The organism is Streptomyces sp. NPDC050625 (assembly GCF_040654755.1).
Lineage (GTDB): Bacteria > Actinomycetota > Actinomycetes > Streptomycetales > Streptomycetaceae > Streptomyces.
In genome coordinates, this window is record NZ_JBFAIQ010000016.1 from 147602 (window position 1) to 203197 (window position 55596).

Genomic DNA, 55596 nt, shown 5'->3' on the forward strand with positions numbered 1-55596 from the left:
CGGACCTTGATCAGTGGTTCCGGGCGGCGGGGGCGAGGCGCGCGGCGCGGCAGGAGCCGTACCTTCGGGAGCCTGGGCGGGTCGATGCGGACCTTGACCAGCGGCTCCGGGCGGCGCTTGCGCAGGTGCTTCGTCATGCGCCGCACCTCGCCCTCGCCACATGCAGCTCGGGAGTGAGCACCTGCTTCGTCTTCGGCAGCACGATCCGGCCGTCGAAGTCGCACAGGTAGAAGTTGAACCACGAGCCGTAGGACGCCGTGCCCGTCAGCGCGTTGAGCTTGTTCGGCAGCCGCTTCAGCACGCCCTCCACGGTCTTGTCGTTCCTGTTCAGGGTTCCGGTGAGATCGGTCAGCTCGGCGATGTCGTCCTTCAGCGGCGGACGTGCGTCCTTGAGCAGCCCCGAGGTGGCGTCCGTCAGGTCGCCGATGCTCACCAGCGACTGACCGATCGGCTTGCGGTCGGCGGACAGCCCCGAGATCAGCCGGCGCAGCTGCTTGAGCAGCCCGGAGAAGCGGGCGCCCCGCTTGTCCAGCGTCTCCAGTACGGTGTTGAGGTTGTCGATCACCGAGCCGATCAGCTTGTCGCGGCCGGCCAGCGTCGTGGTGAGCGAGGCCGTGTGCACCAGCAGGCTGTTGACGGTGCCGCCCTCGCCCTGCAGCGTCCGGATGATCTCGGTGGCGAGCTGGTTGACGTCCTGCGGGCTGAGCGCCGCGAACAGTGGCTTGAAGCCGTTCAGCAGCGCGTTGAGGTCCAGCGCCGGCCGGGTGCGCGAGAGCGGGATGGTGGCTCCGGACTTCAGTCGGGTGCCGTCTCCCGCCCCCTCCGTCAGGGCGACGTAACGCTGCCCGACCAGGTTCCGGTAGCGGATGACCGCGCCGGTGCTGTTCAGCAGCGGACGGTCCGCGGTGACGGTGAAGGTGACCTCGGCCAGTGTCCGGTCCTTGATCCGGATCCCCTCGACCTCGCCGACCCGCACCCCGGCCACCCGGATGTCGTCACCCTTCTCCAGGCCGGTCACGTCGGCGAACACCGCGCGATAGGTGTGCTCGGGCGTAAGGGAGATGTTGACGATGGTGGCGGCGAGCAGTGCCGTCGCCAGGATCGTCACCAGCGCGAAGAGGCTGAACTTGATCAGTGGGGCGGCGGTCTGCCGGGCACTCGATGTCCTCATGCGACGCTCACCGCCGTCCCGCGCGCCATCGGCCCGAACAGCAGCGTCGCGACCGGCGGCACCTCGTCGGCGGGCACGCCCATGACGGGCGCCACGAGCGAGCCGACGGCACGCTGCTCGGCCCGGGTGGCGGACACCCCGAGCGGACCGGTTGAACTCCCGTTCCTTGACCCGTCGTTGAGGTGCACCCCGGGTGCGGGCACCGGGGGGTGGGGCAGGTCGCGGCAGTTCGGTCCCGAGCGGTCGTCGTAGCGCGGCTCCTCGCCGGGCTCGTACGGCCCCTGCTGTCGTACGACTTCGAGCGTGATGTGCATCTTGCCGCCCCGGAACGCCTGCTCGGAGGCCTGTTCCTCGCGGACCAGTCCGGCCAGGAGGCAGGGGTACTCGGGCGAGTAGCGGGCGAAGAGTTCGAGCGTGGGGCGGGAGACCCGGCCCAGGGTGATCAGCCGGTCGCCGTTCGCGTCCAGGAAGTCCTCCGTGGTGCCGGCGGCGGTCGCCGTCGTGGTGAGCGCGGAGGCGAGCCGGCCGCGCTGCTCGACCAGGGTGCGGCTGGTCGTGACGGTGTTGCGCAGGATCTCCATCAGGTCGGGAGCCGCGTCGCCGTACACCTGGGCGACGTCGGCCAGGCGCGCGAAGTCCTCGGTGAGGGAGGGCAGATGAGGATTGAGCCGGTGCAGATAGTCCTCCACGCGCATGAGGTTGTCGCCGATCCGGTCGCCGCGTCCTTCCAGGGCGGTGGCGAACGCGGAGAGGGTGGCGTTGAGCTTGCCGGGCTGCACGGTCCGCAGCAGCGGCAGCAGGTCGTTCATCAGCTGCTGGAGCTCGATGCCGACGCGGGTGCGGTCCTGGGTGATGACGTCTCCGGCGTGAATGGGGCGGGCCGAGGAGCGTACGGGTGCCACCAGGTCCACGTACTTCTCGCCGAACAGCGTCTTGGGCAGCAGGCGTGCGTGCACGTCGGACGGGATGTGCGCGACGTACTCCGGCTTGAGCGCGATGTCGAGCGTCGCCTTCGTCCCGTCGGCGTGCACCGCGCGGACCTCGCCGACCAGCAGCCCGCGCAGCTTGACGTCGGCGCGCGGATCGAGCTGGTTGCCGAGGCTGTCGGCCTCCAGCCTGATCCGTACGGCCGGGGTGAACGCCTGCTGGTAGACGGCGACCGACAGGGACAGCAGCAGGGCGAGTACGGCGATGAACACGACGCCGTACAGCCGTAGTCTCAGCACCCTCATCCGGCTCACCCCGCAATCCGTACGGTCGTGTTGGCGCCCCAGATCGCCAACGAGAGGAAGAAGTCCAGGACGTTGATCGCGACGATCGACGTCCGCACGGCGCGGCCCACGGCGACACCGACGCCCGCCGGGCCGCCGCTCGCGTAGTAGCCGTAGAAGCAGTGCACCAGGATGATCAGGACGGCGAAGACGAGCACCTTCCCGAAGGACCACAGCACGTCGACCGGCGGCAGATACTGCTGGAAGTAGTGGTCGTAGGTGCCCGCCGACTGCCCGTAGTAGCCGGTGGTGATGGTGCGGGCGGCGAGATACGAGGACAGCAGGCCGATGACGTACAGCGGGATGACCGCGACGAAGCCGGCGATCATCCTGGTGGTCACCAGGAACGGCAGCGAGGGGACGCCCATGACTTCGAGGGCGTCGGTCTCCTCGCTGATCCGCATCGCGCCGAGCTGAGCGGTGAATCCGGCGCCGACGGTGGCGGAGAGCGCGAGCCCGGCCACCAGCGGGGCGATCTCACGGGTGTTGAAGTACGCCGAGAGGAACGCCACGAAGTTGGAGGTGCCGAGCTGATTGAGCGCGGCATACCCCTGCAGGCCCACCTCCGTGCCGGTGAAGAACGACAGGAAGGCGATGACGCCGACCGTGCCGCCCACGACGGCGAGGGCGCCGCGGCCGAAGCTCACCTCGGCGAGCAGCCGCAGGATCTCCTTCTTGTAGCGGCGCAGGGTGCGGCCGGTCCACGCCAGCGAGCGGCCGTAGAAGGAGAGTTGGGTGCCGAGCTCTTCGAGAGAGCGCAGTGGTCGTTCGAGAAGTCGCATCGGCTAACCCCTCTGCGGGACGACTTGGAAGTACACCGCGGTCATCACGAAGTTCGTCACGAACAGCAACATGAAGGTGATCACCACCGACTGGTTCACCGCGTCGCCCACGCCCTTCGGGCCGCCCTTCGCGGTGAGTCCCTTGTACGAGGCGACGATCGCGGCGATCGCACCGAACACCAGCGCCTTGATCTCGGCCGCCCACAGGTCGGAGAGCTGGGCGAGCGTGGTGAAGGAGGCGAGATAGGCGCCCGGAGTGCCGTTCTGCAGAACGACGTTGAAGAAGTAGCCGCCCGCGACACCGACCACCGACACCAGGCCGTTGAGCAGAACCGCCACTACCATCGACGCCAGCACGCGCGGAACGACCAGCCGGTGGATGGGATCGATGCCGAGCACCTGCATCGCGTCTATCTCCTCGCGGATCTTCCGCGCCCCGAGATCCGCGCAGATCGCCGTACCGCCCGCGCCCGCGATCAGCAGCGCGGTCACGATCGGCGAGGCCTCCCGCAGCACCGCCAGCACCGAGGCGGCCCCGGAGAAGGACTGGGCGCCCAGCTGCCGGGTCAGACTGCCGATCTGCAGCGCGATGACCGCTCCGAACGGGATGGACACGAGGGCCGTCGGCAGAATGGTCACGCTCGCGACGAACCAGGCCTGCTGGATGAACTCCCTTGCCTGGAACGGCCGTCGGGGCAGGGTCCGGACCACGTCCAGGGCCATCGCGAAGAGGTTCCCGGACTGCCTCAGCGCCCCGGTCGGTGACAGTCTCATCGGTCCGCCACCTCCTTCCGGCGCAGCTCGGCCTCCCGTCGCGCGATCGCCTCCCAGCGGGGCGGGCGGACGATGCCGGGCCCCGGCAGCAGCCGGGGTGTCGGTTCACGGACGGGCGCCCGGTCGACGAGCTGGGCCAGCTCCTGCTGCACCTGCGCCGCGTCCTTCTCCTCCGCCATGCCGATCGGACCCTGCATCCGGCCGTTCAGGAACTGCCGTACGACGGGTTCGTCGCTGGTCAGCAACCTCTCGCGCGGGCCGAACACGACCAGCTCGCGCCGGAACAGCAGCCCGATGTTGTCCGGCACCTGGCGGGCCGAGGCGATGTCGTGGGTGACGATCAGGAAAGTCGCGTCGATCTGCGCGTTGAGGTCGACGATCAGCTGGTTGAGATAGGCGACGCGCACCGGGTCGAGGCCGGAGTCGGGTTCGTCGAAGAGGATGATCTCGGGGTCCAGCACGAGCGCCCGTGCCAGGCCCGCGCGCTTGCGCATGCCGCCCGAGATCTCACCGGGCAGCTTCCCCTCCGAGCCGATCAGCCCGACCATGTCCATCTTCTCCAGCACGATGCGCCGGATCTGGCTCTCGGACTTACGGGTGTGCTCGCGCAGCGGGAAGGCGATGTTGTCGTACAGGCTCATCGAGCCGAACAGCGCGCCGTCCTGGAACAGCACGCCGAACAGCTTCCGCACTTCGTAGAGCTCGTGTTCACGCAGCCTGGTGATGTCACGACCGGCGACCTTCACACAGCCGCGGTCCGGCTTCAGCAGTCCGACGAGCGTCTTGAGGAACACCGACTTGCCCGTGCCCGACGGCCCGAGCATGACCGAGACCTCCCCGGCGGGCAGCGTCAGCGAGACGTCCTGCCAGATGACCTGGTGACCGAAGGACTTGGTCAGCCCTTCCACACAGATCTCGACACCCATCCGTTCCACCCTTCCGCCGTGGAGCAGCTCCGACATCTGCTCTACGGGGGGAGGCGGGGCGTCCGTCGCGGGGAAGGGAGACTTTTTTCGGCAGGGCTCGCGGCGGGGCTACGGCAGTGCGGTCGGCACCGGTACCTCGGTGGGAGCCGCCGGGACGGACGGAAGAGCCGTCGGGATCGTGGACGCGTCCGGCAGGTCGGGAAGGTCGGGCACGCTCGGGAGGCCCGACACGCTCGGGAGGCCCGACACGCTCGGGAGGCCCGAGACGCTCGGGACCTCCGGAACGGACGGCAAGGGTGACAGGGAGGCCTTCGGCAAGGGCGGCACCGTCAGCGGCAGCAGCGCATCGTGGTGATCACCGGGTGAGGCCGTCGCTCCGGAAGCCGTCGCGGGGGCCGACAGCTCGTGGGCGTTCGGTGCGGGTGTTCCGGCGGTGCCGTCGGGCCGGACGGTCTCGGCAGGCGTCCTGGACACGGAGGATGCCGAGGGCAGGGGCGCCGCGTCCGGCCCGCCCCCTCCGAGCGTGTGCGGCAGTACGAACCCCGCGACCGTCAGGGTCGCCGCCGTCGACGCGGCCGCCACGGCCTGTGCCTTGCCGCTCGCTCGCAGTCGCCCCCGCCCGACCAGGAACAGCGCGAACCCGAGCGTGGCGGCCAGTGAGTTGCGCAGCGTGCGCCGGGCCCGGGCGAGCAGCGACTCGACGGTCCGGTAGCTCAGCCCCATGCGCACGGCGACCTGGCCGACGTCGAGGTCCTCCGACTTCAGCCGGAGTGCCTCGGCCTGGCGCGCGGGCAGCTCGCCGCTGCGTACGGCCAGCCATCTGGCCTCGGCCCGGTCGCACACCGCCTCGTCGACGGGCACCGGGCCCGGCGCGACGAGCGTCGGGCTGCCGGACACCTTGGCCTCACGGTAGACCTGGCGGTACCGGTCGACACACAGCCGCATGGTCACGGTCGTCAGCCAGGCGCCGAGACGCTCGTCGTCCAGGTCGGGCCGCTCCGCGGCGCGCAGCATCGCCTCGTGCACCGCGTCCTCGGCGTCCTCCAGGCTCATCGACCTGCGCCGGGCCACCTTGAGCAACTGCTCGCGGTGGCTCCACATGCGCTGCCAGCGGTCATGAGCCGCCTGTATCTCCGCAGGCATGTCCGACATGTCCGTCGCCATGAGGGCCCCTTTGCGCTCACTCGCCGGTCTCGTACCGTCCGGCGGGTGGCGACATTACCGCCCGGTATCGGCGGTTGGGGAGGGGGTGGCGGTCAACGAGACCACTCCGTTGCTGGTCAGCGGACCGTCGCTGGGCAACAGGCCGCCGCCGGGCGGTTCGATGTCCCGGCCGGGCAAGGGGAGTTGGGGCTCGTCCGTTTCACCGGCCCGGGGCGCCGGGCGTGAGCCGGCGGGAGTCGGTGACGCGGGCGCGGACGGGGTTCGGGGCGGGGCGGGGCTCCGAGGGGCGGACGGCGTCGGCTTCGGGGCGGGCTCCTGGTGCGACCGCCGCGACCGCTCGGGGTGCGCCGACGACCCTGCCGAGCTGTCCGGTACCAGCCGGTGCCCTGCCAGGAAGTACGCGTACCAGGCCCTGACGGTGCGCAGATAGGCCTGCGAGTGGTTGTAGCCGAGGATCGCCCGGTCCAGTCCGGCCGGGTCGGAGAGGTCCCGCCCGCCCGCGCACAGATAGCGCCCGGCGGCGAGCGCCGCGTCGAAGATGTTGTCCGGGTCGGCCCGGCCGTCGCCGTTGCCGTCCGTGCCCCAGCGGGCCCACGTCGAGGGGATGAACTGCATCGGTCCGACCGCACGGTCGTACGCCGGGTCCCCGTCGTAGGCGCCGCCGTCGGTGTCCCGCACCAGGGCGAACGCGCCGCCGTCCAGCCGCGGCCCGAGGATCGGCGCCACGGTCGTAGCGTCCTCCGCCACCCGACCGCCTCGCGCCTGCCCGGACTCCACCTGGCCGATCGCGGCCAGCAACTGCCACCGCAGCCGGCAACCGGGCGCCGTGCGCGCGAGCTCCGCCTCGGCGTGGCGGTAGGCGGCGAACACGCTCACCGGCAGCGCGGCGCTCGCCACCGATGCCCCGGTCCTGTGCGCCGCAGTCCGCAGTGGCGGGAGATCGGTGCGGTACGGGGCGTCGCCCGTCACGCTCGGCCCCTGCTCGGCGGGTGCCGCCGACCGTGCGGGTGCGGAGGCCCGTGCCGGAACCGCCCACGGCGGCTGTGACGCGGTCAGCGCCGCCATGGCTGCTGCCGTGATCGCCGCACTTCTGGCGCCTTTGACCCTGTGCCCTGCCAAGTCGTGCTCCCCTCCCGGTGTGCCGATGTCGTCTGCTCTACGGGGCAGGGCGGCGGGTCCGTCGCGGGAAGGGGGGCGAATTCGGAAACCGGCGTGCGCAGGCGCGTCCGCTATTCCGTTGCCGGTCCCCCTGCCGTGCACCAGGATGCGGGGATGCGCTTCTCGGTCAACATTCCGAACTTCGGTGACTTCGCCGATCCCAGGACCGTCGCGAAGGTGGCCGTGGCGGCCGAACAGGCAGGGTGGGACGGGCTGTTCGTCTGGGACCACGTGCTGCATCGCAAGCACGAGGGCAGGCCGTTCGGCGACCCGTGGATGCTGCTGACCGCCGCCGCGTCGGCGACCTCCCGGATCAGGCTGGGCACGCTGGTCACCCCGGTCGCCCGGCGACGCCCGCAGCAGCTCGCCCGCCAGGTGGCGACCCTGGATGCCATGAGCGGAGGTCGGGTCGTCTTCGCCGCGGGGCTGGGCGGGCCCCTTGAGGACGAGTACGCGAGTTTCGGTGACACCACGGACCCCAAGGTGCTGGCCGAGCGGCTGGACGAGGGCCTGGACCTGCTGCGCCGATTCTGGTCGGGCGAACCGGTGAACCACGACGGACGGCACTACCAGGTACGGGACGTGACCCTGCTGCCCGCCACGGTGCAACGCCCTCGGCCGCCGGTCTGGGTCGCCGGCTTCTGGCCGAACCGTCCGCCGATGCGCCGGGCCGCCCGCTGGGACGGTGCGGTCCCGCTGTTCACCGACGCCAGGCACGGCCATGTGCCGCCTGTCGGTCAGGTGCGCGACCTGGTCGCATTCCTGCACAAGGAGCGCGAGGGCCGGTCCGGCGCTCCCTTCGAGATCGTCCTCGGCGGTGCCACGCCCGGCGACGACGCCGCCAAGACCCGTGATCTGATCGGTCCGCTGGCCGAGGCGGGAGCCACCTGGTGGGACGAGCGGCAGATCCAGACCGGCGAGGCGCTCGACCGGCTCACACCGGTGCTGCGGCGCATCGAGCAGGGGCCGCCGGTGTTGTGGTGACCCGGCCGAAGGTGCCCCGCCCCGGACCTCAACGCGCCTGGGCGGCTGCCGCCTGCCAGACCGAGGTGAGGTACCGCAGCCGGGCCTTGTCATCCTCGGGCAGCGACTTGGCGTAGCTGCGGCGCAGAGCGAGCGCGAGACTCGGGATGTGGAGTTTCGCGGCGCACTTGCCGTCCGCCACGGCGACGGAGACCTCGCGGTTGCGCAGGACCGGGGTGGCACCCTGCTTGCGATAGGCGGCCCCGAGTCGTTCGTAGGCGTCGTCGGGAGAGCCGTACGGGTATCCCTCGGCCCGCATGCAGGTCTTCCAGTCGGTCATGGCCCTGCGGTACTTCGGGGATTCCTCCACCAGAGGCGTGAGGCGGCCGTTGAGATTCTGCGGATAGTAGGCGACGGAAACCCAGTCGTCGAGACTTCCGTAGAGGTGATTCCGGCTCTCGGCCTCGCAGCCGCGTGCCGAGAACGTGACCTTCTGGTCGTCCCCGAATCGCATCTCGCGGAAATCCGAACCACTCCCGCGCAGGGCTTTCATATAGGCGGCCGACCCTTTCTCCGACAGCGACGCCACATAGGCGTCGTTCGGTGATGAACCGCGACCGTCCGAGTCGGATGCGTACTGATCTCCCAGGCCGTATCCCCGGCTTCGGCGGTCTCGCATGTTCAGCGTCCGCTGCTCGTCGGATCCGGCCGGCCGAGGCGTCTTGTCGGCCCGGTAGCGGAATCCCTTCTTTGCCATGCAGGCCGCGATGAGTTCGGATTCCTCGTTCGCCAGCCCGGTGCTGGTCCTGACGAAGGTCCCGGACCGGGTGAGCAGGTCGAGTTCGGCAGCGGCGAGGGGTCTCTCGCGTTTCTCGTGCGAGTCGTCGGTCGTTCCGCACGCGGCGGCGAGCGCGAGGACTGCCGCCACCGTGCAGGCGAGCGCTGCGCGTCGCATGGTGTCCTGGGCCTCTCGTTCGGCGGGGTGGGACGGACGGTGCCCGCGGACTGCTGCCCACGGGCACCTGGAGCCTGGGGAGTTGAGCTGTCCCGTCAGCTGACCCGTCCCTTACGGCACGGGGCCGGTGCAGGTCGAGTTGGTGCCCCCGGTCGCGTAGACGCCCCAGCTGTTCGACGAGACGGCGTCGTTGAACGTCGAGTTGAAGTTCCCGCCGGTGCCTTTCGGGACCCAGCCGCCGGTTCCGCCGTAGGACTTGCCTGTCCACACGACGGCGTCACAGCTGACTCCGTTGTTGTAGTCCGACGAGGCGCAGTCGTTCCAGGTGCCGCTCGGACAGCTGGAGTGACCGAAGGCGGACCAGTCGGAGTTCTTTCCGGAGAGCTTTCCCGGCCCGTCGGAGTATCCCGCGTTCACCCAGAAGCAGAAATAGCTGGAGGGGCAGCCGGCAGGTGCCGCGGCAGCCTTTACCGAGGTGAAGGATGTCACCGCGGTTGCCTTGCCTCGGTTTGCGGAATCATTTGCCGAACTGGCCGCCGATGTTCCGGCCATCGCACCGAGCAGAATCACAACTCCCGCGATCATGGCTAATATTCGTCTCACCATTCCCCCTTGAGGTGTGCGGTTGGTCGCGTCCACTGTTGCCAATTCCGCCTCAGTGGTCCATGGTGTGTCGCCAGGAGGAAAATGCCGAGGCCGGACAGGGGACCGGGATGCTCCGCATTCATTTCTCGGAGATCGACCTGGCGAGAACCAGAGTGGCCCGGGTGCCCGATCCCCTGTGGGAGGTGGCCGCGAGTCTGCACCGCTTCCAGACCCGCGCCGGCCGCTGGGCCTACGCCGAGTGGTACAGGACGGCCGGCGCCCGCATCCGGGAGCACCACCTCGAACGCACCCTGCGTGATCTCCTCCTGCCGCTCTACCCACGAGCCGTCTACTTTCCGGACTTCCTGACGCCTTCCCCCGCCCTGGACGATGGGCTCAACGCCGCCCTCGACGCCAGTCTCGACACCATCATGTCCACCCCGCCCCGCCGCGTGCGTGACGAGCTGACGGTGCTCGACCACCGTGTGGGCGCTCCGGCCTGGGCACGACGCCTGACGGACCGACAGGAGCGCGCCGAGCTCGTCACGGCGATCCGCGCCTACTACGAGGCGGCCGTCGCCCCGTTCACCGAGGCGATGCACTCGCGCATCGAAGCGGCGCGGTCGCAGTGCTGCCGCGATCTGCTCGACGGCGGCGTGGACCGGATGCTGGCCGGGCTCGGACCCGGGCTGATCTGGCGGCCTCCGATCCTGGAAGTCCGCTATCCCGTCGACGACCGGGATCTGTACCTGGACGGCCGGGGGCTGCGCCTCGTGCCGTCCTACTTCTGCTGGAGCAGCCCGATCAGCCTCGCCGATCCCCACCTGCCGCCCGTGCTCGTCTACCCCCTGCTGCACGAACCGACCGGCCTCAGTATCCGGCCCGCCACGCCACTGGCCGCGCTGCTGGGCCGCACCCGGGCGACCGTGCTCTGCGTCGTCGCGGCGGGCGCGGGCGCCACGACCGGGGAGATCGCCCGTGCCGTCGGGATCTCCGCGCCCTCCGCGAGCAAGCACGCCGGAGTCCTGCGTGACGCGGGCCTGCTCGCCAGCAGCCGGCATGCCGCGCACGTCCTGCACACACTGACTCCGACCGGCGCCTCCCTGCTGGTCGGGTCTCAACCGATGGGCGCGCGCACAGGTCATTGAGCTGAGCGTCCCCGCGACTATCACCCGGGTGGATGCGACTCGAAGGCGTTCACCACGGGGAGGCACTGCACATGCCAGTGATTTTCTTCGACATCGGGGCGACCTTGGCGGACGCCCATGTGGATCCCGACGGCTCCCTGACACTTCAGCCCCGACCGCGTGTCATGGCTGTGCTCGACGCCCTCCAGGAGGTCCGGAAGGGCATCATCTCCGACCCCGGCCCGGGCAATGGTGCTGCCGCACGTGCGGCAGCCGCGCTGTGGGAGGCGTTCCCCGGCCACTTCGCCGACGAGGCACTCGTGCACTGGGGCACGAAGGACAGCCGTAGGATCTTCGACCAGGCGGTCGCGAGCACCGGGGGAGCGGCAGCCGACGACTGTGTCTTCGTGGGCGAGGACGCGGAGGAGCGCGCCTGCGCACGCGAGGCCGGAATGCGTACGGCGGCTCACCCGGTGTTCGCCATTGCCGCGATGGAGGACCGACCGGTGCTCCGGACGAGGATCGAGCTTCCGGACGGCCTGGGCCCACCCGAGTTGACCACGGCCGTGGACGAGACCGAGGCCGTTGTCGTGGAGTTGGTCTCCGAGCAGCTCGCACTCGCCATGGCGACCAGGCGGGGTGCCCAAGCGCTCCAGCACGCGGGTTTCACGGTGGATCTGCGGGGACCGGTGGACGAGGTGGTGGCCTTCCCGATCCGGGACGATCAGTAGGTCACGGCGGCCGAACAGCCGGCGGAGGCCTCGCGCATCTCCGTGGACGGCTGGGTCAAAATCGGTCGCGCCCCGATGGACCAGCCGTTAACTTCCGCCTGAGCGCAGTGTCGTACGAGACGCGACCGTGAAGGGAGCCACGCATGGAGACCGAGGGCGCGCGGACCGACCGTCTGGGCCTGCTGCTCGACCAGTTCGACCAGGCCAGGGAGATGGCCCAGGTGCGGCTGACGGGGCTCGGTGACGAGGAGTATCTGTGGGAGCCGGCGCCGGGTTCCTGGTCGATACGGCGCCGGGGCGAGGCGGCGACGCCCAGGGCGTTCGGGCCGGGGGAGTGGGTGCTCGACCTGGGCGCCCCGGACATCCCGGCGAGCGAGTACGCCGAGGTCGCCCGACAGGCCGCAGACGGAATGACCCTCGCCAAGATCGCCGATGACTGGAGCGTGAGCATCGAGCGTGTCGAGCAGGTCCTCGCCCACACCGGTGCACCGGAGCCTGACGAGACGCCGATCACGACCATCGCGTGGCGGTTGGGACACCTGCACTTCCACTTCGCGGGCGGATGGGAGTGGACCTTCGGTGAACGGCGGCAGGAACCGAAGCAGCTGGTCGACTTCACCCCCTCCGCCGCCTTGGCGCTGGAGCGGTTCTGGGCGCTGATCGACCGCTGGCGCGACAGTGTCGCCGCCGTCACAGACGAGCAACTCGACATGGTCGGCTTCTCGCAGTACCCGTACAGCAACGACGCCGACAATCCCTTCGTCGCCGTGCTGTCGGGGGCCAACATCGAATTCATCCACCACATGGCCGAGATCGCGCTGCTGCGCGACCTGTGGCGGACGCGCTCCGCCACTCCTCGGTAGTCCCGATAGTCCCGGTAGCCCTGGTAGCCCTGGTAGCCCGGTCGCGCGCGTCGCGCCGGTCAGAGTCAAGAACAACTCCCGCAGCAACACAACCCTTTGGCGCTACGCCTCATCTTGCTTGCCGGCAGCAGCAGAACTGACCTGAAAGCAGGAGCACTTGTCCAGTGCGCTCTCTCCTCTGACACGACGCAGTGCGGCGGTCGTCACAGCCTTGGGGCTCGTCACCCTTGCCGGGCCGCAGGCGGCCGACGCGACACCGGCTGCCACGGCCACCGGACCCGCCGCCCTCCACTGGTCCACCTGTCCCGCGGGCTCGGACGCTCCCCGCGGCACGTACTGCGCCACCCTCAAGGTCCCCCTCGACTACGCCGATCCGGGCGGACGGCAGATCAAGCTCACCCTGTCGATGGTGGGTGATGTGAACGCCCCGCGCACTCTCGTGGTCAACCCGGGCGGGCCGGGCGAATCGGGGATCGGTACGGCCAAGCTGGTGTGGAGCTCGCTGCCCCAGGACGTCAGTGCGAAGTACAACGTCGTCAGCTTCGACCCGCGCGGCGTCGGTGCCAGCACCCCGGTCTCCTGCGGGAACACGAACAGACTGATCAAGCACCCGGCGGTGCCGTACACGCCGGCGAACGACGGGCAGGAGCAGGCGCGGCGCACCGTGGCCCGCAAGATCGCCGAGCAGTGCGACGCGAAGTCCAAGGCCCTGCTTCCCCACATCACCACCGAGAACGCGGCCCGCGACATGGACCGGATCCGTACCGCGGTCCACCGCGACAAGATGGACTACCTCGGCTATTCGTACGGGACGAAGCTCGGCGCCACGTACGCGACACTGTTCCCCTCGCACACCGGTCGCATGATTCTGGACAGCGTCGTCGACCCGACCGTCACCACCTACGCCTCGCAGTACGAGCAGAACCCGGCGCTCCAGCACCGGGCCGGCCAGTTCTTCGCCTGGGCGGCGAAGAAGGACGCGACCTACCACCTGGGTGCCACGCAGGCCAAGGTGGCCGCCGCGTGGGAGGCCACCCGTAAGAAGCTGGACACCAAACCGGCCGGGCACCGGGCGGGCAGCGCCGAGCTCGACGATCTGCTGGCGTCCGCCATGTACACGGACCTGACCTGGGGCGATGTGGCCCAGGCCGTCTCCGACTACCGGCGCGGGGATGCGAGCGGCCTGCTCGGCGCCACCGACCAGCTCGCCCTCGGTGGCGTGGATCCGGCCCAGCTCGCCTACAACTGCGTGGACGACGCCTGGCCCCGCGACTGGGCGACCTGGCACCGGGACACGGCCGCGTCGGCCCGTAAGGCGCCGCTGTTCGCCTGGCTGAACACCTGGTACAGCGCGCCCTGCGCATTCTGGAAGGCCCCGACGGCCCGGCCCGTGAAGATCGGCTCGGCTCATGTGCCGCCGGTCCTGCTGCTCCAGGCGAAGGACGATCCGGCGACCCCGGTCGTGGGCGCGCGGCGCATGCACCAGGCACTGACCGGCTCCCGCCTGGTCGTCGCGGGCGGCGGCAACCACGGGCAGTACCTGTTCGGCGGCAACACCTGCATGGACCGCCACGGCAGCCGCTATCTGCTCACCGGGAAACTCCCGGCCGACAACGCCACCTGCCCGGCGCCCCCGGCGCCGTGAGCGACTCCGCGATCCGCGACTCCGCGATGACGTGACGGACGACAGCGTGGCACCTCCCCTTCGGTGCCACGCTGCTCCGTAGCCGAATCAGGAAAGGCGGATGATCGCCCGGTCCCCATCGATGCCGATGAGGTCGACGACGAGGTTGTCGACGGTCGACCGGCCCGGGGCGCTCTGGCTGCTGCTGGACTGCTGCGCGCCGTTGCCGGACGAACCCGTGAAGTTCAGCGTGTTGTCGGCGACGCTGTCGATGCTGAGTTCGTCGACGCCCACCTTGCCGTCGAGCCGAATCGTGTCTCCGCCCGTCACCTCGACCTCGCAGGCGTCGTCGAAGCACGCGCCGAGATCCGTGCCGTCCGCCGCCCGTCCGTCACCGGCCGACGGCGAGGGCGAAGCGGGAGCCGAGGAAGGCTCGGAAGGCTCGGAAGGCTCGGAAGGCTCGGAAGGCTCGGGAGGCTCGGGAGGCGATGCGGGCGAGGCTGCGTCCTTCGAGACGCTCTCGACGGTCTTGGCGGCATCGGCGAGCCCGCCACCGCAACCGCCCTCGCACGCGCCCGGCAGGGGCCGGGCGTTGGCCTGGATGGCCGTCTCGATCTCCGCGGGCGTCAGTGCGGGGTTGGCGGCCTTCATCAGGGCGGCCAGGCCGGCGATGTGCGGGGCGGCCTGACTGGTGCCCACCTCGAACCTGAAGTTCTCGCCGCCGGGCTTGTCGGTGCCCGAGTTGAAGGTGGAGAGGACGCCGTCGGCGGCCTTCTGCCTCATGTCGCCGCCCGGTGCCGCGATGTCCACGACACTGCCGAAGTTGGAGTACTCGGCCCGGTTTCCGTCGCGGTCGGTGGCGGCGACGGTGATGACGTTGCGGCAGCCGGCCCAGTCGAAGTTGCCCGCGTCCTGAGGCGCGGGCCGCGTGCCCCGGTTCCCGGCCGCCACGACGATCGTCGTGCCACGGGCGACGGCCGCGTCGACGGCACTCTGCATCGCCGCGTCACACGGTCCCTGGAGACCCAGGCTCATGTTGACGACCTGGGCAGGGGTCTTGTTGTCGGGTGCGCCCGCGACATTTCCGCCGGACGCCCAGGTGAGGGCGTCGATGATGTCCGAGTTCGGGGTGTTGCAGCGGCCCAGCACACGCACCGGCTGCACCTGCGCGCCGGGCGCGACGCCCACGGTGCCCTTGCCGTTGTCGGCCGCGGCCACGATGCCCGCCACATGGGTGCCGTGCCAGCTGGACGGGTTCGCCGACTGGCTTCCGCAGTCGCCCGGCTCGGTGGCGTCACCCGGGTCGGCGGCGTCACCGTCACGGCCGTCGCCGTCGTTCGCCGAGAAGGAGTCGCTGATGAAGTCGTACCCGGGGACCGTGTTGGCCGCCAGGCCGGAGTGCTGGGTGATGCCGGTGTCCAGGACGGCGACGGTCACTCCTTTGCCGGTGGACGTCTTCCACGCGCCGGGAACGTCCATTCCCGCCGTGGCCTCGGACAGGTTCCACTGCTCGGCGGTGAGGTCCGTGTCGCCCGTACGGGTGTCGTCGCCCGCGGCGTCGGCGACGGGAGCGTCGGTGACCTCCTGGGACGCGATGGCCGGCACCCGGCGGTCCGGAACGACGTAGGCCACGTCCGGGTCGGCCCGCAGCCGGTTCATGAGCGCGGCGACGTCCTTGGCGGGCCGTACCCCGCCGAGGTCCATCAGCACCGCTCCGGTGCCCAGACGGCGCTTGTACGACAGCTTCTGACCGGACTCGGCGGCCATGGCCCTGGCCGCGTCGCGTACCGCCTCGGTCGAACGCGCCTCCATCGACTTCGTCTTGTAGCCGACGATGAGGCCGGCGGCCCGCTCGGCCGATGCGGCGGACTTCAGTAAGGCGGGGGAAGCGGGAGCCGCTGAACTCGGGGCGTCCTGCCCTGCCATGGCCGTGGCCACGGCGCCGCCGACGAGCGCGGTGACCAGCGCCGTGGCGGCAAGTACCCGGCCGCGCCGGGTCTTTCGGTGTGTGCGGTTCATGTGCGCCTTTCGGATCGACCGGATCCGGGCATGCCGGAGCCGGGCGGTGTGACGGTGGGTTTCGGCCCGGGCCCTGGGCCGGACCGCCCGGTGCGTCAGGGCCGCCGCACGGGCGGCCAGGGGAAGGCCGTGACGGCACCGGGCGGTGTGTGTCCCGCACCCGGTCCTGGATCGACCGGGGCGGTGACCACCACGAACCTAGGGTCGACGCAGGGCGGTTACCTATCCGAGGCGGCGCATCACGGGTACCCAATTAACTGCCCGGCGCGTGGGTCCGCGTACTCAGTGTCCGCGCTTGGCGTCCGAATCCGGCTGCGCCAGGTCGTGTCGCGAGACCGCGCCGAGCTTTCGCAGCGCACGCGCGACATGCTGCTCCACCGTGCGCGGGGACAGGTGCAGCGTGGCCGCGATCTCACGGTTGCTCAGGCCGGCACCGGCGAGCTGTGCGACCTCCTGCTCGCGCGGAGACAGCCGGTCGCCGTATCGGGGGCGGCCCTGCGGGCGCCGCTCGGCGTCGGGATGGGCCCGCAGCTCCGCCCGTACCCGGGCCACGTCCCAGGTCGCGCCCAGAGCTTCCAACTCGTCGGCCGCAGCGGTCAGTTCCGGAATGCCCGCGGCGGTCTGCGGGCTGTCCGCCAGGGCGTCGCAGCGTCCCGCCGCCTCCGCCGCGAGAGCCGCCTCGTAGGGCCGGGGGAGGTCCTGATAGCGGGCACGGGCGCTGCGGAAGCGCTCCGCCGCCTCCGGGAACGCTCCGCCGATCGTGGCCAGCAGTCCCCGACACCACGTCAGCGCCGCCGCGGCGGCGGGCGCCTGTCTGTGCTCGATGCCCGCGGCGAACTCGTCCACCATGTCCCGTGCCGTTGCGTACTCACCGGCGCGGGCTGTCGCCTCCACGGCCCATGGGGCCAGTTCGGCCGCCCACACCCATACGCCCTTGGTGCGCAGTCTGTCCCAGGCGTCGGCCGCCCCCCGGGCCGCGGCCCCCAGGTCCTTGCGCGCCAGCGCGAGCCGGACGCGACCACCCGAGGCCGCGGCCAGCAGAGGTACCGCTGCCTCTTCCTCGGACGGGCCGACGGCAGCGGAGAACCAGGGGCCCGCCTGCCCCCATTCGCCCTTCGCCAGGGTCAGCACGCCGAGCACCAGCATGGCGTCACCCGCGATGTACGGCATCTCGCCCGCCTCGGCCACATGCGCCCGGGCCCGGACGGCCAGGTCCGCCCACCGTCCGGTCATCAGGTCCAGACGCAGCGCCGTACCCTCGAAGATCAGGTTCTGATAGACGTCCCCGCTGCGGGTCACCAGCTCGGGGCCTCCGCCAGCAGCTCGCGCGCTCGCGCGCTCGCGCGCACTCGCCCAGCCAGACCGCCGCGTCGGCCGCGTTGCACACACCGCGTGCGGAGTGCTGGAGAATCCGCAGGTCATCGCTTTCCCGGGGGAGTTGCTCCAGCTGCCGCCACCCGTCCCCGTCGCCCACGCTGAGCAACGTTGTCACCCGGTTCGCCGCGACCGCCGCCCGGACCGCCGCGTCCCCGCTCTCGGCCGCGGTCGCCTCGGCCCGCTCCAGCCAGGCGAGGTTGTCCAGCAGCGGACCACTGGGCCAGTACGGCAACGCCAGCGCCGCCATGGCACGCGCCGCGAGCACCGGCTGGCCGCTCAACTCCTCGACGGATTTGATGAGTTCGACGCGGCCCTTGCCGCCGTCCCCGACCTGGTTGCCGATGAGCAGCCCGAGGTCGAGCCGGATCTCGCCGCGTGCGGCCTTGGGCAGCGCGGGGTCGTCGACCAGCCGGCGCAGCACCTCGACCGTCTGGTCGGAGCGCAGCCCGCTGTACGCGCTGCGCGCCAGCATCAGGGCCAGCCGGGCCCGGTTCGACTGCCCCACTCCGGGACGCGCCAGCGCCTCCTCCAGCAACGCGATCACCCGCTGGTGGTCCCTGGCCTCGGCCGCTTCCCGGGCGGCATTCTCCACGCTCCGCAACCAGTCCGCCGTGCGGCCGGACGCGAACTGGTGGCGGGCCAGCCGCGCCCACGGCACCGGGCGCCGCGCCGCCAGGGTCTCGGCGGCGCGGCCGTGCAGCTCACGCCGGACCGGACCGGCCAGCAGCTGGTACACGGCCGCGGCCTCCATCGGCATACGGAACCCGTAATGGCCGAGCCCGAGTTCGTGCAGTACCGCTTCGCACAGCGCGGCCGTCAGCGCCGCCCGGCCGCTGTCCGCGGAAAGGGCCGCCACCGAGGACAACTCGTCCTCCGTGGCCGCCTCGTCGAGTACGGCCGCCGCCCATGCCAGGCGGCGGGTCCGGTCGTCCAGCGACGCCATACGGCCGATCACCAGCTCGGTGAGCCGGACCGGCACCGCGGCCTCGTCCACATGTCTGGCGGTCAGCCGGCCCCGGCCGATCATCGTGGGCTTCCCGTCCGGAAGCGGGGCGGAAGTCTTCAGCTCCGAAACGAGATCGGCCGCCGCCTGCGCGATACCGCCCGAGCGCTCGTAGAGCCGGGTCACGAACTGGGCCGAACACCGGTCCTCGCCCAGTGCCTCCACCGCCATCCGGCGGACCTCGGCCACGTCGAGCGGCCCGATCCGCAGCCGGACGAGTCTCATCTCGGCGGGGTAGCCCACCGGGGCGCCCAACACCAGTCCGGGACGCGCCAGTTCCTCCGGGCGGTCACGAACGCGTCCGTCGTGCTCACCTACAACTACTACAACAGCCCGCGGCTCAGTACTTCGCCGAGGCGCCGACGTACGGGCCGACTCGTACCCCTTCCGCTCCTGCCGGCGCAACGGCAGTCGCAGCGACCCCGTAGCACATCACCGAGGCCCGGCATCGCGGCTGCGCGGGCTCATTCGACCGGACTTGAATGGATGGCTCCCCGATGCACCTGCTCCTGGGCTTGCGGCCGCCACAGCAGCCCCTCTCCGACGCGGCCTTGATGCTCGCGATCCGCAAGGGAGAGGTCGAACCCTTCCGGCAGCTCTACCGCCGCCACTACGCGGCCGTGCAGGCGTACGCCTTCCAGTGCATGGCGGGTCCGCTCCACGCGCAGGAGGTGACCGCGCATGTCTTCGCCGGCCTGCTGCAACAGATACTCGCCGGCGAGTCCCTCGTCGAGCGCCGCCACCCCGGCTGTCTGCGCCCCCACTTACTGGGCAACGTCCGTACGAGAGCGATCACGAGCTGGCACCAGGAGCCCGAGACCCTGTCACCGGACTTCCGGGACTGGGTCGCGGCGGGATCCCGGTGGCCCTGGGGCGAGGACGGACAACTGGCCCTCGCCTTCGAGCGTCTCCCGGTGAGCGCCCAGCGCCTGCTGTGGCATGCGGTGGTGGACCGGGACGCTCCCGCGTTGACGGCACGCATCACGGGGCTGGTACCCGATGCGGTTCCGGATGCGTGCGACCAGGCCAGAAGCGCGCTGCGCCAGGCCCGTACGGACTTGTATCTGGAGCGGCTGGAACTGCGGGACTGCAGGGAGGCGATAAGACGCCTCGCGCTGCGGCCCGAAGCTCCCCCGGAGCAGGAACTCGCGGCCCACCTGCGCGTCTGTCCCGCCTGCATGAGCGTCTACAAGGACGTGACCCGGCTCGACAGTCAACTCGAAGCACAGTTGCCGGTAAGGCTGTTGGGATGGTGGACCGGCGAGCGGTATCTGCGGGCGAAGGCGGCGATCCCCGTACCGCTGAACGAACCGGCGTTCCTGGCGCGGCTGGTGGAACGCCTCCGCGCGGACGCCCCCACGCAGCCGTCGCACGGTCCTCGGGCCGGGTTGACCACAACTGCCACTCCAGACGTGGCAAGTACGTCGAAACCGGCGCCGGGGCGCCACAGAAGGGTCGGACGCCCGCTCCCTTCCCGCCCCTCCGGTGCCACCGTCGCGATCGGAGGCTTTCTGGCCGGCGTCGGAGTGGGCATGCTCCTGCTGACGTCCTGCCAGGAGGAGCCGCGGCAGCAGCGACCGCCCGTGCCGGCCGGGGTCACGTCCGTGGACGGTCCTTGACGGCCTGGATCTCCAGTTCCAGCATGACGGTGTCGCCGATCAGCGCGCGTCCTCCCGGCAGGGGCACATTGCCCGTCACCCCGAACCGCGACCGGCTGATCCGGGAGTACGCCCGGAATCCGGCTCGGGTCCCGCCCGATGCGTCCGTGTCCACTCCCAGCAGGAACAGGTCGAAGGTGACCGGACGCATCTCGCCCCGGATGGTCAACTGCCCCTCGACGATGTACCGGCCGTCCTTCCTGCCGACCCGGCAGGACTGGAAGGACGCCGTCGGGTGGTGGTCGCTGTCGAGGTAGTCACCGGACCGCAGACGCGTGTCCCGTCCGGCGTGGCGGGTGTCGACCGATGTGGTGTCGATCTCCGCCCGTACGCCGGACCGCGCGGGGTTCTGAGCAACGGTGATGGTGCCGGAGAAACGAGTGAAGCCACCTCGCACGCGGACCATGAGATGGCGCACGGTGAAACCGACCTCGGAGTGGGCGGGGTCGATCCGCCAGATGCCGGTGAGCCGGTCGATGTCGACGGGGGTGCCGAGCATGGTGATCTTCTCCATCGGTGCGTGGGTCGACGGGCGGCGGAGCGGGTCGCGGCGACAGACCGGCAGCGCCACATGTGCGGATCGATGCCTCGGGGCCCGATCACTCTGGCCGATGCCGTGGTACGCGGCAATAAGCACACCCGGGACCACCTACACCTAAGAAACCCCCGTCTGCAGCGCAACTCCGCTCCAGCTCGTGCGGGGGACGCGGGGGCGGTGTCATATCAGGCGTTCCACTGCGGCGTGCAGTTGCTCGACGTTGTGTTCGCTCTCGGGCTTCATGAGCACGCTGCGCAGGATGCGGGCGCCATCGGTGTCGCGGTCGATCTTGGGATGGCGGCGGGCGAAGGCGTCGGCGGAGGCTCGGAGCGTGCTGACGAAGACGGCGTCGTGGGCGGTCATGCCGTCGTTGAGGACGCGGGCCGAGGCATGGTCGATGGCGGAGAGGGCGGCCGGTTCGACGGCGGGGAAGTAGCTGACGATGTCGAGTTCGGGCTGTTGATACAGAGTCAGGAGATCGGACGCGTCGATGAGTTCTGCCCAACGCAGAGCCGCTCTGCGGCCCGCGGCCAGCACACGTCCCAGCCCCTGCGCGGTGGGCGGCAGCAGTTGGAAGGTGAGCCAGAGCGCGGCGGCCGCCGCGCCGGCCCGGGAGCATTCCAGGCTGATCTCGCCGAGGTGCAGCTCGGTGGAGGTGAAGTACGTGTACGGGGAGTCGTGCAGGTAGAAGCGCCCCACTTCGGGGTCGCGGAAGACGACCGCGCCGCAGCCGTAGGGCTGGAGCCCGTGCTTGTGCGGGTCGATCACCACGGAGTCGCAGTCCGCGATGGCGCGCCAGGGCTCCGGCGCGAGCCCCTCGGGCCCGTCGGCCCCGGCCAGCAGGGTGAAGAAGCCCCCGTACGCGGCGTCGACATGGACCCGGGCTCCGTAGCGTCGGCACAGTGGCAGTGCCCGCTGCACGGGGTCGATCGCACCGAGTCCGGTGGTCCCGACGGTGAGTACGACCGTGCCGACCCGCCCGGTGCTCAGTACCTCCTCCAGCGCGAGGAGATCGATGCGGCCCGCGTCGTCAGCGGGAACCGGGTGTCCTTCCATGCCGAGCACGCCGCACATGCGCCCGTGCGTGTAGTGGGCCTCGGCGCTGTAGGCGACTCCCTTGCCGGGGTGACTCTCCCGGGCGACGAAGAGGGCTTCCAGGTTGGCGATGGTGCCGCTGGTGGTGAGATGGCCCAGGTGTTGGTCGAACCCGAACATGGCCGCCAGCTGTGCCACGGCCTCCCGCTCCATCCGCGCGGTGGCCGGGCCGCCGTCCAGGGCGTGGTTGTTCGGATTGATCAGCATGGCGGTGAGGTAGCCGACCACGGCGGCCGGATGCGGCGGCTTGAGCATCTGGCCCGCGTACCGGGGGTGGAAGAACGGATAGTTGTCCCGCAGCCGGTCCGTGAAGTCGGCGAACACGGGGGCGAATGCCTCGTCGGTGACCTCCAGCGCGGGGTGCGGCTCGTAGGGACCGAAGCCCGCGGACCAGTCCTGGACCGCCTGGGTGGCTTCGCCCAGCCATCGGTTGAGGTCCATGCCTGCTCTCCCTTTCGCTCATGACGCGACGCCCCTGACAGATGGCGTCCGGCCCGGTAGATTTAGTTGAGCAGTCAGCGAGTGAGTAGTCAATGAATTCGTTTGAGTCCGAAGGAAAATCTCTGGTGGGCAATGGTGACGACGTGGAGCGGCGGGCTGCGCGGGCGGCGGGCAGTGATCTGGTGCGCGACTTCGGCCTGCTCTTCAAGGCCGCGGGCCGCCTCGAACAGCGGATCGACGCCACCCTGCGGGAGCGGTGCGGCATCCACCACACCATGTTCGAACTCTTGATCAGGCTCTACCGCACGCCCGGCGAGGAGGTGTCACAGCGCACTCTCGGCGATGATCTGGTCCTCACCAGCAGTGGCACCACACGGCTGATCGACCGCATGGAGGAGGCCGGCCTCGTCCGCCGCCGCCCCTCCCCGACGGACCGGCGCGTCACCGTCGTGGAGTCCACCGAGCAGGGATGTGCCGTCTTCCTCAAGGCGGCCGCCGTCCATGCGGAGGTGGTCGAGGAGTGCTTCGTGACCCCGGTGGCAGGCGACGACTACGGTTCCCTGGTTCGAGCCCTGACCGAGATCAACAGGGCCGTGCAGGGGAAATGATCCGGTCTGGCTGGGTATGAGGCTCCCCGGGCTCCAGGTATTCGACAAGGTGTTCCATTTTTGGTGGATGTCGGGTTATGGTCAACCCGAACGATCTTGTACGGAGGTGCCCGGATGGAGAATGCCGCGCCCGCTCGCCGAGGCCGTCCCCCGGGGACCCGGGCCGCCGAGGGAGAGCTGACCGACCGTCAGTCGGCCATCGTCCGTTACATCACGGAGACGGTCGACCGGCAGGGCTACCCTCCGTCGATGCGGGAGATCGGCCAGGCCGTGAATCTCGCCAGTACGTCCTCGGTGGCCTACCAGCTGGCCGTCCTCGAACGCAAAGGCGTCCTCTACCGCGACCCGCACCGTCCCCGCGCCTACCAGGTACGGCCCTCCTGGGCGCCCGACCTTGGCGGCAGGAGCGCCGCGCCGGTCGACGTGCCGCTCGTGGGCCGGATCGCCGCCGGTGCGCCCCTGCTCGCCGAGGAGATGATCGAGGACGTCTACTCCCTGCCCCGCCAGATCGTGGGGGAGGGTGACCTGTTCGCCCTGACCGTCTCCGGCGACAGCATGATCGACGCGGCGATCTGCGACGGAGACATCGTGGCCGTCCGGCGGCAGGACAGTGCCGACCACGGGGACATCGTCGCCGCGCTGCTGGAGGACGAGGCCACGGTCAAGGTGCTGCGCCGGCAGGAGGGGCGCGTGTGGCTCATGCCCCGCAATCCCGCGTACGAGCCGATTCCCGGTGAGCAGGCGCAGATCCTGGGCAAGGTGGTGGGCGTCCTGCGGCGCCTGTGATCAGGCGGCGTCCGGCATGCGCAACGGGTGTGTGAGGCGTCCGGCCCGACCTGTGCCACCGTCCGTGTGGGTTACTGGTAGATCATTGCCAATTGCATGACATACCAGTAAATTTCGGACAACTGCTTCGAGATGTCACCGGCAGACGGAGCCACAGGATGAGCACGGACGACCGCGTCGCGGTGACGACCGGGATCGCACGACTGGCCGCGTGCCCCGGACTTGCCGGGCCCGGCCGGCTCGGACTGGTGACCAACCACAGCGGCGTCCTCCCCGACCTGCGCCCGGCCGCGCCCGCGCTGCTGGAGGCCGGCGCACGGCTGGTCGCCCTGTTCGGTCCCGAGCACGGGCTGTACGGGACCGGCCAGGCCGGCGAGAGCGAGGCCGCCCAGGTGGATCCCGCGACCGCGCTCCCGGTCCACGACACATACCGGTGCAGTGGCGAGCGCCTCGACGAACTGCTGCTCGCCAGCGGCGTCGACGCCCTGGTGTACGACCTTCAGGACATCGGGGCCAGGTTCTACACCTACGTGTGGACCATGTTCGACCTGATGCTCTCGGCGGCCCGTACCGGCGTACGCTTCGTGGTCGCCGACCGGCCGAACCCCCTGGGCGGACTCCTGAGCGAGGGCCCGCTGCTCGACCCGGCGTGGGCCAGCTTCGTCGGGCGCGTTCCGATACCCGTCCGGCACGGCCTCACCTGCGGTGAACTCGCCCGGCACCTCAACGCCTCGGCCGTGCCCCACATGGCGGGCAGCGCCACTGACCTGACGGTGATCGAGGTCGACGGCTGGCGGCGTGCCATGGGCGCGGAGGCCACCGGCCTGCCGTGGGTCGCGCCCTCGCCGAACATCCCGACGCCCGCCACCGCCACCGTCTACCCCGGCACCTGCCTGTTCGAGGGGACGAATGTCTCGGAGGGCCGTGGCACCACACAGCCCTTCGAGATCGTGGGAGCACCGTACATCGACGCCCGGTTCGCGCCCTCGCTCGCCGAACTCGCCCTGCCCGGAGTGCACTTCCGTGATCTGCGGTACGTACCGACCTTCCACAAACACGCCGGATTGCCGCTGCGCGGGGTCCAGCTCCACATCACCGATCGCAAGGCGTTCGCTCCCGTGCGCACGGCCGTCGCGATGCTCGCCACGCTGCGGCGGCTGTACCCGGACGACTTCGCCTGGCGCACCACGGACGGCGGCACGGAGGGGACCGGCCATCGTCACTTCATCGACCTGCTGTGGGGGTCCGATGGACTGCGGCGCGCTGTCGACGCGGGCGACGATCCGCTGCCGCTGTGCGATCCGCCGGCGCCGCCCGGCCGGTGGGTCGGCGACGACGTGCTGCTCTACACCTGAGACCTCCCGCCCCACCGCCGCGACCTGGCGACCCGGCACCGACGCGAGATTCCGCACGGGCGCGCGATGGCAGCCGAGTCCCCCGACTCGCCATCGCGGACCCATGGAAGGACAACTCCGCCGATGAACGACCCCACGACGACATCCTCCGCCGCGATGCGCGGCTTTCGCGCGGGGGACGGCCCGCAGTTGGTGGAGGCGTGGTGTCGTAGTGCGCCGGCCGACCCCATCACCCCGGACCGCTTCCGCTCCCTGGTGCTGCTCGACGCCAACTTCGACCCCGAGGGGCTTCGGGTCGCCGTCGACGGCGACCGTGTCGTCGGCGCCGCCTACGCGGTGCGCCGGCTGACGCCGATGACCGGCACCGACCTTGAGCCGGAGCAGGGCTGGATCCCGTTCTTCTTCGTCGACCCGGTCGCCCGCGGGCGCGGCCTCGGGCGGCGGCTGCTGACCGACGCCCTGGACTGGCTGCACAGCCACGGCCGCACCCGGGTGGACTTCTCCTCGTACACCCCGAACTACATCCTCCCCGGCCTGGACGCCGAGGCGTACCCGCAGGCGGCGGGGCTCCTGGACTCGCTGGGCTTTCGCACCCTGTACGAGGCGGCGGCGATGGACCGCGGCCTCGTGGGCCATCGCCTGCCGGACGATGTCGCAAGCCGCCGGGACGAACTGACGGCGCAGGGCCACCGGTTCGCCACCCCGACCGACGACGACCTGGTGGAACTCGTCGCCCTCGCCGGGAACCACTTCAACCCGGACTGGGCCCGCGCCATCCGGGAGTGTCTGGCCGCGGGCACCCCGCTCGACCGGATCGTCATCGTCCGGGAGCCCTCCGGCCGCCTCGTCGGCTGGGCGATGCACGGTGCGTACGAGTCGGCGGTCGAGCGGTTCGGTCCGTTCGGTGTGCTGGAGGAGATGCGCGGCACCGGGCTCGGCAAAGTCCTGCTCCATCTGGTCCTGGAGCGAATGCGGGCGCGCGGCGCACACTCCGCGTGGTTCCTCTGGACCGGCGAGCGGTCCCCGGCGGGCCATCTGTACCGCAAGGCCGGGTTCACCACGACCCGGCTGTTCCGCGTCATGCGGCGGGAGGCCACCCCATGACACGGGCACGGCGCACCCACGGCCTGAGCCGCCGTCACTTCGCGCTCGCGCTCCCCTCGGCGCTGCTCGCCTCCGGATGTACCGCGCCGTACAAGGGCACCGGACGGCCCGGGGATCCGATCGTCCTCACCCTGCTCTCCCACTACGCGAGCGGGGAGCTCAAGGCGGCCCTGCAGGGCCCGGTCGACGAGTGGAACGCCACGCACGACCGGATCAAGGTGCAGACGAAGGCCGTCGAGTTCACGGATCTGCTGACCACGTTCATGGTCAGGCAGGCAGCCGGCCAAGGCGCCGACATCCTCCACCCGTACTGCCTGTGGGCCGGCCAGCTGGTCCGGGCCGGCGTGCTGCGGCCCGCTCCCCCCGAGCACGCCGAGGAGATCAGACGCGGCTACGGCGAGGCCGCGGTCCGCTCCTCATCGGTGGGGGGCAGACTCTACGGCTACCCCACCGAGATGCAGACGTACGCCCTCTACTACAACAAACGGCTGCTGCGCGAGGCAGGCATCGACGGCCCTCCGCGCACCTGGCGGGAGTTGGAGGAGGCGGCCTACCGCACCAGCAGACGGGACCGGTACGGCAACACGCTGGTCCAGGGCTTCGGGCTGTCGACGTACGACGACTCCACCACCGTCGGCCAGACGCTCGCCCTCCTCAACGCCGCCGGCGGAACGTTCGTCTCCGCGGACGGCAGGAGCACCGCCATCGACTCGCCGGCCGGACGTGCCGTATTCGATCTGGAGCACCGCCTGGTCACCAAAGGTGCGAGCGCCCCCGGCGTCAACGTCTACAAGGCGTTTCCGTCCGGGCAGGTGGCCATGGTGGTCAGCGCCGGCTGGTGGACCGGGAGCCTGAAGCCCCTGATGGGCAAGGACTATCGCGATGTCGGCGTCGCGCCGCTGCCCGTCCCCGAGACGGGCGACCGACGCGCCACCCTCTCCACCGGCTTCATGCTGGGGGTCAACGCGGCCAGCGAACACCCGTGCGCGGCCTGGGATTTCCTGCGCTGGCTCAACACCGCGAAGGTGGGCGTGAAGAGCGCCAAGAAGGTGACGACGGCGACCCGCATGAGTTCCCTGCAGGTGTCGGTCGGCTCGCTGACCGGCCGCGCCGACGACATGCGAACTCTCCTGGGCGAGGGGGGCGATCCGAACCTGCGCCCGTTCCTGGACGCGCTGGCCTACGCGGTACCGGAGCCCAACGTGCCGGGCGCTCAGCAGGCCAAGTCGCTGTTGCGCAAGAACATCGAGGCGTTGTGGACCGGTCAGCAGTCGGTCGACGAGGCACTGCGCACCACCCGCCGTCAGGTCGATCAGGAGGTGTCGCGCGCATGGTGAACACCCTGACGCCCACGACGACCGAGCGGGCGCACAGCCCGAGCTCCGCCGGGCTCGCCGTCGACGACCGCAGCCGTACCCGCCGCCGCCAGGTCGTCGTCGCCTATGTCTTCCTGGCGCCGACGTTGCTGTTCTTCGCGGTCTTCCTGATCCTGCCGCTCGGCTTCGCAGTGCTGCTGTCGATGTCCCGCTGGGCCGGGTTCGACCTCGGTGACATCGATCCGGTCGGCCTGGACAACTTCACCGACCTCTTCGCGGACGGATCGACGTTCCTGGCACCGATCCTCACCAACACGCTGCTGTTCGCCCTGGGCACCGTGGCCCTCGCGCTCGCCGGCTCCGTGCTCGTCGCCACCTGCATCGACAACCTGCGGTTCCAGGGGCTGTGGCGCACCCTGTACTTCCTGCCGATCGTCACGACCGTCGTCGCCGTCGGCAACGTGTGGAAGTACATGTACGAGCCGGGCGGGCTCGTCAACGGCGTCCTCAACGCGCTCGGTCTCGGCTCGGTGGCGTTCCTGCAGGACCCGGACACCGCGCTGCCCTCGGTCGTGGTCGTACAGGCCTGGGCGTCGGTCGGCTCGGCGATCCTCGTCCTGACCGCCGGGCTGAAGTCCATTCCCGAGTCGTACTACGAGGCCGCCGCACTCGACGGCGCCGGGCCCGTCACCGTCTTCTGGAAGATCACGCTGCCGCTGCTGAGGCCGTCCCTGCTGTTCGTGTGCGTCACCCAGTTCCTCACCGGCCTGCAGTCGTTCGCGCTGATCATCGTGATGACCAAGGGCGGGCCGGGTGACGCGACCAACGTCGCCGCGCTGGAGATGTACCGACAGGCCTTTTCGTACGGCAACTGGGGCATCGCGAGCGCGGCCGCCTTCGTGCTGTTCGTCGTGGTCCTCGCGGTCACGCTGGCGCAGTTGTGGATCTTCCGGCGCAAGGGGGAGGACGCATGAACCGCCGCCGTTTCCCGCTCTTCTCGTACCTGGTGGTCGTGACCGGCGCCGTGCTGACGGTGGTGCCGTTCCTCGACATGGTGATGACGTCCTTCAAGGGGCCCGGCGAGTCCGGCACACTGCCATACCGGTTCCTGCCCCGTGCGTTCGACCTGTCCAACTACCGGGCGGCGATGGACCAGCTCGATCTGCCGGTGCTCTTCCGCAACAGCGTCGTCGCCACCGCCGTGATCACCGGATCGGTGCTGCTCACGTCGTCGCTCGCCGGGTACGCGCTCGCCAAACTCCGCTTCCCCGGACGGAACTTCATCTTCCGCCTCGTACTGTCCACGATGATGTTCCCGCCGTTCCTGTTCTTCATCCCGCACTTCCTCATCCTTGTGCACTGGCCGCTGGCGGGCGGCAACGATCTGTTCGGGCGCGGTGGCGCGGGCCTGACCGTCAGCATCGCGGCGCTCGCCATGCCGTTCCTCGTCAACGGCTTCGGGATCTTCCTGACGCGCCAGTTCATGCTCTCGATCCCCGACGAGGTCCTTGAGGCCGCGCGCATCGACGGGGCAGGCGAGTTCGCCGTGTGGTGGCGCATCGTGGTGCCGCAGACCAAGCCGGTCGTGGTGACGCTCGGGCTGCTGACCTTCGTCGACGCCTGGAACGAGTACATCTGGGCGCTGCTCGTCTCCACCGCCAACCCGGACGTGATGACCCTGCCGGTCGGCATCCAGCTCCTGCAGGACTACGTCGACCCGACCCGCACCATGCCCATCGTCATGGCCGGCCTCGTGCTGAGCATCCTGCCGGTCCTGATCCTCTTCCTGCTGCTGCAGAAGCACTACATCCGCGGCGTCATGCTCAGCGGCCTCAAGTGAGGCCTCGTACGGGAAGGCGGCTCGGAATTGTGGCCTCCGCCATAGCCGGTGTGCTCCGGGCCTGCTGAGGTGATCGTCATGACCGAGGGAATCACCTGGCTCGCCGAACCGAAGTCCATCGACTGGGGCGGCTACAGCGTCATCATCGCTCAAGACCTCACCGGTGACACGCTCGCCCAGCGTGTGGCGGCCACCCGGTTCGGCCGGAACCTCCAAGAACCGCGTTTCCTGGGCAACCTCACCGCCGGCCAGGCCGACGACGTCATGACCGGGCTGTTCGGCGACACCCATGACGCGATCGCTCTGCGCTACGGCGAGACGGACGAGTGGGCCTATGTGGTCCAGCACGGCTTCTGGTACGCGGAGTTCGGGCCCCAACCGCCCGTCTCCCGCGGCGGCGCCCATGTGTTCCGTCTGTGGTACGAGGAGGAGAACGGCAAATCCGTGCCGCCCTACTTCGCCTACGAGCACGACGGCCGCACACTGTGCCACTTCAACCTGCATCTCGACGGCTCATGGGGATCGAGCAGAGTCGACGGGGACCCGGAGCCGGCCCGCGCACTCGAAGCCAGGCTGACGGCGGCCGGTCTCTCCCTCGACGACCCCGAAGACCGCTGGGACGACCGACGCAGGACCCATCGGGCGTGCCTCGCCGCCATCGAGGAGCACTTCAACCTCACGCTGCCCCGCGAACAGATCCTCAACGGCACTCTTCCCACACTCCTGATGAAGGCGAACAGCGCCAACTGCCCGTTCTGCGGGGCACAGCAGGCATGAGTCAGCCTGGCCGCGCACCGGTCGGTCCGCCTTGCACGGCTTCGGAGCGGCTGCGTGCGACCCGTGCCAGATCGTTCATCAGCGCGGCCAGCCAGGACACGGTCGCGTAGTACAGCCGTGGTGCGCCGGGCGGCTCCGTGGCGAACCCCTTGAAGGCCGGGTCGTTCAGCGGCACCGGCGCGGCGGGGGTGTCGTCGCCGGGATCCAGCGCTGCCGAGACCAGCAACATACGCCCGCACACCCGGTCCCCCAGGCCGCCGACCAAGTCGGCCGGCGCCGGGCCCATTGCGGTGAGCGGCGGCTCCAACAGCCGCTCCGACCCCCACAGGGTGTGATGGCCGGCCATCAGCGTCGCCTGCCAGTCCATGTTGGGCAGTGCCACGCTCCTGGTCGGTCCGCCGAAGGGCGTCGGCTCGCTCTGGTACTGCGCGTACGCGGACTCCGCGAGGATGACCGCGTGCTGGAGCGACCGGTGGCCGGGCACCCCGGACGGCGCGGCCGCCGCCCCGCCTCCCGCCACCGAGGCACTGGTCGCCACCACGATCTCGGCCGCCCTGCGCAGGAGTTCCGCCGAGGCATTGCACAGCTCGTTGTGCGCCCCGCGAGGCCAGGCCAGCAGACCGAAGACCGCGCCGATCGCGCTGCCGACCAGCACGTCCAGCAGCCGGACCTCCGCCAGCCGCCAGGTCGGCGGCGCCAGCTGGGCGAAGACCAGGGCCACGACCACGGTGAACAGGCCCTGCGCCCAGCCGACTCCCCTGACCGGCCCCACCGTGAAGGCGAACAGCATCCCGATCGGCAGTACGGCGGCATACACCAAGGTGTGGGTGCCCACCAGGTCCAGCAGCCCCGCGGTCACCAGAGCCCCGGCCAGGGTGCCCGCGAGCGCCACCCGGATGGTGCTCCAGGTTTCGTCCATGGTGGTCCGGGTGAGGGTGAGGGTCGCCAGCATGGCCCAGAACCCGTGCGGCAGCGTGTCCACCCCGGACACCAACCTGGCCGCCGTCAGGGCCAGGGAAATACGAACCGCGTTCTGGAAGAACACCGAGCGGCGCCCGGCATGGCCGCGCAGCCGGTGCCACCACAGGGACGGGGCCCAGGCAGTGGCGTACCAGAAGCGACCCGGCGAGACCCGCACCGAAGCCCGTCGGCCTCGTACCGCCAGATCCGCCGCCGTGGCCATCGTGAGTGCAGCGTCGGCGATCTCCAGCACGGCGGCGTGCCGACGCAGAACGGCGGGCGGGAATCCCGGCGCGGGATCGCTCCCGCCGGTGGCCACCGCGGCCGGGGTCATCGTGGGGTCGGCGCCGCCGGACACGGCCGACAGGCGGGCGCGTGCCGTGACCAGCTCCTCGTACGCGGCCACGGGCGACGGCCCCGACCTCAGACAGTCCGCGGTGGCCGTGGCCAGCCGCGCCACCGCCTCCAGTACGTCCGTCACATCGGGTCCCGGACCGGCGGCCGGCGCGGCGGGCAACTGTTCCAGGCGGCTGAGCAGGGTGCGGGTGGCCAGCCCGGTGTGGGCGAGGGCACGGTCGTGCACTCCCGGTCCGGCGGGACGTTCCGCCTCCGGCACGTTCAGGGACCGCAGCGCCTGCGCGCCGTCGCTCAACGCCCGGATGTCCGCGTCGTCGAGGGCGTACGGAGGCGCGGCGAGGAGTGTCGCGCAGTGCGCGGCGGTCCGCGCGGACCGGGCGGCTCGCTCCCGGTACGACGGCGGGGCGGGCTCGGGGAGGATCAGCGCCTCGGCGGCGATGAAAAGGGCCAGCCCCGTGGTCGTCCCGATCAGCCGGTCGCCGAGCGAGCCGGGATCGTACGGCGGGAAGGACGGCAGGATGTAGAGGAGCTGCAGGCCCGGTGCCGCCCCCGCCGGACGTGGACCACCCACGGCGGAGAAGGCGAGCACGAAGCCGACCACGAGCATGCCGACGACGGCGCTCCAGGTCCGTACCGACAGATAGGTGCCGACGATCACCAGCACCCAGCACACCGGCACCAGGCGCAGCGTCAGCGCGGCGCGCTGACGGCCGGTGCCGGGGATCTTGGAGAGTCCGCCCAGCGCCACGGTGGCGAACAGGGCGTAGGTGGCGGCAACGGGTCGATCGAGGCCGTAGCGGAAGAGGTAGAAGGCGGCCGAGGCAACCAAGGTCACGCGGAGCGCCCTGCGACCCGAGGACGCGTAGGCCGCCCGGATCCGGCCGACTGGCACACCCCACACCCCTGAAGGATCACGTACGACCGCGAACCCGGCACCTTCCCGGCGCCGATCGGGTGGCGCGCCGCCGTTGGCCGGCCCATGGCGCCCGAGACCGGGGGTGGCTCCGGGTTCAGCGCCGGAGCCACCGATGGGGGTGGTTCGGTGGGATCAGTCCTCGTCAGGGTCGAGGACGCGGCCCTTGAGCTTGACGGGGGCGGCCATGCCCACGCGCAGCTCTCCGTCGGTGTAGCGGCCCGGCGTCGCGCCGTCGACGGCGGTGACCTGGGCCGCGTAGCCGATGCACTCCTGGTTGGTGGACAGGGACGGGTTGTGGGTGAAGGTCAGCGTGCGGCCTCCGTCGCCCAGGGTGCCCTGGGTGGTCTTGAGGTTGCCCTTCGCCTGGAGGGTGTTGACATCGTGGTAGGCCCAGGAGAGCCAGCCGGTGAAGGCGAAGCCGGTGGGTGCCTTGAGGGCGAAGCTGATGTCGCCGGGGTTCACCGGGTCGGGGACGGTGCTGAGCACGCCGAAGCTGAGGTGGGCCGGTACACCGCCCGGTGCGTCTTCGACGATGCCCTGCTGGAGGATGTACAGCTGATTCTCGGAGCCCGGCTTGACGGGTGCCTGAGTCTGCGTGGCCATGGTTGCCCTTCTGTGGATGGGTGTTGTCCGCGTGAGCGGAACCGCCGGTGGCGGGCTTGTGGCGGGCTCGGCCGCCGTCGGGGTGATGACGGGCGGCGTGAGCTCCGCTGGGCGCCGGGAGCAGGCGTGCGTTCAGTCGCTGCCGGGCGTGGGCGGGGTGGCGGGGGCGTGCTCGGCCAGCAGCGGGCCGAGGACGACAAGGGCGCCGAGGACGATGTCCTCGTAGAGGTAGAACCCCGCTTCCAAGGGCGGCGGTTCGCATGCGGAGTCCTTGACGTCGGCGCCGGCGTCCGCGGCGGTGTCGTGCCGGGTGTCGTCGTCGGCTTCGCCCTGCGCCGCGGGCGTGCCGAGGAGGTCGGTGAGGTCGTTCGCGGCGCCCTGGAGGGCCGCGCGGGCGGTGCCGGCCAGCAGGCGAACGGGGAGGTCCAGGGCGGCGGCGGTGCGCTGGCCGGGGATCATCCTCGCCGCGGTGGGGGCCTCCGCGGTGGCGGCGCCGAGCCACTGCACCGGCAGCGTGCAGGCGGAGACGATCCGTGCGGCGGACATCAGGGGCGGGGGCTCGCCGTCGACCATGAGGTCCTCCCACTCCATGAGGTCGAAGAGGAACTGACCGCCCTTGTAGAGGGGCCAGGGCCGGACCGTGTCGAGCAGGACACGGGCCCGTTCGGGCTCGCGCCGGCGCAGGGCCACGCCGTGCCGGGCCAGCGTGCACAGGCACTGGCGCAGGCAGCTGTTGACCTGGCCGAGGAAGGCGAAGGCCCGGTGGTCGGTCGGGGCCGGCGGGCCGGTGGTGTCGTCGGCCGGCGGGGGTGTGGTCGTGGTGGTCACAGTGGCCTTGAGGTGACGTAGTGGGCGATCTGCCGCAGGACGGCTTTGCCTTCGTTCTCGGGGATGATCCGCAGGTCTTCTTCGAAGCGGGCGATGCCTTCGGCGGCGAGCCGGTCGGCGAGGTCGGTGGCGTATTCGATGGAGCCGTGCCGCCGCATGGCGGCGAGGAGTTCCTCGGCGTGCTGCTGGGTCTTGTCGGCGCGGCGTTGCCGCAGGACGTCGAAGAGGCGGGGCCGCTCATGGGCGTGGACGGTGCGGAAGAGGTGGATCAGCATCACGGTGCGCTTGCCTTCGAGCAGGTCGCCGAGGGGCTCCTTGCCGTAGAGGGCTTCCTCGCCGACCAGGTTCAGAATGTCGTCCTGGATCTGGAAGGCGATGCCGATGAGACGGAACGCCTCGTCGAACCGGCCGAGCACGGCAGGGTCGGTGACGCCGGCGCAGACGGCGCCGATGCGGCAGGGGCTGATGCAGGTGTACCAGCCCGTCTTCTTGGTGCTCATCGTGAAGTAGGCGTCGTCGGCCTCGGGGACGACGTCGTGACGGATCCAGCCCAGCTCCATGGCCTGGCCCTCGATGGACTCCCGGCACATGTGCAGCGCCTCGTGGATGAGCCCGAGCGTGCGCACCAGGCCCAGTGTTTCGAGGTTGGACAGGACGGCGTCGACGGCTAGGAGGTTCAGGCCGTCGCCGACGTTGACCGCCAGGCCCAGGCCGTGTTCCTCGTGCATGGTGGGCAGGCCGCGCCGATGGGTCGACTCGTCGGCGATGTCGTCGTGGACCAGGAAGCCGTTGTGAAACAGCTCCAGCGCGGCCGCCGCGCGTACGGCGTCGTCGGGCCGCCCGCCGAAGGCAGCGCAGGCCGCGATGGTCAGGGTGGGCCGCAGCCCCTTGCCCTGTCTGGCGGGGTAGGAGCGCATGAGGTCGTACAGCTCGGCGCGCGGTTCCCGGTCCGGCAGCAGCCGCTCGATCTCCTCGTTGGTGCGGGCCCGGCACCGGCGCATGGTCTCCATGAGGTCCGCGTCGCGGACGGTGTCCTCCAGCGACCAGCTCGTACTGGTGCGGCCGTCCCACAGCAGACGCGGAGGACTGACGGTGGTGTCGCCGATCAGCGCGAGGGGCGCGGGCCCGTCCTCGGGCGAGCGCCGGGCGAGAAAGTCCAGCGCCGTCCAGTCGACCGGCGCGACGGCCAGCTCCACGGCGGCGGGTGCCGCACCGCCCCACAGCCGGGGGGCCTGCTCGCGGTAGGCGCCCCAGAGTTCCTGCATGCTGCGCAGCCCCGCCGCACGCTGGGACAGCAGCGTGAAGGCGCGCCACACCGCGAGGGTGTCCTCCCGGGGTCCGCGCACGTCGAGGCTGTCGGGCAGGACCTGGTCGACGGGCGGGCGCTGGAGGTCGAACAGCAGGTTCATGGCCCGGTTGTCGAAGACGACCTCGACGTCCGGATCGGGGCAGCGGTCCTGGCGTACGACGATACGGCTGTGCCGTGCGGTGAGCGTGGCGTGGCTGTCGTCGTTGAACCGCAGGCCGAGCCGGATGCCGCGCAGCTGGTCGGCCGCGGCGGCGAGAATGGCCGGCGCCCGGTCGGACAGGGCGGCGACGGTCTCGTCCAGTAGCCGGGCACCCGTGAACGCGGGCGCGGTCTCAGTCATGGGCACCACCGGCGAACTCCACGATGCCCTCGGTGTGAAAGCCGATCGTGTGCCCGCCGACCCGGCCCTCCACCGTGCACGGGCCGAGCGTCTCGTGCACGCTGAACGGCTGCAGGCTCGTCTCGGACGGGTTGGCGATCCGGCCCGCCGTGTGGGAGCGGAAGTCCAGGACCAGACGGTCCTCGCCGAGCCGCGCGGTGATCAGCAGCCGACCGGGGACCGCTGCCGTCGGCGGGGTGCCCAGCGTGCCCGCGAACGGTGGCACCAGCACCACCCGGTCGCGGTCCAGGACGCCGCTGACCGCGACCCGCAGGTTGCGGCGCGGAAAGTGACGGATCATACGTCCGTCGCGCCACAGCATGACCGATCCGTTGGCCGCGTCCGCCGGGTACTCGGGCTGGATCAAGGTGAAGACCACCGCGAAGGGCGGGGCGGCGCCGGTGGGGCCGGACGGGTCGTTGACGAAGCCGAACACCCAGCCCCCCAGCGTGGGCCAGGACCACCGCCCGCGCACCCGTTCGTGGTAGCCCAGCAGCTCCGTCTCCGTGGCCGTGCCGTCGCCGTGCCGCAGGGTGCCCGCGCCCAGGATGCCGGGCTCCGACTGCCAGCGCAGGTGCTCGTCCTCGCCGAAGGGCGCGCACTGCGAGGTGCACGGCCTGCTCGTCCGGGTCAGCCGTACATCGGCCGCCGGTGCCGCAGACCGGGCCGCCAGCCGGAACGCGCCGGACGCGCCGTGCGGGTGGGGTAACCGGAAGGCGGACCAGGGGAGTTCGGGCTGGTCGGCGTTGAACTGCGTGGCACTCCAGCCGCGATCCCTCGCGTGGACGAGGAGGATCGCCATGTGCTGGCCCTCGGCCGCCGTGCCGGTACCGCTGCGCCGTCCGGTGTCCGGAGTTCCGGGATCCGCGAACACCGCGCCGGTGGAGGAGCCCAGGACGGACAGGTTGGCGATCAGGGCCTGTCGGCCGCACCGGGACAGGAACGCGTAGTGCAGCCACTTACGGTCGAGCGGATGGGTGAGGGGGGTGTGCGGGAACGGACCCGGGGGCCCGAGTCTCGCGAGGATCGGCGTGGACACGCCCCGAAAGCTAACGCACCGTTGCATTGCAATTACAACACGTGACGTTCGAGTGGGTGACCTGGGAGCAAAGAAACGTTCACTTCCATATTCGAGGTTTGAAGCGCGAAGAGCCGTCTGCGGCGGACACTCCGCCACGGACGGCTCCCGGTCGTCAGTGGCCCTTCCGCTAGTCCTCGTCGTCTCCGAGAACGCTTGCCTTCAGGCGTACTTCCGGCTGGCCCGCGATCAGCGCTCGCCCGTCGGTGTACCGGCCCGGCTCGGCATCCGTCCCGGCCCGGACGCCGAGGGTGTACACCAGGGCCGCCGCCGGATTGCCGGGGGTGTTCAGCCGGGGTTCGTCCGTCATGGACAGCGACCTGCCGCCCTCCCGCACTGCTGCCGTCGGCTCCGGAGCGGCCACCACGGAGCCGTCCACGCGGTAGTACGCGCAGGTCGCCCGGCCGTCGAAGAAGAGCCCCGTCGGAGCGGTGAAGCGGTGCTCCACGCGCCCGGGGGCCCAGGCGTCCGTGGAGGAGACCCGTACATGCACCAACTCGCTGCCGCCGCGCGGGATTTCCACTCCGACCTCCTGGCGTACCAGCAGTCGCGCGGCCGTCTCCGCGGCGGTGCCTCGGTCAGTGTCCGAGGCGCCTTCGTCTGCGCCGTCCGGTTCCGGGATCTCGTCCTGTTCCGGCTCGGCGACCTGAGAGGCAGTGGTGGGGAGAGGCAGGGCAACGATCCGGTGGTGGAAGTTGTCCGCCACGAGCAGTCGCCCGGCCGGGTCCACGGCCAGACCGCACGGATAGGCCGGCGAGATGTCGCCTGCCGGGTCCTGCCCCGCGACGACGCGCGCCACCCCGTCGGCCAGCCGCCAAACACGGTGTCCATTCATGTCGGCGACGTGGACGACCCCCTGGGCGTCGACCGCCACGGCGCACGGGGCACTCCAGTCGACTGCGGTGACGTCGGAGTTCCCGCCCGGCAGCCCCGCCAGCACCCGAAGAGTCCCGTCCGTGCCCAGCAACAGCACCCGACGGCCCACCGGGTCGGCAATGTACAGACGGCCCGACGCGTCGGTCGCCAGACCCGCGGGCAGGAATGCCTCGCCGGCGTCGGCCGCACCTGAGCGCCCGTCTGCCGCGACGACCGCGCTGATGGCGCCGTCAACGCCGACTCTGCGCACCCTGGGGCTGCCCGCTTCACCGATGTACAGCGATCCGGTGCCGTCCACGGCCAGGGCGCACGGGGCGTCCAGCCGGGCGCGGTCGGCGGGGCCGCCGTCGCCGTCGCCGCCGCGGCACCCGTCTCCCGCAACCGTGTCGATGACACCCGAGGCGTTGATCCGGCGGATCCGGTGGTTCATCTCGTCGGCGATGAGCACACCCCCGTCCGCGTCGACCGCGAGGGCGGCCGGGAAGCCCAGGCGGGCCCGCACCGCGTCCGCGCCGTCCCCGGCGAAGCCCCGCAGTCCGTCACCGGCGACCGTCGTCAGCACACCGGAACCGTCGATCCGGCGCACCCGGTGGTTGGCATGGTCGGCGATGAAGACGCCCCCTCGGCCCACGGCCACATCCGAGGGAAAGGCCAACTGCGCCTGTGCGGCCGGCCCCCCGTCCCCCGAGAAGCCGGCAGTGCCGTTTCCCACCACGGTGACCAGTGGATTGTCCTCGTCCGAAGAGCACCGCTCGTGCGTCGGGGCCGCTGCCTTCGCCGTCACGCCGTCACCACCCGGCACCGTCGCAGTGGTGCGTGTTCGGCGCCTGTCACCTTCCACGGCCTCGTCACCCGCATATCGGTCTCCTTTCCGAGCCGTCGCTGCCACCCCCTGAATACCGGCCGGGCCACAACCGCGAGAGCAGCGCACCGGGCGCTCCACCCGCACGGGGGAGGAGCGGTCAACGGGCGCGTGGCTGCCGCGCTCTGCATTCCGTGCGCCCCGCGTGCCCCCGCTCCACTCGAACAAGTGATGCAGAATCGATCCCTCATTCCAAACGGAGGAACGACGGCATATCGCCCGCAGACCTGGGCTAACCATGGAGGCGGATGACGGCCCGGTGCATCCGTATGCCCGCGCAACACCCCGGCCGTAGCCCCTGGCGGCGTCCCGCGTTCCGTCTTGGGACACCGCTCCCATGGCGTCCCGTGCTCCGTGAACCGGCGCGGCATGCCGTGCCCGCCCCTGCCTGCCCCCGCGGGCCGGACCGGGTGGCCGCGCCAGGGCGTCTCCTTTCACCGCACGTTCGACCCCAGCCCCAGGAGGACCCGGAGATGACCACTGACGTGCAGTCCACGAAGAAGGAAGCCTACAAACGGGGAGAGGAACAGGGGCGTGCCGACGCGCTCGCCGGCCGCCCGTACGCCGACCCGCCGCGCGACGGCACACGCGGCGAGAAGGACCACTACGCGAACGGCTACGACTGGGGTTACGAACAGGGCCGTGCGCAGAAGCTGGACCTCGTGGTGTGGCAGGAGGGCGGGGTCGAAGACGCACCCGGTGGCCTCGGCACCACCATCAACGTCTGCGTCCGCACACCGAACTGGACCGAGACCGTCGACGCCGGCGAGCGGGAGCACGTCTTCACCGCCCCCACCGGATTTCGCTGGAACGGCATGGTGGGCGCCCAGTACAAGCGCATGGACCAGACCACGGGCGGCAGCCTGCCACCCGTCCAGGCCAAGGTGAGCGAGGACGGGCGCACGCTGACCTTCACCTACCACGTGCACCTGAACACGACCGACCAGGACAAGGACTGCATCGTCTACACCTGCGGTCTCGAAGCCGTCGACGGCGCCAAGCCCGGCCGCCACACCGACGGCGTCGCCCAGATCGGCACCGCACCCCCGGCCAAGCTCAAGGCCGAGGTCATCGAGGACGAGGACTGAGAGAGCAGGAGCCAGACACCATGACCACCGTCGTCACTTCCGGCGTCTTCCCGACCACCAGCCCAGCCATCTCCCCGGTCAACGGCTTGGGCACCGCAGACGTCAGGTGGGGCAACAGCGGCTCCCAGAGCGGGTACCAGTTCCGCGGTGCGGCCGCGGACGTCCAGCTCGACGGCACCGAGTTCGTCGTCGGTACGTTCGTGCACCGCAATCTCCCCACCAGTGTCAGCCCGAGCAAGTTCAACGTCATGCTCACCGTCAACGTCATGTTCGAGGACGGCAGCACGACCGATCTGAACTTCGCCTTCCATCACTACGAGACACCCAACAGCACCGGCAGCAGTCCCGTGGACGACGATCTGGTCGACCTGCAGGAGTTCATCCACCCTCAGCCCGTCACGATCGACGGCAAGCAGTACAAGGCGGTCCTGAGCGGGTTCAAGCGGGGCGGACAGATCGTCCGGCAGTTCCGCAGCCCCGAGGGCGGAGTCAACTTCGCCGAGGTCGTCTGCATGTTCACCTTCGACGAGCCGGACGTGATCATCTCCGACCTGCGCTACCTGGGCAACGGCACGGGCCAGCCCGACGAGTACATCGAGATCCTCAACAAGGGCGGCGCGCCCCAGGACCTGACCGGCTGGGTCGTGGAGTCCAAGCCCACCGGGCACACCTACACCTTCCCCCCGGGGACGGTCATCCAGCCCGGCCAGCGCTACCGGGTCTACACCGACGAGGTGCGCCAGGAGTTCGGCGGATTCTCCTTCGGCTCCTCCGAACAGGTCTGGCGTGACGAGGGCGGCATCGGCCGCCTGGTCCACAATGGTTTCGTCGTGGACCAGTACCCCTACCTGGACAAGGGCTTCAACAAGACGGCCGCGCCGTAGCGGTTCCTCACCGGCCCCCCGCCGGGGTTCCTGGATGTGTCCGGAAGGCGGGCACATCCAGGGTGCGGTGCGGTCGCTTGCCGAACAACGGTGATGCCGCGCCGACTTGGTGTTTTAGAGTGACTCTCACCTGTTTCCGGTGACCTAGGTACTTGTGAGGGACACGCGAGCATGCCGACCGAAACGTTTGAGTTCCAGGTTGAGGCCCGTCAGCTGCTCCAGCTGATGATCCACTCGGTCTACTCGAACAAGGATGTCTTTCTGCGGGAGCTCGTCTCCAACGCCTCCGATGCGCTCGACAAGCTGCGCCTGGCCGCGCTGCGGGACGACAGCCTCGACGCCGACACGTCCGACCTGCACGTCGAGATCGAGATCGATCAGGATGCCCGTACGCTCACCGTCCGGGACAACGGCATCGGGATGTCGTACGACGAGGTCGGGCGGCTCATCGGCACCATCGCCAACTCGGGTACGGCCGCCTTCCTGGAGGAGCTGAAGGAGGCCCAGGACGCGGCCGGCGCCGAGAAGCTCATCGGACAGTTCGGCGTCGGCTTCTACTCCGGCTTCATGGTGGCCGACGAGATGACCCTGTTGACCCGGCGGGCCGGGGAGAGCAGCGGCACCCGCTGGACGTCGCGCGGCGAGGGCACCTACACCCTGGAGACCGCCGACGACGCCCCGCAGGGCACGTCCGTCACGCTCCACCTCAAACCGGCCGACCCCGAGAACCAGCTGCACGACTACACCTCCGTGTGGACGGTCAAGGAGATCGTCAAGCGGTACTCCGACTTCATCACCTGGCCGATCCGGCTCGTTCCGGGGGCCGGCGACGGTGAGGGCGACGGCGAGGGCACGCCCGACCCCGAGACGCTGAACTCGATGAAGGCGCTGTGGGCACGCGCGCGCGACGAGGTGTCCGACGACGAGTACCACGAGCTGTACAAGCACGTCAGCCACGACTGGCGCGACCCGCTGGAGACGATCCGCCTCCAGGCGGAGGGCACCTTCGAATACCAGGCTCTCCTGTTCCTCCCGGCGCACGCACCGCACGACCTGTTCACCCGGGACTTCCGGCGCGGCCTGCAGCTGTACGTCAAGCGCGTACTGATCATGGACGACTGCGAGGCGCTGCTGCCGCCGTACATCCGCTTCGTCAAGGGCGTCGTCGACGCACACGACCTCTCGCTGAACGTCTCCCGCGAAATCCTCCAGCAGGACCGGCACATCCGGTTGATCCAGCGTCGGCTGACCAAGAAGGTGCTGTCCTCCGTCAAGGAGATGAAGGCCAACGACGCCGACAAGTACGCAACGTTCTGGCGGGAGTTCGGCCCGGTGCTGAAGGAGGGGCTGCTCGGCGACCCGGACAACCGTGACGCGCTGCTCGCCGTCGCGTCCTTCGCGAGTACGCACGCACAGGACGAGCCGACCACGCTCCAGCAGTACGTGGAGCGGATGAAGGACGGCCAGGACGACATCTACTACATGACCGGCGAGTCCCGGCAGAGCATCGAGAACTCCCCGCACATGGAGGCGTTCCGGGCCCGGGGCCTCGAGGTCCTGCTGCTCACCGACCCCGTCGACGAGGTATGGGTCGACGCGGTGGGGCAGTTCGAGGGCAAGGGGCTGCGGTCAGTCGCCAAGGGCGAGATCGATCTCGACGCGCAGGACGGCGAACAGGCCGACGGCGAGCGGGAGAAGCAGGCCGAGGCGTACGCCGGTCTGCTCGGCTGGATGAAGGAGCAGCTCGGGGAAGACGTGAAGGACGTACGCCTCTCGACGCGGCTCACCGTCTCCCCGGCCTGTGTCGTCTCCGACTCCCACGACCTCACTCCGGCGCTGGAGAACATGTACCGGGCGATGGGCCAGGATGTGCCGACCGCGAAGCGGATCCTGGAGCTGAACCCCGGCCACCTGCTCGTGCAGGGACTGAACCAGGCGTACAAGGAGCGCGAGGATCACGCCGAACTCGTGGAAACCGCCGTGCTGTTGCACGGTCTGGCACTGCTCGCGGAGGGCGGCCAGCCGAAGGAGCCCGCCCGTTTCGTGAAGCTGGTGGCTGAGCGACTGGAGCGCACGCTCTAGCGGTGTGGTCCCCGGGCACCTGGAAGGAGGTGCCCGGGGGCTCCGTCGGCGTACGGTCCTAGGCGGCGGTGCCGCCTGCGTAGTCGCTGTCGAAGGTGGTCTCGATGGTGGTGGCCACGGGATTGGCGACGCCGGTGCCGGTGAGGATGAGGCCCAGTTCCCGGTTGTTGTTCAGCGAGTTGCTGCTGATGTTCATGGAACCGGCCTCCACCTGCTGGGTGGCCCGGCCGTAGTCGGCGACCATCGCCTTGGCGTGGATGTAGAAGCCGTTGGGGTCGGAGTATCCGACGACGGTGCCACCGGCGGCCTTGATCGCGGACACCTGACCGGCGTAGCCGGCGGGGTTCTCCAGGACCACTCGCACGGCGACGCCCGCCCTCGCCCTCGCCACGATCGCGTCGACCACGGCGCTGTCACTCAGCTCCAGCTCCTCGACGTCGAGTGAGGCGGTGGCGGCGTCGATGAAGGACAGCAGCCGGTTGCGGGAGTCCGTGGGGGACCAGAGCAGATGGTCGCCGTCGGTCGGGGTGATCGCGGAGTCGGCATAGTCCGCGTTGAAGACCTTCTCGATCGAGGCGACGTCTCGGGTGTCGTTGTCGAACACGCCGTAGTCACGGCTGGTCGCGTAGTACTGGGAGGTGAGGTTGCCGGTGAGGATCAGCGACTTGACGCCGTCCACGGTGATGGTCTTCTGATGGGTGTAGACGAAGCGGGAGGGTGACCACTTCACGCCCACGCCCGCGTTCGTCAGGGCGGTGTACGCCGCGCCGTTGGCGGACTGGTGCTGGCGGTCCAGGATCACCCGCACGGTGACGCCCTTGTTCTTCAGGGCTATGAGGTCGTTGACGGCCGTGGTGTCCTCCAGCTCGTACATCGTCATGTCGAGGGAGGTCGTGGCCGAGTTGACGAAGTCGTAGATGGTGGGCTGCCCGCCGCTCCGCGAAAACGCGAAGGCGGAGTAGACGGCGGCGTCCGCGGGGACGGCGGTGGCGAGTACGGCTGCCCCGGCAGTGAGGGCGGCAGCTGCGCGTCCGAGGACCTTCCACAACATGCGTGACTCCTAGGCGAGTTGATGCTCACCTCGGGGAAATGGTGAGCGCGTGCATGACAGCACGCGCGTAGAACGTCGAGGAAGGGAAGCAGGGTGAACTCGGCGTGACCGGGTGGCCGCGCGGGCGAGCAAAACGGACTTCACGCAGGTGGAAGCCGGTTAATGCGGTTCCCGAGGGATCGCAAAAGATTCGTAGCCGACAGCGGGCCACGGGCCCGCACCCGCGCTAGCCTGTCCGCATCAGGCCATTTGTCCCACTCAAGGAGGTACTCATGACCTCGCGGCTCAACCCCTATCTCAGCTTCGACGGCGACGCCCGCCAGGCGATGGAGTTCTACAAGGAGGTCTTCGGCGGCACCCTGGACCTGAACGTCTTCGGTGATTCCGGCCAGCAGGACGCTTCCTTCGCCGACAAGATCATGCACGGCATGCTGGAGACCCCGAGCGGCTTCACCCTGATGGGTGCCGACACTCCGCCGGGTATGAAGCGCACCGTCGGCGACAACTTCGCGGTGAGTGTGAGCGGTGACGACGACGCCGAACTGCGCGGCTACTGGGAGAAGCTGTCGGCAGGAGGCTCCGTGTCCGTTCCGCTGGAGAAGCAGATGTGGGGCGATGTGTTCGGCATGTGCACGGACCGCTTCGGGGTTCCCTGGATGGTCAACATCGGCGGGTCCAAGAGCTGACCGCGGGCGCACGCAGCCATTCAGAATCCTCCCGTCGGCGCCTGGACGCCGATGACGAGCTTGCCGCGGGCCCGCCCGTCCAGCATGTGGCGGACGGCCGCGGCGACATCGTCGATCGGGTAGGTCCGGTCGACGGCGGGTGTGACCTTGCCGGACTCGATGAGCTCGCGGACGGCGATCAGGTCCCGGCCGTTCTCCGACGTGATGAAGGTGCCGAGTGTCTGGCCGATGAACGGGGACAGCAGCTGAGCGCGTAGCTGGCGGTCCGTGCCGCCGAGCCAACGTCCGTCGGTCTCGCTGCCGACGATCACGAGCCGGCCCCTCGGGGCGAGGGCGCGGCGGAGCTGTGACAGCCGCCGGTTGCCCGCGATGTCCAGGATCACGTCGTAACGGACGGTGTCGTCAGCGATGTCGGCTCGGGTGTAGTCGACGACATGGTCTGCGCCGAGAGCGCTGACCAGGGCGGTCTTCGCGGTGCTGCACACAGCCGTCACCTCGGCTCCGTATGCCTTGGCGATCTGCACGGCGAACGTACCCACGCCGCCCGACGCTCCCACGATCAGCACCTTCTGGCCCGGCCCCACTCGTCCCCGGTCGCGAACGGCCTGCAGGGCGGTGAGTCCGGAGACGGGTACCGCGGCCGCCTGGCCGAAGGAGAGGTTCGCCGGCTTGGGGGCGAGCTTGTCGGCGCGGGCGCGCGCGTACTCGGCGAACGAGCTGCTGCCGATGCCGAACACCTCGTCTCCCGGCTTGACGCCGGTCACATCGGCACCGACGGCCTCGACCGTTCCGGCCAGAGCGCGGCCGGGGTTGGCGTACTTCGGCCGGCGCAGGCCGAACCCCGCCGCTCGGACGGGATAGGGAAGTCCGGCCATCACATGCCAGGTGCCCCGGTCCACGCTGGCCGCGCACACCTTCACCAGGACCTCGTCACGCCGAATCGTGGGCCTCTCGGTCTCCGCGAGCCGGAGAACGTCCTCGGGAGCGGCACCGTAGCGGTCCTGGACGATCGACTTCATGGTCTTCCCCTCGCGGGCAACTCGGTCCTTACGCCGTAAGGCGTTCCTTACGGCGTAAGGGTTGCCCTTACCTCGTAAGGTTGTCAACACTCCCGACTAAAGGAGACCGATGCCCCCGAAGACCGCGCACGACCGAACACCCCGAATCCCGCTCAGCCGCCAAAGAGTGCTGCATGCAGCCATCGCCCTCGCCGATGAGAGGGGACTCGATACGCTCACCATGCGCAAGCTCGGCGAGGCCGTCGGGGTCGAGGCGATGTCGCTCTACACCCACGTCGCCAACAAGGAAGATCTCCTCGACGGCATGATCGACCTGGTGTTCGGCGAGATCGATCTCCCGTCCGACGAGGACGACTGGAAGACGGCGATGCGTCAGCGGGCGATCTCGGTCCGCCGGGTCCTGTCCCGCCACCGCTGGGCGATCGGTCTGATGGAGTCACGGACCTCACCGGGTCCGGCATCCCTGCGGCACCACGACGCGGTCCTCGGGTGCCTCCGCAGGGCCGGGTTCTCCGTTGCGCTGACCGCGCACGCCTACTCGGCCCTCGACAGCTACATCTACGGCTTCGCCCTCCAGGAACGCGGCCTGCCCTTCGACACCCCCGACGAGACCGCGCAACTGGCGCAGTCCATCTTGTCGCAGGCGGCCGCCGACCAGTACCCGCACCTGGCCGAGCTGACGGCCGAGCATGTGCTGCGCCCCGGCTACGACTACAGCGACGAGTTCGCCTTCGGACTCGACCTGATCCTCGACGGCTTGGAGAGGGCCGGGTGAAGCTGCCCAGCAGACAGCCCCGCCCGCACCCGGGCGAGGCCGTACTGCTGCACGATGCCGGTCCAGTGCTCGACGCTCACGCCTGACCGGGCACGATTAGCTGTCGGAAGGTGACGGGTCCTCCTGCGGTGCCAGGCCCATATGAGCCATCAGGGCCGTGGCGAGGGAGGCCACGGTGGGGTGCTGCCAGATGAAGTTGCTTGCCAGGCGGACCGCGAGGTCGGTGTCGAGGCGGATGCGCAGTTCGGTGGCCAGCAGTGAGTCGAACCCGAGGGATTTCAGCGGGGTGTGCGGGTCCAGGGTGGTGCTGCCGGTGCGCAGGATCGCGCGGATGTGATCGGCGAGGTAGCTCTCCAGAGCGGTCTGGCGGGCCATGCCCGACGGGAGCGCTTCGAGGCGGGCATGGATGTCCGAGCCGCTGGACTTGGACTCCTCCTCGGCTTCGGCACCGTCCGGCGCGAGACGGGCGAACAGGCTGGATGCCGCGGCCGCGCGGGGGATCCAGGTGTGCGGCGGGCCCGGAATCACACCGGTCTGGACCCGTCGGTGGGTGAGGAGGGAGTGAAGCGCCGCCAGGCCCTTGCGGGTGGGAATGGTCTCGTAGCCGCGATCGGCGAAGTCGACGGCCTGCCCGGTTTCGCCCCAGGGACCCCAGTCGACGGCCAGTGTGGGCAGGCCGTTGCGGGTGCGCCAGGTGGCGAAGGCGTCGAGCCAGGCGTTGGCCGCCGCGTACGTTCCCTGTCCGGCGTTGCCCAGTAGCGAACTCATCGAGGAGTACAGCACGAACCAGTCCAGTGATTGACGCACCGTGGCCCGATGAAGATTCCAGGCACCGGTGACCTTGGGGGCCCAGACCCGGTCGAGCTGGTCGTCCCGGGTCGTGGTCAGTGCGGCGTCGTCGAGGACCATGGCGCAGTGCAGGATCCCGCGCAACGGGACACCGCCCGCGGTGGCGGCCTCGACGAGCTGTTCGGCGGTGCCGTCCCGGGAGATGTCGCCGAGCACGACCTTGGTGTCGGTGTTCAGGTCGCTGACGGCACGCGCGGTATCGACCGAGGGGGCTCGGCGGCCATTGAGCACGATGCGGCCCGCTCCCTGCTGAGCCAGCCAGCGAGCGGTGGCCAGTCCCAGACCTCCCAGGCCTCCGGTGATGATGTACGCGCCGTCGGGGCGTACGACGGACGGGCCGTCGGGCAGGACAGCCGTGGTCTCTCCCCGGTCGGGGACGGTCAGCACGATCTTGCCGTTGTGACCGGCACGGGCCATCAGATGAAAGGCGTCGGCCGCGCGCTCCAGCGGATACTCGGTGCACAGAAGCGGTTTGAGCCGTCCGGCGGCAATGTGGGTCATGACCTCGCGCAGCACCGAGGCGAACAACTCCGGGCGCTGCTGCTGCAGTTCGATGAGGTCGACGGTGCTGAAGGTGATGTTGTGGCGCAGCGGGGCGAGCCTGAGGGCGGCGTCGGCCATGATGTCGCGTACGCCGAGTTCGACGAAGCGGCCGAACGGGCGCAGGCTTTCGAGCCCGGCCCGGACGGCGGGGCCGGCCAGGGAGTTGAGAACGACGTCGACTCCTCGGCCGTCGGTGGCCTGGCGGGTCTGCTCGGCGAAGTCCAGCGTGCGGGAGTCCATGACGCAGCGGATGCCCATACCGCGCAGGTGGCGCCGTTTCTCCCGCGTACCGGCTGTGGCCAGGACGTCCGCGCCCAGGAGGCGGGCGACCGCGATCGCGGCGCGACCGGTGGCGCCGGTGGCGGAGTGGATCAGTACCCGTTCACCGGGAGCGAGTCGTGCGACGCGCCGCAAGGCGTACCACGCGGTGAGATACGCCGTGGGCAGTCCCGCCGCTGTGACGGGCGCGAAGGCTCGCGGCACACGTGCGACAGCGCTCGCGGGGACGGTGATGAAGGAGGCGAAGGAGCCGCCTTCGAGCTGAACGGCGAGCACGGTGTCCCCGGTGCGGACATGGTCCACACCGGCTCCTACGTCACTCACCACGCCCGCGCACTCGAAGCCGATGCGGTAGGGGGTGAGCGGCTGCGAACCGAGCATGCCGAGCGAGGTCAGGACGTCACGGAAGTTGAGGCCGGCGGCCTGGACGCGAACTTGGACCTCGCCCTTGCCGGGCCGGCGACGCTCGGTCGCGGCCAGTTCGAGGCTGTCGAGATCGCCGAGCTTTCCCACGCGCAGTCGGAATCCGTCCTGTCCGAACCGGACCGTTCGGGTGGTGCGGGCGGTGCGTTCGGCGGGCGAGACGGGAGCGCGGTCGATGCGGGCGACGTAGCGATTGCCGCCACGCAGTGCGACCTCGTCCTCGGGCGCGTCGGCGAGGAGTTCGGCGGCCAGGGCGCGCAACCCCCTTTCGTTGGGGTCGGTGTCGACCAGAGTGGGGCGCATGCCCGGCTGCTCGACGGCCATGACACGCGCCACGCCGCGCACGGTGCCGTGGGCGGGGTGTCCGGGCTCGTTCGTGGTGACGGCGTACGCGTGCCGCGTGGCGGCGTACAGACGCCAGGTTCCGCGGTGTTCGTCGGCGGCCTGCGCGAAGGCGAGCAGCCGCCGGGCCCGTTGCTGTGCGCCGTGGGTGGGGTCGGTGTCGTGGGCCGAGGGCGTGCCGCACAGCAGGACGACGCCGCGCCAGGAGTCTGCTCTGGCGGCCAGGTACTGACGGTAGGCGTCGGCCAGTGAGGCGAGCCCGTCCGCGCTCAGGGGGAGTTCGCGCGCCTCGACCCGGGCGCCGGCGTCGCGAAGCAGTCCGGCCAGCCGGTCGGCCTCGCCGTCGCCCTCGCCCACCACGAGCCAGTTGCCGGGCGCGGCGGCCGGGCCGCCGCGGGGACGCGGGCCGCGGTGCCAGCCATGCTCCATGAACCACTGATCCACGGGCGTGCCCTCGGCGGGCGCGCGGCGGACGAAACGCACGCCGTCGAGGGCGACGACCGGCCGCCCGTGGGCGTCCAGGACGCGGACGTCTCCGGCGAGCGTCGTCTCGCCGTTCTCGGTGATCCGTGCGTGGGCGTGTGCCGCCTGCGCGGGGTCGCCGAGAATCCGCAGGCTGCGGACCTGGACCGGCAGGATGGGTGCGGGTGGGGTCTCGTGGCCGGCTCCCGCGACCAGCAGTTGCAGACACAGGTCGAGGAGGACGGGATGGATGCTCAGGCCGGGTTCGGGGGTGCGGGCGGTGGGCGGCACCTGGATGCGGGCCCAGAAGCTGTCCTGCCGCTTCGTGGTGTGCAGGGTGGTGATGCCGGTGAACGCCGGGCCGTGTTCGAGTCCGCAGGCGCGCAGCCTGGCGTACAGCTCGGCGGGGGTGAGGGGGACGGGGTGCTTGCGGTCGAGGTCGGGGACGGATGCGGCGCGGGTGATCTGGGTCGAGAGGTCGTGGCGGGCGACGGCCGAGGCGTGCAACTGCCAGGAGCCGTCCGGGTTGCGGGAGTGGATCTCGCAGGTGGCCTGCCCCCCGGTGGCGAGGGTGACGGTGGTGCTCAGGTCGGTGTCGTCATTCAGCCGGAGCAGGTCGTGGAAGGTGATGCCGCTCAGGTGGATGTGTGTGGAGGCCCCACCGCCGAGCGCGGTGCGGGCCGTGGTGTGCAGCAGGGCGCAGAAGCCGGCGCCGGGCAGGACGCAGGTGTCGTGGACGCGATGGTCCTTGAGCCAGGGCAGGTGGCGGGCCGGAGCGGTGGCGCGCCAGGTGTGGCGGGTCTGGTCACCGGGAACTTCGGTGTGCCGGCCGGGCAGGGCGCCCGTGTCGGTGGACGGAGCCCGGCCGGCGGCCCAGTGGCGCGCGCGGTCGAAGGTGATGGTGGGAGCGTCGGTCAGGCCTCCGTCGCCGTACAGGGGGGTCCAGTCGACGGTGGCGCCATTGCAGTGGAGGGTGGCGAGCTGGGTGCGGAAGACGGTGACTTCGTCCTGTGCGCGACGCAGGGTGGGCAGGACCACGGCCTCGGGGGCCAGTCGGGCCAGGCTTTCGGTGAGCGACTGGGTGACCACGGGGTGGGGTGAGACTTCGATGTAGATCTGGTGCCGGTCCTGGGCGGCCGCGGCCACGGTGGGGTGGAAGAGCACGGGGTGGCGCAGGTTGTCGCACCAGTAGGCGGCGTCGAGGAGGGGCGTGCGGCGTGGGTCCTCGGTCACGGTGGAGTAGAAGGGGATCTGCGGCGGTCGCGGGGCCAGACCCGACAGGGCCTGGTGCAGATCGGTCAGGAGCGGGTCGACGTGGGAGCTGTGAGAGGCGACGTCGACCGCGATGGGAACGGCGCGGATCCCGTGCCGTTGCCAACTGCTGATCAGCTGGGTGATCTGGTCGGTGTCGCCGGAGACGATGGTGGTGTCGGGTCCGGCCAGGACGGCGACGGACACCGCGTCGGTCCCGGCATCGGCCAGGGCGGCCTCCACCGAGGCCCGGTCCAGGCTGACGCTGGCCATCGCGCCCGTGCCGGCGATCCGTTTGAGCAGTGCCGAGCGACGGCAGATGACACGGACACCGTCGGCGAGGGTGAGCGCCCCGGCCACGACCGCTGCCGCGGCCTCTCCCATGGAGTGGCCGATGACGGCGGCGGGTTGGACGCCATGGGCCTTCCAGGCCGCGGCCAGGGCGATCTGCAGGGAGAAGATCGTCGGCTGGATCCGCGCGCATCCGGAGATGGGTTCGCCGGCCCGGATCAGGTCAACGACGGAGAAGCCGGCTTCGCTGCGGACGAGCGTGTCGACGGCGGACAGGGCTTTGGCGAAGGCCTCGTTCCGGGCGAGGAGTTCGCGTCCCATGCCGGGCCATTGGGAGCCTTGGCCGGAGAACACGAACACCGGCCTGCGGGGGGCGGTGACATCGGCCGTACCGGCGATGAGGGCCGGATCCGGCGTTCCGTTCACGAACAGCCGTAGTGCATCGATCGTCTCGCTGCGGGAACACGCGATGACCGCGAGACGCCCTCGGCCGGGGCTGCGGCGCAGGGCCAGCGTGTGCGCGACGTCCCGCAGCGGGACGTCGCCGCCGTCGGTCGCCAGCCAGTCGGCCAGTCGGCGGGCGGCAGTCGGCAGGGCGCGGTGGGATCCTGCCGCCACCAACACCACCTCGGGTGGCGCCGTCCGGGGCCGGCGGGGGGCGGGCAGGCCGGTACGGCGGGACTGCGGCGGCTCCTGCAGGATGACGTGGGCGTTGGTGCCGGAGAAGCCGAACGAGGAGACGGCGGCCAGCCTGACCGGTTGCTTCTTCGGCCACGGAGTGGCTTCGAGGGGGACGAAGAAGCGGGTCGCGTCCGCGTGGATGGCCGGGTTCCAGTCGGTGAAGTGGAGGTTGGGCGGGATGATCCCGCGCTGAAGACACAGCACGGTCTTGATCAGCCCGGTGATGCCCGCGGCGGGCTCCAGGTGGCCGAGGTTGGTCTTGACCGAGCCCAGAGCGCAGGGAGACAGGCCGTTGCCGTACACGGCGGCCAGGCTGGCGAACTCGACCGGGTCACCCACGGGGGTGCCGGTGCCGTGGGCCTCGATCAGTGAGAGATGGGCCGGGTCGACCCCGGCCCGGGCGAGTGCCGTGCGGTAGAGAGCCTGCTGGGCGGCGGGGGACGGGGCGGCGAGTCCGTCGGAGCGCCCGTCCTGGTTCACGGCCGACCCGCGTACGACGGCGAGGATACGGTCGCCGTCCCTGCGGGCATCGGCCAGGCGCTTGAGTACGACGACGCCGCACCCCTCGCCGCGGACGAAACCGTCCGCGGCGGCGTCGAAGGTGTGGCAGCGCCCGGTCGGGGACAGCATGCCCATCCTGGCGAATGACCGGGTGACGCGCGGGGCGAGCATGAGCGTGACGCCGGCGGCCAGCGCGAGGTCGCACTCCTCGCGGCGCAGTGCGGAGCAGGCCAGGTGGAAGGCGACCAGGGAGGACGAGCATGCGGTGTCGAGGGCGATGCTGGGGCCGTGCAGACCGAGGAGATAGGAGACGCGGCCGGCGGCGACACAGTGACCGTTCGTCAGGATGGAGCCTTCCAGTTCCTGGGGGTGGCCGGCCAGTTGGTCCATGTAGTCGTTGTAGCTGAGGCCCGTGAAGATGCCCGTTGGGGAGCCGGCGAGCCGATCGGGAGGCAGCCCGGCATGTTCGAGGGCCTCCCAGACGACTTCCAGCAGGAGCCGGTGCTGGGGGTCGAGGACGTCGGCCTCGCGACCGGCGACTCCGAAGAAGTCGGCGTCGAACCGGGAGACGTCCTTCAGATACCCGCCCTTCTGGAGGGCGGGTTGTGCGTCGGCCGGCGCGCCCGCTGCGGGGTCGGTCGTCTCGCGGCCGGGAGGCGGCGCGCCCACTGCTTCCCGGCCCTCGACCAGCAGGCGCCATAAGGCGGCCGGGGAGTCGGCGTCTCCGGGGAGTCGGCAGCCCATGCCGATGACGGCGATGGGCGCGTGCGGAAGGCGCGGGCGATGGTTGTCGTTGGCCACGGGAGTCTCCTTGTCGTCCAGGGGAGAGGTGGGAATGGGTGCTGCTCGGGGAGAAGGAGGTGTGCCGCGTGGCGGGCCGCGCGGTGGGCGGGACGGGCCGGGGGAGGTGAGGGGGGCGCCCCGGAGCGGGGAGAGGGCCGAGCCCCGGAGGTTGCTCAGACGTCGGGGCTTCCCAGCAGGATCGCGCTTTTGACGCCCCCGACCTGGTAGTTGAAGCTGAGGGCGTAGTCGAAGTCGAGGGGGCGGGGCGCGGTCCCCGGCACCGGATCGAAGGTCAGACAGTCCGCCGGCTCCTCGCAGTTGGCCGTCGGACAGACCTGGCCGTGGTTCATCATCAGCAGGGTCAGCGCCACCCCGAGACAGCCCGCAGGGGCGCCGTTGTGGCCGAAACAGCCCTCCTGCGAGGACATGAGCAGGTCGCGGGACGCGGGGCCGTACAGCTCACGGACCGCGTTCGCCTCGAACGTCGTGACCACCACGTTGCCGTCGCTGCCCCCGTGGAGGTAGGGCACCTGGGAGATGTCCCAGGTGTCACCGAGGCAGCGACGGACGGCGGACACCAGTGCCTTCCCGGTGTCGTCGCAGGCCAGCGGATTGGCGAGCCCGTCGCGGGTGGTGGCCTGCGACAGGACCTGACCGTAGACGTGTGCATCCCGTCCGAAGGCGTGTTCCCGGCTTTCGAGGATGACGGTCGCGGACCCTTCCCCGTGGTTGATGCAGTCGGCGCGCCGGTCATAGGGACGCATCAGAGCGTCGAACGACGGCAGCAGGCTGGGCATGTCCTGGGACCGCATGGCGTCGTAGGTCTGCTGGGCTCCGCTCAGCAGGCGCTGGATGTTGCGGATGAGTGTGACGCTGAAGACGTCGACCCCGGTGACCACGGCGATGTCGATCTCGCCGGCGGCGATCAGGCGCTGGGCGAGGCCGATCTGCAGGGCCGAGGACGCGCAGCCGCACGACACGGTGAAGTTGGCACCCTTCGACCGGGTGAGCGCGCCCTGGACCAGAGCGACGTCCGAGGGGGTGACGGCCTGCTCCGCGGCGACGAACATCTCCAGTGCCTCGGCGACGGGATAGGTCGCGGGATCGGCTCGCAGCACGGCGAGATAGCTGTCGATGTTGGCGTCCACCCCGCCGCGGCCCACCAGGATGGCGGCCTCTTCGAGATCGCGCTGGACATCGAGGTCGGCATCCGCGCACGCCTGGGACAGGGACACCAGTCCGAAGCGGTGGGCGTCCGTGTAGTGGCGTGAGAAGAACTCGGGAACGCCGGGGACCCGTTCCTCGAACGTGTCCTTCGGCAGGTCGACGCTGCCGTAGTAGACGCCCTTCTTGACGAGGCAGGACGTTCCGGCGGAGGCGATGTGCCAGAGGTCGTCCGTGGTGAACACCGCCGATTCCGTCCCCGGAAGACACAGCCCGATTCCGGTGACCACGGCGTCCCGGGCGCGTGTCCCGGTCCGCCGGCTCACGAGTGACTCGCAGATGACAGAGGATTGTTCATGGCGTTTCTCCTTCAGGAACGCGATGGGTTATTCGGCCACATAGGTGCGGCGGCACCAGCGGTAGACGGGCATGTGCTCGCCTTCCCGTGCGGAGTACGAGCCCGAGAACTCGAAGTGTTCATAGGCATTCCCGCACAGGATCTTCACTTTGGGTTCGGCTTCGAGGGACTCGACTTCCCATACGGCGGGAAGGGGAACCCACTCCGGCCCCTCGGAAAGAATGACCCGAATAGAGTTCGACACGTCCAGCTCCGGTATCGGTGTGACGGGCAGGGGGCGGATACTCACCCGTCGTCCCTGCGATTTCCTTTTCCTTGAATGCGCCCTGCGTCACGGGGTTTTGTGTCAACTCCGTCCGCATGCGGCGAATTTGAGCTCTGTGCCGCGGGCGGAGAGCAGGCACGCGCGGGAAGCAGCAACCTTGACGCCCGGAGGCAGGCTCGGCTCAGAGAATTGAGAAAGGCGACAACCAGCATGATGACCTCGCCGTGAGAAGAATGGAGCCATCGCCGATGAAGACCCCTTGTCACCGGTTGGGCCGGGCATTCACCGTCGCCGCCGCAGCGACGGTGAATGCCCGGCTTTTACGGCCCCCCGGACCGGGGGCGCGTCGGACCGGGGGGTGTCGAGCCCGGCGTAGGCCGGGGCGGGAGGCAGGGGTCCCTACTCAGGTACCTGCCTGTGTGTACTGGTCAGCTCGCGTTGGCCAGCGCCTGGTCGATCGCAGAAGCGGTTGCCCGCTCGGCGCTCAGGGCCGCGCTGGAGGCGCCGACCAGGTTGTAGAGGGTGGCGCCCGCGTTGGCCCCGGCAGCCGTGACGATGTTGGCCCCCACGACCTGCGGCTGCCCGGCACAGTCGCCCATCGCCGCGACCAGGGAGGTGGCGGTGGACAGGTTGTGGGTGCGGGCGGTCACGGTGTCGCCGACCTGGTCGGCGGCGATGGCCTCGTTGTTGGACGCTTGCGCCGCCGCCAGATCGTTGACACACGGTGAGGCAGCCGCGGCTGGGGCCGCCATGGCCAGGGGGGCGATGCCCACTACGGCGCCCGCCGCAAGGACAGCTGTGACGGTGGCGGCGGCAAGACGAGAACGAAACATGATGGCACTCCCTTGGAAAGATGACATACGCGCACATTGGCAACGACGCCGGCGGGAGTGGAACCCCATTTGTTTCAGGGGACGTCCTGCGTCGGGAACGAGAACTCGACCTGATCGCCGCGCACTTCGCGTGCTGGGAGTGACGACCGGAACGGGTAGCAGTCACGTCCCCGGAAAGGGATGGGCAACCCGCCGGTTCGTAATCCAGTAATGCAGCACGGGCGAGTGATACCTCAAGAGGAGCGGTCCCCGCATCACTCGATCGGAGTACGACGCGACGTACGATCCACGTGAAACCGCATCCACGGCTCCAACAGGAGTGTGTGCTGAGCCTGGTGGTTGCCATTGTCCTGGCGTGCAGAGAATGACTGAAGTCGGCTGCTGAATCGCCAAGTTGGAGTCGACCCATCGCGGTCTTCTGGTTTACTGTGACTTGCTGAAACGTCACGGCTGAGTGAGGATTCAGTCCCGGTCTCTTTGGCACGGCCTTGGCGTCAACTCCCCTGGGATATAAGGCTGTCATCAGTTCAGGGCACATATGAACGAATATTCCATCATACGAAGTACGCCATTCGAGTGTTGGAACACCGTCACCTGTTGCTGCCATATGCCAACTGGACGGATAACGGTTACATCCAACGGTGGGCCGCCTGTCCTCTCCGGGGGAGTGGTTGCCCAACCCGTGGAACGCGCCGGCTTCGTGTCGGCCGCAGAAGGACGGGCTGCCACGATGGGCACCCCATGAGAGGGGTTGGATCCGTCAGCCGACGCCGGCGCCGGGGGCGGCTGACGCGCTACTAACGGCCC

At 70.2% G+C, this 55596-nt stretch carries 45 protein-coding genes; 19 read left to right on the forward strand and 26 right to left on the reverse strand.

The features are described from left to right. Positions 1 to 133: 133 nt before the first annotated feature. From AB0I54_RS29835 to AB0I54_RS29865, 7 genes are all read right to left on the reverse strand, one after another. A complete protein-coding gene (locus AB0I54_RS29835) occupies positions 134 to 1171 on the reverse strand; it encodes an MlaD family protein (RefSeq protein ID WP_363299288.1) in 1038 nt (345 codons plus the stop codon). Beyond that, positions 1168 to 2403, reverse strand: a complete 1236-nt coding sequence (locus tag AB0I54_RS29840; RefSeq protein ID WP_363299289.1) for an MCE family protein — start codon at positions 2401 to 2403, stop codon at positions 1168 to 1170. The genes AB0I54_RS29835 and AB0I54_RS29840 overlap by 4 nt, the downstream gene beginning before the upstream one ends. 5 nt (positions 2404 to 2408) lie before the next feature. Then, a complete protein-coding gene (locus AB0I54_RS29845; RefSeq protein ID WP_363299290.1) occupies positions 2409 to 3224 on the reverse strand; it encodes an ABC transporter permease in 816 nt (271 codons plus the stop codon). A gap of 3 nt (positions 3225 to 3227) precedes the next feature. Beyond that, on the reverse strand, positions 3228 to 3998 hold the full coding sequence (locus AB0I54_RS29850; protein WP_363299291.1) for an ABC transporter permease: 771 nt from the start codon (positions 3996 to 3998) through the stop codon (positions 3228 to 3230). Then, the gene (locus AB0I54_RS29855) at positions 3995 to 4924 is read right to left on the reverse strand and encodes an ABC transporter ATP-binding protein (RefSeq protein WP_363299292.1); all 930 of its coding nucleotides are present in this window, start codon (positions 4922 to 4924) and stop codon (positions 3995 to 3997) included. Before AB0I54_RS29855 ends, AB0I54_RS29850 begins: the two co-directional genes overlap by 4 nt. Positions 4925 to 5032: 108 nt before the next feature. Then, positions 5033 to 6088: a sigma-70 family RNA polymerase sigma factor gene (locus tag AB0I54_RS29860; RefSeq protein ID WP_363299293.1), complete on the reverse strand. Its 1056-nt coding sequence runs from the start codon at positions 6086 to 6088 to the stop codon at positions 5033 to 5035. A gap of 54 nt (positions 6089 to 6142) precedes the next feature. After that, on the reverse strand, positions 6143 to 7207 hold the full coding sequence (locus tag AB0I54_RS29865; protein WP_363299294.1) for a lytic murein transglycosylase: 1065 nt from the start codon (positions 7205 to 7207) through the stop codon (positions 6143 to 6145). Between the two features lie 153 nt (positions 7208 to 7360). Here AB0I54_RS29865 and AB0I54_RS29870 point away from each other — a divergent pair, with 153 nt between their 5' ends. Then, complete coding sequence (locus tag AB0I54_RS29870) at positions 7361 to 8230, forward strand: LLM class flavin-dependent oxidoreductase (protein ID WP_363299295.1); 870 nt, start codon at positions 7361 to 7363, stop codon at positions 8228 to 8230. Positions 8231 to 8258: 28 nt separating this feature from the next. Here AB0I54_RS29870 and AB0I54_RS29875 read toward each other — a convergent pair whose 3' ends face one another. Both AB0I54_RS29875 and AB0I54_RS29880 read right to left on the reverse strand, forming a co-directional pair. Continuing rightward, positions 8259 to 9164, reverse strand: coding sequence for a hypothetical protein (locus tag AB0I54_RS29875; RefSeq protein ID WP_363299296.1), 906 nt, complete (start codon positions 9162 to 9164; stop codon positions 8259 to 8261). Positions 9165 to 9275: 111 nt separating this feature from the next. Continuing rightward, positions 9276 to 9653 carry a peptidase inhibitor family I36 protein gene (locus AB0I54_RS29880; protein WP_363299297.1) on the reverse strand — a complete coding sequence of 126 codons (378 nt, stop codon included), beginning with the start codon at positions 9651 to 9653 and terminating at the stop codon, positions 9276 to 9278. Between the two features lie 224 nt (positions 9654 to 9877). Here AB0I54_RS29880 and AB0I54_RS29885 point away from each other — a divergent pair, with 224 nt between their 5' ends. The 4 genes from AB0I54_RS29885 to AB0I54_RS29900 all read left to right on the forward strand — a co-directional run bounded on the left by AB0I54_RS29885 (position 9878) and on the right by AB0I54_RS29900 (position 14115). After that, entirely contained in the window at positions 9878 to 10897 is a 1020-nt protein-coding gene (locus tag AB0I54_RS29885; RefSeq protein ID WP_363299299.1) for a winged helix-turn-helix domain-containing protein, read from the forward strand. 71 nt (positions 10898 to 10968) lie between these two features. Beyond that, the gene (locus tag AB0I54_RS29890) at positions 10969 to 11607 is read left to right on the forward strand and encodes an HAD family hydrolase (RefSeq protein ID WP_363299300.1); all 639 of its coding nucleotides are present in this window, start codon (positions 10969 to 10971) and stop codon (positions 11605 to 11607) included. A 143-nt stretch (positions 11608 to 11750) separates the two neighbouring features. After that, positions 11751 to 12470: a DinB family protein gene (locus tag AB0I54_RS29895; RefSeq protein ID WP_363299301.1), complete on the forward strand. Its 720-nt coding sequence runs from the start codon at positions 11751 to 11753 to the stop codon at positions 12468 to 12470. Between the two features lie 211 nt (positions 12471 to 12681). Beyond that, the gene (locus AB0I54_RS29900; protein ID WP_363299302.1) at positions 12682 to 14115 is read left to right on the forward strand and encodes an alpha/beta hydrolase; all 1434 of its coding nucleotides are present in this window, start codon (positions 12682 to 12684) and stop codon (positions 14113 to 14115) included. 87 nt (positions 14116 to 14202) lie between these two features. Here the strand turns inward: AB0I54_RS29900 and AB0I54_RS29905 are convergent, their stop codons facing one another. The 3 genes from AB0I54_RS29905 to AB0I54_RS29915 all read right to left on the reverse strand — a co-directional run bounded on the left by AB0I54_RS29905 (position 14203) and on the right by AB0I54_RS29915 (position 18718). After that, a complete protein-coding gene (locus AB0I54_RS29905; protein ID WP_363299303.1) occupies positions 14203 to 16113 on the reverse strand; it encodes a S8 family peptidase in 1911 nt (636 codons plus the stop codon). Positions 16114 to 16395: 282 nt separating this feature from the next. Then, positions 16396 to 17346 (reverse strand): LuxR C-terminal-related transcriptional regulator, encoded by a 951-nt coding sequence (locus AB0I54_RS29910; RefSeq protein ID WP_363299304.1) that lies wholly within the window; start codon positions 17344 to 17346, stop codon positions 16396 to 16398. Continuing rightward, a complete protein-coding gene (locus AB0I54_RS29915; protein ID WP_363299305.1) occupies positions 17264 to 18718 on the reverse strand; it encodes a hypothetical protein in 1455 nt (484 codons plus the stop codon). Before AB0I54_RS29915 ends, AB0I54_RS29910 begins: the two co-directional genes overlap by 83 nt. Positions 18719 to 18990: 272 nt before the next feature. Between AB0I54_RS29915 and AB0I54_RS29920 the strand changes: the two genes are divergently transcribed. Continuing rightward, positions 18991 to 20112, forward strand: a complete 1122-nt coding sequence (locus AB0I54_RS29920; protein WP_363299306.1) for a hypothetical protein — start codon at positions 18991 to 18993, stop codon at positions 20110 to 20112. On the opposite strand, the gene AB0I54_RS29925 is transcribed toward AB0I54_RS29920, so the two are convergent. Beyond that, positions 20090 to 20665: a YceI family protein gene (locus tag AB0I54_RS29925; RefSeq protein ID WP_363299307.1), complete on the reverse strand. Its 576-nt coding sequence runs from the start codon at positions 20663 to 20665 to the stop codon at positions 20090 to 20092. The two genes, AB0I54_RS29920 and AB0I54_RS29925, sit on opposite strands and share 23 nt — an antisense overlap. A gap of 204 nt (positions 20666 to 20869) precedes the next feature. Next, complete coding sequence (locus tag AB0I54_RS29930; protein WP_363299308.1) at positions 20870 to 22225, reverse strand: aminotransferase class V-fold PLP-dependent enzyme; 1356 nt, start codon at positions 22223 to 22225, stop codon at positions 20870 to 20872. Between the two features lie 125 nt (positions 22226 to 22350). Here AB0I54_RS29930 and AB0I54_RS29935 point away from each other — a divergent pair, with 125 nt between their 5' ends. The 8 genes from AB0I54_RS29935 (at position 22351) to AB0I54_RS29970 (ending at position 30011) form a co-directional block, all read left to right on the forward strand. After that, positions 22351 to 22833, forward strand: a complete 483-nt coding sequence (locus AB0I54_RS29935) for a MarR family winged helix-turn-helix transcriptional regulator (protein ID WP_363299309.1) — start codon at positions 22351 to 22353, stop codon at positions 22831 to 22833. Between the two features lie 114 nt (positions 22834 to 22947). Next, positions 22948 to 23619 (forward strand): transcriptional repressor LexA, encoded by a 672-nt coding sequence (gene lexA / locus AB0I54_RS29940; protein WP_363299310.1) that lies wholly within the window; start codon positions 22948 to 22950, stop codon positions 23617 to 23619. A gap of 158 nt (positions 23620 to 23777) precedes the next feature. After that, positions 23778 to 24974 (forward strand): DUF1343 domain-containing protein, encoded by a 1197-nt coding sequence (locus AB0I54_RS29945; RefSeq protein ID WP_363299311.1) that lies wholly within the window; start codon positions 23778 to 23780, stop codon positions 24972 to 24974. A gap of 123 nt (positions 24975 to 25097) precedes the next feature. Then, the gene (locus AB0I54_RS29950; protein ID WP_363299312.1) at positions 25098 to 26078 is read left to right on the forward strand and encodes a GNAT family N-acetyltransferase; all 981 of its coding nucleotides are present in this window, start codon (positions 25098 to 25100) and stop codon (positions 26076 to 26078) included. Further along, a complete protein-coding gene (locus AB0I54_RS29955) occupies positions 26075 to 27415 on the forward strand; it encodes an ABC transporter substrate-binding protein (protein ID WP_363299313.1) in 1341 nt (446 codons plus the stop codon). Before AB0I54_RS29950 ends, AB0I54_RS29955 begins: the two co-directional genes overlap by 4 nt. Beyond that, the gene (locus AB0I54_RS29960) at positions 27409 to 28368 is read left to right on the forward strand and encodes a sugar ABC transporter permease (protein WP_363299314.1); all 960 of its coding nucleotides are present in this window, start codon (positions 27409 to 27411) and stop codon (positions 28366 to 28368) included. Before AB0I54_RS29955 ends, AB0I54_RS29960 begins: the two co-directional genes overlap by 7 nt. After that, positions 28365 to 29234, forward strand: coding sequence for a carbohydrate ABC transporter permease (locus AB0I54_RS29965; RefSeq protein WP_363299315.1), 870 nt, complete (start codon positions 28365 to 28367; stop codon positions 29232 to 29234). The genes AB0I54_RS29960 and AB0I54_RS29965 overlap by 4 nt, the downstream gene beginning before the upstream one ends. Positions 29235 to 29312: 78 nt before the next feature. Next, positions 29313 to 30011, forward strand: coding sequence for a hypothetical protein (locus AB0I54_RS29970; RefSeq protein ID WP_363299316.1), 699 nt, complete (start codon positions 29313 to 29315; stop codon positions 30009 to 30011). A 1-nt stretch (position 30012) separates the two neighbouring features. Here the strand turns inward: AB0I54_RS29970 and AB0I54_RS29975 are convergent, their stop codons facing one another. The 6 genes from AB0I54_RS29975 to AB0I54_RS30000 form a co-directional block, all read right to left on the reverse strand. Further along, complete coding sequence (locus AB0I54_RS29975) at positions 30013 to 32163, reverse strand: FUSC family protein (RefSeq protein WP_363299317.1); 2151 nt, start codon at positions 32161 to 32163, stop codon at positions 30013 to 30015. Between the two features lie 213 nt (positions 32164 to 32376). Further along, positions 32377 to 32847, reverse strand: coding sequence for a hypothetical protein (locus AB0I54_RS29980; RefSeq protein ID WP_363299318.1), 471 nt, complete (start codon positions 32845 to 32847; stop codon positions 32377 to 32379). A gap of 132 nt (positions 32848 to 32979) precedes the next feature. After that, positions 32980 to 33675 (reverse strand): hypothetical protein, encoded by a 696-nt coding sequence (locus tag AB0I54_RS29985; RefSeq protein ID WP_363299319.1) that lies wholly within the window; start codon positions 33673 to 33675, stop codon positions 32980 to 32982. Further along, entirely contained in the window at positions 33672 to 35324 is a 1653-nt protein-coding gene (locus AB0I54_RS29990; protein WP_363299320.1) for a polyprenyl synthetase family protein, read from the reverse strand. The genes AB0I54_RS29985 and AB0I54_RS29990 overlap by 4 nt, the downstream gene beginning before the upstream one ends. After that, complete coding sequence (locus AB0I54_RS29995; RefSeq protein WP_363299321.1) at positions 35317 to 36402, reverse strand: hypothetical protein; 1086 nt, start codon at positions 36400 to 36402, stop codon at positions 35317 to 35319. Before AB0I54_RS29995 ends, AB0I54_RS29990 begins: the two co-directional genes overlap by 8 nt. Positions 36403 to 36571: 169 nt before the next feature. Then, a complete protein-coding gene (locus AB0I54_RS30000) occupies positions 36572 to 38101 on the reverse strand; it encodes a serine/threonine protein kinase (protein WP_363299322.1) in 1530 nt (509 codons plus the stop codon). Between the two features lie 551 nt (positions 38102 to 38652). Between AB0I54_RS30000 and AB0I54_RS30005 the strand changes: the two genes are divergently transcribed. From AB0I54_RS30005 to htpG, 3 genes are all read left to right on the forward strand, one after another. Further along, positions 38653 to 39267 carry a hypothetical protein gene (locus tag AB0I54_RS30005; protein WP_363299323.1) on the forward strand — a complete coding sequence of 205 codons (615 nt, stop codon included), beginning with the start codon at positions 38653 to 38655 and terminating at the stop codon, positions 39265 to 39267. 20 nt (positions 39268 to 39287) lie between these two features. After that, a complete protein-coding gene (locus AB0I54_RS30010) occupies positions 39288 to 40151 on the forward strand; it encodes a lamin tail domain-containing protein (protein ID WP_363299324.1) in 864 nt (287 codons plus the stop codon). 171 nt (positions 40152 to 40322) lie between these two features. Then, positions 40323 to 42233 (forward strand): molecular chaperone HtpG, encoded by a 1911-nt coding sequence (gene htpG, locus AB0I54_RS30015; protein WP_363299325.1) that lies wholly within the window; start codon positions 40323 to 40325, stop codon positions 42231 to 42233. A gap of 58 nt (positions 42234 to 42291) precedes the next feature. On the opposite strand, the gene AB0I54_RS30020 is transcribed toward htpG, so the two are convergent. Next, the gene (locus tag AB0I54_RS30020) at positions 42292 to 43284 is read right to left on the reverse strand and encodes a phospholipase D-like domain-containing protein (RefSeq protein WP_363299326.1); all 993 of its coding nucleotides are present in this window, start codon (positions 43282 to 43284) and stop codon (positions 42292 to 42294) included. Positions 43285 to 43556: 272 nt separating this feature from the next. Between AB0I54_RS30020 and AB0I54_RS30025 the strand changes: the two genes are divergently transcribed. Next, entirely contained in the window at positions 43557 to 43970 is a 414-nt protein-coding gene (locus AB0I54_RS30025; RefSeq protein WP_363299327.1) for a VOC family protein, read from the forward strand. Positions 43971 to 43990: 20 nt separating this feature from the next. Here the strand turns inward: AB0I54_RS30025 and AB0I54_RS30030 are convergent, their stop codons facing one another. Further along, positions 43991 to 44989, reverse strand: a complete 999-nt coding sequence (locus tag AB0I54_RS30030; protein ID WP_363299328.1) for an NAD(P)-dependent alcohol dehydrogenase — start codon at positions 44987 to 44989, stop codon at positions 43991 to 43993. 109 nt (positions 44990 to 45098) lie between these two features. Here AB0I54_RS30030 and AB0I54_RS30035 point away from each other — a divergent pair, with 109 nt between their 5' ends. Continuing rightward, positions 45099 to 45764, forward strand: a complete 666-nt coding sequence (locus tag AB0I54_RS30035; RefSeq protein WP_363299329.1) for a TetR/AcrR family transcriptional regulator — start codon at positions 45099 to 45101, stop codon at positions 45762 to 45764. A 96-nt stretch (positions 45765 to 45860) separates the two neighbouring features. Here AB0I54_RS30035 and AB0I54_RS30040 read toward each other — a convergent pair whose 3' ends face one another. The 4 genes from AB0I54_RS30040 to AB0I54_RS30055 all read right to left on the reverse strand — a co-directional run bounded on the left by AB0I54_RS30040 (position 45861) and on the right by AB0I54_RS30055 (position 54789). Then, positions 45861 to 52187 (reverse strand): type I polyketide synthase, encoded by a 6327-nt coding sequence (locus tag AB0I54_RS30040; protein ID WP_363299330.1) that lies wholly within the window; start codon positions 52185 to 52187, stop codon positions 45861 to 45863. A gap of 155 nt (positions 52188 to 52342) precedes the next feature. Then, a complete protein-coding gene (locus tag AB0I54_RS30045) occupies positions 52343 to 53623 on the reverse strand; it encodes a beta-ketoacyl synthase N-terminal-like domain-containing protein (RefSeq protein ID WP_363299339.1) in 1281 nt (426 codons plus the stop codon). Between the two features lie 96 nt (positions 53624 to 53719). After that, positions 53720 to 53980 carry a DUF5988 family protein gene (locus AB0I54_RS30050; protein ID WP_363299331.1) on the reverse strand — a complete coding sequence of 87 codons (261 nt, stop codon included), beginning with the start codon at positions 53978 to 53980 and terminating at the stop codon, positions 53720 to 53722. Positions 53981 to 54384: 404 nt separating this feature from the next. Then, positions 54385 to 54789, reverse strand: a complete 405-nt coding sequence (locus AB0I54_RS30055; protein ID WP_363299332.1) for a hypothetical protein — start codon at positions 54787 to 54789, stop codon at positions 54385 to 54387. Positions 54790 to 55596: the final 807 nt, after the last annotated feature.

Bases quoted from the DNA above. Each gene is read 5' to 3' on its own strand.
- AB0I54_RS29965 (WP_363299315.1), top strand. From the start codon at position 28,365: ATGAACCGCCGCCGTTTCCCGCTCTTCTCGTACCTGGTGGTCGTGACC.
- AB0I54_RS29840 (WP_363299289.1), bottom strand. From the start codon at position 2,403: ATGAGGGTGCTGAGACTACGGCTGTACGGCGTCGTGTTCATCGCCGTA.
- AB0I54_RS30035 (WP_363299329.1), top strand. From the start codon at position 45,099: ATGCCCCCGAAGACCGCGCACGACCGAACACCCCGAATCCCGCTCAGC.
- AB0I54_RS29950 (WP_363299312.1), top strand. From the start codon at position 25,098: ATGAACGACCCCACGACGACATCCTCCGCCGCGATGCGCGGCTTTCGC.
- lexA (WP_363299310.1), top strand. From the start codon at position 22,948: ATGGAGAATGCCGCGCCCGCTCGCCGAGGCCGTCCCCCGGGGACCCGG.
- AB0I54_RS29925 (WP_363299307.1), bottom strand. From the start codon at position 20,665: ATGGAGAAGATCACCATGCTCGGCACCCCCGTCGACATCGACCGGCTC.
- AB0I54_RS29835 (WP_363299288.1), bottom strand. From the start codon at position 1,171: ATGAGGACATCGAGTGCCCGGCAGACCGCCGCCCCACTGATCAAGTTC.
- AB0I54_RS29855 (WP_363299292.1), bottom strand. From the start codon at position 4,924: ATGGGTGTCGAGATCTGTGTGGAAGGGCTGACCAAGTCCTTCGGTCAC.
- AB0I54_RS30025 (WP_363299327.1), top strand. From the start codon at position 43,557: ATGACCTCGCGGCTCAACCCCTATCTCAGCTTCGACGGCGACGCCCGC.
- AB0I54_RS29915 (WP_363299305.1), bottom strand. From the start codon at position 18,718: ATGAGACTCGTCCGGCTGCGGATCGGGCCGCTCGACGTGGCCGAGGTC.
- AB0I54_RS30005 (WP_363299323.1), top strand. From the start codon at position 38,653: ATGACCACTGACGTGCAGTCCACGAAGAAGGAAGCCTACAAACGGGGA.
- AB0I54_RS29990 (WP_363299320.1), bottom strand. From the start codon at position 35,324: ATGACTGAGACCGCGCCCGCGTTCACGGGTGCCCGGCTACTGGACGAG.
- AB0I54_RS29970 (WP_363299316.1), top strand. From the start codon at position 29,313: ATGACCGAGGGAATCACCTGGCTCGCCGAACCGAAGTCCATCGACTGG.
- AB0I54_RS29860 (WP_363299293.1), bottom strand. From the start codon at position 6,088: ATGGCGACGGACATGTCGGACATGCCTGCGGAGATACAGGCGGCTCAT.
- AB0I54_RS29890 (WP_363299300.1), top strand. From the start codon at position 10,969: ATGCCAGTGATTTTCTTCGACATCGGGGCGACCTTGGCGGACGCCCAT.
- AB0I54_RS30030 (WP_363299328.1), bottom strand. From the start codon at position 44,989: ATGAAGTCGATCGTCCAGGACCGCTACGGTGCCGCTCCCGAGGACGTT.
- AB0I54_RS29960 (WP_363299314.1), top strand. From the start codon at position 27,409: ATGGTGAACACCCTGACGCCCACGACGACCGAGCGGGCGCACAGCCCG.
- AB0I54_RS29945 (WP_363299311.1), top strand. From the start codon at position 23,778: ATGAGCACGGACGACCGCGTCGCGGTGACGACCGGGATCGCACGACTG.
- AB0I54_RS30020 (WP_363299326.1), bottom strand. From the start codon at position 43,284: ATGTTGTGGAAGGTCCTCGGACGCGCAGCTGCCGCCCTCACTGCCGGG.
- AB0I54_RS29895 (WP_363299301.1), top strand. From the start codon at position 11,751: ATGGAGACCGAGGGCGCGCGGACCGACCGTCTGGGCCTGCTGCTCGAC.
- AB0I54_RS29885 (WP_363299299.1), top strand. From the start codon at position 9,878: ATGCTCCGCATTCATTTCTCGGAGATCGACCTGGCGAGAACCAGAGTG.
- AB0I54_RS29930 (WP_363299308.1), bottom strand. From the start codon at position 22,225: ATGGACCTCAACCGATGGCTGGGCGAAGCCACCCAGGCGGTCCAGGAC.
- AB0I54_RS29980 (WP_363299318.1), bottom strand. From the start codon at position 32,847: ATGGCCACGCAGACTCAGGCACCCGTCAAGCCGGGCTCCGAGAATCAG.
- AB0I54_RS29870 (WP_363299295.1), top strand. From the start codon at position 7,361: ATGCGCTTCTCGGTCAACATTCCGAACTTCGGTGACTTCGCCGATCCC.
- AB0I54_RS29850 (WP_363299291.1), bottom strand. From the start codon at position 3,998: ATGAGACTGTCACCGACCGGGGCGCTGAGGCAGTCCGGGAACCTCTTC.
- htpG (WP_363299325.1), top strand. From the start codon at position 40,323: ATGCCGACCGAAACGTTTGAGTTCCAGGTTGAGGCCCGTCAGCTGCTC.
- AB0I54_RS29920 (WP_363299306.1), top strand. From the start codon at position 18,991: ATGCACCTGCTCCTGGGCTTGCGGCCGCCACAGCAGCCCCTCTCCGAC.
- AB0I54_RS30055 (WP_363299332.1), bottom strand. From the start codon at position 54,789: ATGTTTCGTTCTCGTCTTGCCGCCGCCACCGTCACAGCTGTCCTTGCG.
- AB0I54_RS30010 (WP_363299324.1), top strand. From the start codon at position 39,288: ATGACCACCGTCGTCACTTCCGGCGTCTTCCCGACCACCAGCCCAGCC.
- AB0I54_RS29905 (WP_363299303.1), bottom strand. From the start codon at position 16,113: ATGAACCGCACACACCGAAAGACCCGGCGCGGCCGGGTACTTGCCGCC.
- AB0I54_RS29955 (WP_363299313.1), top strand. From the start codon at position 26,075: ATGACACGGGCACGGCGCACCCACGGCCTGAGCCGCCGTCACTTCGCG.
- AB0I54_RS29875 (WP_363299296.1), bottom strand. From the start codon at position 9,164: ATGCGACGCGCAGCGCTCGCCTGCACGGTGGCGGCAGTCCTCGCGCTC.
- AB0I54_RS29910 (WP_363299304.1), bottom strand. From the start codon at position 17,346: ATGACCGGACGGTGGGCGGACCTGGCCGTCCGGGCCCGGGCGCATGTG.
- AB0I54_RS29845 (WP_363299290.1), bottom strand. From the start codon at position 3,224: ATGCGACTTCTCGAACGACCACTGCGCTCTCTCGAAGAGCTCGGCACC.